We start from the raw sequence: 57,671 nt of genomic DNA on the forward strand, positions 1-57,671 counted from the left end.
GCGTGCGGGGGCGGAGCCGCGTGCGAGGGAGCCTGCGGTCCCTTGCGGGCCGTCGTGCCCGTGCCGCCTGTCGAAGCCGACGGCGACGGCGAACCGGAGGGCGCGCGGGACGGCGGTGCCGAGGGCGACGGCGGTGGGGCCGACGCCGAAGCCGAGGGGGACGCGGAGGGTGACGGCGAGGCGGCGACGCGAGGTGACGCGGCGTCATCGGACGGCTCGGGCGCCGCGACCGAGGGCGAGGGCGAGCCAGACGGCGACACCGACGGGGACGCCTGCGCAGCTGCCGACGGCGACGCCTGCGCGGACGCCGAGCCGGACGGCGCCGGAGCCGGCCGGGCCCCCAGCGTCACCGCCGTGACCGCGGCCGCGGGCGGCGCGACCAGGGCGGCCGCACCGGCGGCGAGCGTCACCACGCCACGCGGCCAACGGAGGACACCCGCACGCCGTCTGAAGCTGTGTCGCATCGAGAGACCCCTTCACGTCGGGTGCGGCGGGCTGCACCGTCCCGTTCCAGCCGGAAAGCAAGATCTGTTTATCCGATTTTTCCGACTTGAGATGATCAAGGGCTGCGAACGAGTGAGCGGCGTGCACCGAACAGCGCAGCGGGACGGGCACACACGTGGACCCCGCCCCTGAGTCAGGGGCGGGGTCCACGTGCGCCGGGAGGCAGTCCTGGTGGGTGCGTACCGAGACCTACTGCACCGTCAGTTCGGCGATGCCCGGGTGCTCCTTGGCCCCCGCCTCACCGCGCACCGTCACCCGCACGTACCGGGCGACGCGCGGTTCGTCGACGTCGCTCCAGTGCTCTCCGTCCACGGACACCTGGATGTCGTACGACACCGGCTTGACGCTCGTCCACGTCGGGGTGACCTTCTTGACGCGGACCGGCTCGCCGAGGTCCGCCGTCAGGGTGCCGGTGGCCGCGTCCGGGACCCAGGAGGTGGCCGTGTTGCCGTCGACCGCGGCGCCCGCGTACATGCCGGGCTCCTCCGAGGAGGCCTTGGCGGGCGTGCAGCGGGCCGCGTTGTCGGTCGGGGCGAGGTCCGGGCGGCGGGTCTTGAGGACGGCCGGGGCGTCCTCGCTCACGACCTGCTTGCCCTGCGGCGTGTCGAGCGTCATCGGCTCGCCGTCGGTCAGGCGCACCGTGGTGTGCTCGGCGCCGAGCTCGACGTCGTACGTGCGGCCCTGCCAGGTGAGGCCGCGCAGCGTGACGCCGTCGGCGAGCTGCGGCGGCAGCATCGGGTCCAGGCGCAGCCGGTCCTCCCGCATCCGCATCCCGGTCAGACCGTTGGTGAACGTCTGCAGGAAGCCGCCCTTCCCGGTCAGGAAGTCGTGCGCCGGCGAGCCCGCCAGCGGGTCGTGGGCGCCCGCCTTCTCCCCGCGGGCCTCCGAGAACTGCGCGAACGGGCCGCGCACGAAGGGCCTGATGGAGCGCTCCATGTACGTGTACGTGGAGCAGCCCGGCTCGCCGATCCCGGCGGCGTCGATGGCGTGCACCGAGTCCGTCATGGCCGGGCCGTCCGGGTCGGTGCGCTGCGCGTAGTAGTCGAGCGTGGCGGCCGCGGCGCCCTCGGGCATCGGCCACTCCAGCGGGTACATCAGCAGGACCGTGTCGGCCTGCTTGATCTTGCTGCCCTGGTAGCCGTCGTACTGCTCGAAGACCTTGCGCTGCTTGTCGTACGGAATGCGGATCCTGTCGGCGATCGACGCCCACTCGGCCGGGGCCTGCTCGCCCAGGAGCCGCGCGGCGCGCGTGGCGTTGCGCAGGGCCGTGACGGCGCCCGCGTTGGTGAACACCGCGTCGTCGACGCCGTTGCTGTACTCGTCGGGCCCGGCCGTGTCCTTGATGGAGTAGCTGCCGTCGGCGTTGCGGCTGACGCGGCCCGCCCAGAACTCGGCGATGCCCTTCATCACCGGCCAGCCGCGCTCCCGCAGCCACTTCGTGTCCTTGGTGGCCAGGTAGTACTGCCAGGTGGCGAGGGAGATGTCGGCCTGGAGGTGGATCTGGGTGCGGCAGTGCGGCGGGTCCACACTGTGGCACTCCTTGGCCAGGTCGCCCGAACTGCCGCTGTTCCAGGGGTAGAAGAGCCCCTTGTAGCCGAAGTCGCGGGCGTTCTCACGGGCCTTCGCGCGCGTGCGGTAGCGGTAGTCGACCACGGACTTGGCGAGCTCGGGCCGGGTCGCGAGGAGCCCGGGGTACATCCAGGTCTCGGCGTCCCAGAAGATCAGACCCGCGTAGTTGTCGCTGGTCAGACCGGCCGGGGCGATGCTGTTCCCAGCACCCTTGCGGGTGCTGGAGAGCAGCCCGTACTGCGCGGAGCGCACCCAGGTCTGGAGCTCGCGCCGGCCGGCCACCTCGATGTCGCTGCGCCACAGGCGCGCCCAGGCCGCGCTGTGGGACTTGAGCAGGGCGTCCCAGCCGCGCTCCGCGGCGCGCCGCGACGCGGCGGTGGCGTCCTTGCGCGGGGCGCGCGAGGTGAGGGCGGTGTCGACGCCCACGTACTTGGTGAGCTCGTAGGACTCGCCGCTGCGGACCGGCAGCGTGAGCGCCTGGCGGGCCGTCAGCTTCCTGGCTCCGTCGGCCCGTTGCTCCCGTGCGTCGCGCACGCCGTGTCCGGTGCGCAGTGTGGAGGCCACGGCTCCGTCGACCTTGGTGCCGTCGGTGCGGAAGGCGACGTCCATGGTCGGCCCGGGGCGGCCGTGGCGCTCGCCGCGGGTGCGGTCCCCGCCGCCGGTCTGCTGGACGCGCCGCGCGCCGCGGCCGTCGAGCAGGTCGGTGACGGTCGCCTCGCCGCTCCAGTGCGGCCGCAGCTTCAGGCGTACGGCGCCCACGTGCGGGTTGGTGCGGTCGGCGAGCACCTCGTAGACCAGGTCGGTGCGGCGGCCGTCGGACGCCGTCCAGGTCAGGGTGGTGCGGACGAGGCCGCAGTGCAGGTTGAGGCTCTGGCGGTAGGCGGAGATCCGGCCGGGCGGCGTCGAAGAGTTGAAGGTGTCGGCGCCCGGGCCGCCGGTGCTGACCGTGAGCGGGGTCCAGGTGGGCAGCGCGGCGACGGCCTGCCGGTCCCCCGCGGTCTGCTTGTTGTGCGCGTACAGGCCGGACACGAAGGAGCCGTCGTAGCGCGGGGTGAACAGCGGCCAGCCGGTCTTGGCGTCGCTGTCGGTGTAGCCGGCCCCGTTGGGCGCCACGCGCTGCCCCAGGTAGCCGTTGCCGACGAAGGCGTGGTGGGTGTCTTCGGGGTCGATGCGGGTGCTGTCCAGCGTCCAGCCGTCGCCCTCGCGGCACTGGGTGCCCGTGGCGGACGCGGCGGACGGCTGCGAGGTGGCGGTGGCCACCGGCGGCACGGCGGCGACGAGCACTCCGGCGAGCAGCGCCGCGGACAACCGGGCGGCGTACGGCCGGGAAACCAGGGAGTACGTCATTGTTCTCCGTCATGGTGATCTGTGCGAGTCCACGGACCATAAATTTTGTGAACGATCCCCGTCAATGACCGTGCAGGAACGATCAAGTCCCGAATACAGGAAGCGGAGATTACGCCACCGGGCCGCACAGTACTCCCCCTGATCACGCTCTGGCCGGTCCGAACTGCCCGTGCCATGATCGATGGGCCAGTGGCGGCGTACTGCCGGTGCGGGAAGGGGAGCGGCTTGCGGCTCGACGGATTGCGGCTCGACGGAAAGTGCGCGGTCGTCACGGGGGCCGCCCGGGGACTCGGCCGGGCCTGCGCCGTGGCGCTCGCCGCCGAGGGCGCCGATCTGGTCCTGCTCGACATCGCGGCCGACGTGCCGTCCGTGGGCTATCCGCTCGGCACGCCGGGCCAGTTGGAGCACACCGCCGAGCTGTGCCGCGCCCAGGGCGCGGCCGTGCTGTGCGCGCACGCCGACGTCCGCGACACCGGCGCCGTCACGCGCGCCGTCGACGCGGCCCTCGCCCGCTTCGGGCAGCTCGACGTCCTCGTCAACAACGCGGGGGTCGCGGCCCCTTCGGGCAAGGCCGTACACGACATCACGGACGACGAGTGGCAGTTCATGCTGGACGTCGACCTGTCCGGGGCGTTCCGGATGACCCGGGCCGTCGTACCGGGGATGATCGCCCGCCGCTCCGGCAGCGTCGTGAACGTCTCGTCGACGGCGGGCATGGTGGGCTACCGGCACTTCGCCGGGTACGTCGCCGCCAAGCACGGACTCGTCGGCCTGACCCGGGCCTGCGCCCTCGACTACGCGCCGTTCCAGGTGCGGGTGAACGCGCTGTGCCCCGGTTCCGTGCGGGACGACGAGCGGATGGAGGGCCGCATGCTCGCCGAGATCGCCCGCTCGCTCGACGTCCCGGCGGCGGACCACGAGGCCCTGTTCACGCAGGGCCAGCCGATGAACCGGCTGATCGAGCCGGAGGACGTCGCCGCGGCCGCCGTCTGGCTGGCGTCCGACGCGTCCCGGCAGGTGACGGGCACGGTGCTGCCGGTCGACGGCGGGTTCACCACGCGGTGAGGCGGGGTGGGCACGCGATGGGGCGGGGTGAGCACGCGATGGGGCGGGGCCGGCCCACGATCGGGCGGGTTCAGCACGCGACAAGGCAGGTTCGGCACACGACGAGGGGGCCGGGGATGCGTGACGGGGCCGGTGGCGGTGGCGGTGCGGTGTTCCGGCTGCGGGCGGGCGGGGGGTTCCGGCCGCGGGCGGGCACGGCCGCGCTGCCGTCCGGGGTGCGGGTGTGGGACGAGCCGGTGCCCTACGACTCCGGATGCGCCGCGGCCGTACGGCGGCGCGAGCGGGAACTGCGGCGTCCGCCGGGGCCGTCCGCGCCGTACCGGGTGGTGCTGCTGCGGTACGCGGACGGGGTCACGGACGTGGTGGTGACGGCTCGGGGCGGGGTGGATCTGGGGGGTGTGGTGCGGGGGGCCGTGCCGGGGGTCGAGGGCGGTGCCGTGACGGATGCCCGGGGCAGCGGTGTGCCGGATGCCGGGGGCGGCGGTGTGCCGGGGGCCGAGGACTCCGTCGCGCCGGATGCCGAGGCTCCCGGCATGCCGGATGCCGAGGGCCCCGGCATGCCAAGGGCGGGGGACGCCCTCGCGCCGGACGTCTCGACCGGCGGCGCCGGGACCCCTCCCCCATGGGGCTTCGGGAGGCCGGGCTCCGGACCGGAACGGCACACCGTGGCCGTCCACTTCACCGAGCCGACCGGGGAGCGGCTCTCCCCGCTGCTGTCCGCCGCCGTGGAGTTCGTCCTCTCCCGGTACGAGGGCGGCGCACCGGACGACCACACCGTGGCCGACGCCCTGGGCGCCGGGGCGCGCGCCCGGCCCACGTCCGGCGTGGCGCTCGCCCACCCCGCTCCGGCGCCGACCGGCGGCCCGGGCGCCGACCTCATCGACCACCTGCCGTACCGGTCCCCGCCCCACCCGCTGACCATCTGCCCCGTGACCGGGCCCGACACCGGCACCCTGACGCTCCACTTCCTGCACCGCGCCGACTGGTGCGCGCCCGAAGCGGTCCAGCGCTTCGCCCGCCACCTGACGTACGCCCTGCGCCAGTTGGCGGACTCGGCTCCTGACCGCCCGCTCGCGGACCTCGAACTCCTGGACGCGGACGAGCGCGCGCACCTGCTCGCCGCGGACGCCCCCTGCGCGCCCGGCCCCCGCCAGGGGGCCACCCTGCCCGCCCTCTTCGCCGAGCAGGCCGCACGGCACCCCGACCGCCCCGCCGTCGTCTGCGACGGCGACCCCCTCACGTACCGTCAAGTGGACCTGCGCGCACGCCGGATCGCCGCCGGTCTTCGTGCCGCGGGCGCGGGTCCCGGCACCCGCGTCGGCGTGTGCCTCGACCGGTCCGCCGACCTGCCCGTGGTGCTCCTCGCGGTGCTGCGCACGGGCGCGGCGTACGTGCCGCTGGATCCGTCCCAGCCGCCGGACCGGCTGCGCTATCTGATCCGCGACGCCGCGCCCGTCCTGATGGTGGGCGGCCCGGAGCACGTACCCGACGGCCTGGAGGTGCCGCGGCACGACGTGGCCGACCTGCTCGGGGGATCCGACGAGCCCGCCCCGGACGCCGGGAGCGCCGACGACCCGGCGTACGTCATCTACACCTCCGGCTCCACGGGGAAGCCCAAGGGCGTCGTCGTGCCGCACCGCAACGTCACCGCGCTCGTCGACGCCACCGCCGACGACTTCGGCCTCACGCCCGACGACGTGTGGACCATGTTCCACTCGGCGGCGTTCGACTTCTCCGTGTGGGAGATGTGGGGCTGCCTGCTCACCGGAGGGTGCCTCGTCGTGGTGCCGTACTGGGTGTCGCGCGCGCCGGACGACTTCCGGGCGCTGCTGGCCGGGCGCGGCGTGACCGTGCTGAGCCAGACGCCGTCGGCGTTCGGTCAACTGGCACGGGCGGACGAGGAGTTCGGCCGGCGGGGCGACGGCACCGCGCTGGCGCTGCGGCTCGTCGTCTTCGGCGGGGAGCCGCTCGACACGCGCGCGCTGCTGCCGTGGTTCGACCGGCATCCGCCGAGCCGCTGCCGCCTGGTCAACATGTACGGCATCACCGAGACCACCGTGCACGTCACGGCGCACACCGTCACGCGCGCCGACGCGCTCGCCGGTTCACGGTCCGTCGGCCGCGCGCTGCCCGGCTGGCGGGTGCGTGTCGCCGACGCGCGGGGCGGGCCGCTGCCGGTCGGCGTGGCGGGCGAGATCCACGTCAGCGGCGCCGGGCTCGCCCTCGGCTACCACCAGCGGCCGGAGCTGACCGCCGAGCGCTTTGTGACCGACCCGGACACCGGCCGCCGCGGCTACCGGAGCGGCGACCGGGGGCGGCTCCTCCCGGACGGCACCCTCGAACACCTGGGGCGCCTCGACGCGCAGATCCAACTGCGCGGCTTCCGCGTGGAGTTGGGCGAGGTGCGCGCCGCGCTGCTCGACCACCCGCGGGTGCGGGACGCCGCCGTGACCGTCGCGGGGCCGGGGACGGAGAGCGCACGCCTGGACGCGTACGTCGTGCTGGCGCCGGACGCCGACGGCAGGGGCGCGCTCCCCATCGGCGCGTCCGGCGCCGGTGAGCTCGCCGCTGACATTGGGCTCGCCTCCGACATGGCGCTCGCCGCCGACATCCGGCGCGTGGCCGCCCGGTTCCTGCCGGAGTACATGGTGCCGAGCACCGTCACTCCCCTGTCCGCGCTGCCGCTCACCGCCAACGGCAAGCTGGACGCGGCCCGACTGCCGCCGCCCACCAGGGCGGTGGCGCCCGCACCCACGCAGGCATCCATGGCCGCCGGTGTCGACGAGGAGCGCGGCGCGCTGCTCCTGTCCCTCTGGGCGGACCTGTTCGATACGCCCGTCGGCCTCGACGACAACTTCTTCGCGCTCGGCGGGAACTCCCTGCTCGCCGTGCGCCTGTCCGCCGCCCTGCGCGAGCGCGCCCTGCCGGATGTGTCCGTGCGCGACCTGTATCGCGCGCCGACGGTGCGGGGCCTCCTCCAGTTCCTCACCGCCGATACCGACGGCACCGACGGCACCGACGGCGCACCCGCGCGACGCCCCACCGCCCGGCCCGCCCGCCGGGGCCGACTGCTCGACCTCCCCTAGGCCACGTCCCCGCAGGACCCAGGACACGTACCCCAGGAGCGGCATGCGTCTGACGACCGAGCACCAGCACGTCGACATCGACACCCTCGACCCCGCGTCCATCGACCTGTTCTCGCCCGCCTTCTACGCCACCGGCGACCCGCACGGCGCGTGGCGTGCGCTGCGCGCCAAGGCGCCCGTGCACTGGCAGCAGGTCGACGAGGAGCGGGGCTTCTGGTCCGTGACCCGCTACGACGACGTGTGCCAGGTGCTGCGGGACTTCCGCTCCTTCTCGTCCGAGCACGGCAACCTCCTCACCGTGCTCGGCACCAGGGACCGGGCGGGCGGCAAGATGCTCGCGGTCACCGACCCGCCGCGCCACACCGCCATCAAGCGGCAGATCAACGCGTACTTCTCCACCGCGGCGATCCAGCGGTTCGAACCGCAGCTCAGGGAGCTCGCGCGGCGCTGCGTCGCCCCGGCCGCGGCGGGCGAGCCGTTCGACCTCGCGGCCGCGACGGCCTTCTACCCGATCGCCTTCACGGCACTGCTCATGGGCATCGACCGCGCACAGTGGGCGCGCCTGAAGCGCTTCGCGTACGTGGCGATCGCCGACCAGGACCCGGGCGTGACGGAGGGCGAGAACGGCGCGGAGGCCGCCCGGCGCCTGGAGCGGGCGCACGCCGAGATCTTCGCGTACTTCATGGGCGAGATCGGCCGCGGCGACTTCGAGGACCGGGACGACCTGACGGGCGCGGTGGTGCGGGCGCAGGTCGACGACCGGCCACTCAGCCGCGAGGAGCGCATGTACAACCTCTACAGCGTGCTGCTCGGCGCGACCGTCACCACGTCCCACGCGGCCAACGCCGGGGTGCTCGCCTTCGTCGACGACCCCGAGCAGTTCCGCCGCTGGCAGGACGACGGCACCACCGACGCCCTGGTGGAAGAAGTGCTCCGCTGGTCGTCACCCGCCAACCACTTCCTGCGCCACGCACTGCACGACACGGAGATCGGCGGCGTACGCATCCGCCAGGGCGAAGCGGTCGTGGTCTGGCTCGGCTCGGCCAACCGCGACGAGTCGGCCTTCCCCGACCCCTACCGCTTCGACGTCACACGGAACCCCAACAAACACATCGCCTTCGGCGTGGGCGCCCACCGCTGCATCGGAGCCCCCATGGCCCGCCTCGCCCTCAAGGTCTTCTTCGAAGAAGTACGCGACACCGTCGACCACTTCGAGGCCGCAGGACCCGTCGAACACCTGGCGTCGAACTTCATCGCGGGCATCCGCAGCCTGCCGGTACGCACCGTCCTGAAGCCGGGGCACGCCGAGGCCCTCAGCGCGCTGTCGCCGCTGACACCGGCATGACGGGGGCACCCGGGGTCTACCCCTCCCCCGCGCCCGGGGGTGTGCACCAGTGCGTCCGCCGCCGCTCCCGATGGAGGCTGACCTCACTTCGAATCCGCCGCAGTTGAGGGAGCCCGTACCGTGTCCGTCGCTCGAACCTCGCACCGCCACCGCCGAGTCACCACAGCCGTCGTCGCCGCCACGATCCTCGCCGGGGCGGGCGTCGTCAGTGCCGGCGCCGAATCGGGGACGTCCGCCGCGCCCTCCGCCAACGCCGCCACCCAACGCGGCACCCTGCTCTCCGCCGAGTTGCTCTACACCCTCACGTCGGCCAAGGACTCCGCAGCCGAGCTCACCGCCTCCGGGTACGACCCCGGCGCCGCCGACTACGGCGTGGACGCGTACCGGCTCGTCTACCGCACCGTCGACGCGAAGGGCCAACCCGCCACCGCCAGTGGTCTTTTCACCGTCCCGCGCGGGGTTCAAGGGCGGCTGCGGACTGTCTCGTTCGCCCACGGCACCGGCGTCCACCGCGTCGACGCGCCCTCGATGCAGCGGAAGGTGTTCCTGACCGGCCCCTCCATCGCGTACGCCTCCGCGGGCTTCGCCACCGTCGCGCCCGACTACCTCGGCATGGGCACGGGCCCGGGCAAGCACCCCTGGATGGACGTGCCGTCCGAAGCCACGGCGTCCCTCGATCTGCTCCGCGCCGCCCGCCAGTTCGCCCCGCGCACCGCACGCTCCCTGGACCGTGACGTCCTGGCCACCGGCTTCTCGCAGGGCGCGTCGGCTGCGCTCGGGCTCGGCAGGGCCCTCCAGGCGGGCGAGGACCGGTACTTCAGGCTCGGCGCCCTCGCCCCGATCAGCGGGGCCTACGACTTCGGGGGTGCGGAGCTCCCGGCGCTGCTCGCGAGCGACAGTGAGCTGGAGCCGAGGTGGCGCGCGGTGTACGCCGCGTACACCTTGGTCGCCTTCGACCGCGTCCAGGATGTGTACGACAACCCGGGCGAGGTGTTCCGCGACCCTGGCGTGCAGGAGCTGTTCGACGGTATGCACACCGGCCCGCAGATGCTCAACGCGCTGCCCCGCACGCTGGACGAACTGCTGACGCCGCACGGGCGCGACCTGCTGGCCCGGCCCAGGGGCGGCCTCGCGGCCGGGCTGCGGAGGACCGACAGCGTGTGCAAGGACTGGAAGCCCAAGGCGCCGATTCGGCTCTACATGGCACAGGGCGATGAGCAGGCGACCGCCCGGAACACGGCCAACTGCGCTGCGGCCTTCCGGAAGAAGGGAGTTGGGGTGCCGGTCGTCGACCTCGGCGCCGTCGACCACCAGAAGTCACGGCACCTCGGCTCGAACGTGCAGGGAACGGCGGAGGTGGTGCACTGGTTCAGCACGCTCCGGACGGGCGGCAACCGATGACCCGCCCTCGCCGACCTCGACCTGGCGCGCGCCGCGGTCATTTCTCAGCGCGTGAGGCAGGGGGGCTCGCGAACGCGCCGTCGGCGGTGAAGGCGCGTGCGGCGAAGCGTTCGCCGATGCGGCGGTGGGTGGCGGCGTCCGGGTGGAGCTCGTCGGGCAGCGGCCGTTCCGTGGCGTCCGCCTCGCCGTAGAGGTCGCGGCCGTCGAGGTGGTGCAGGTTCGGGTCGTCGGCCGCGCGCTGTGCCACGATCCGGGCGAGTTCGTCGCGGATGACGCCGAGCGTCAGCTTGCCGCTCGCGCGCTCCGCCGGATCGCCGGTGGCCCGGAACCGGAGCTGCCCGGTGCTGAGGGTGGACGTGTCCAGGGCGCAGGGTCCCGGCGTGTCCTCATGGATGGGGCACAGGATCGGCGAGACGACCAACAGCGGTGTCGTGGGGTGGCCTTCGCGGATCGTGTCGAGGAAGCCGTGGACGGCGGGGGTGAAGGCACGCAGGCGCATCAGGTCGGCGTTGACGAGGTTGATGCCGATCTTGACGCTGATCAAGTCGGCGGAGGTGTCGCGCACTGTGCGGGCGGTGAACGGGTCGAGCAGGGCGCTGCCGCCGAAACCCAGGTTGATCAAGTCGACGTCGCCGAGCGCCGCGGCGTGTGCGGGCCAGGTGGCGCTGGGGCTCGCGGCGTCCGAGCCGTGGCTGATCGAACTGCCGTGGTGCAGCCAGGTCCTGCGCCCCCGGTCCGGTGCGGGCTCGACGGGGGCGTCGGTGCGCAGGGCGGCGAGGTGGGTGGTCTCGTTGTGGGGCAGCCAGATCTCTATGTTCTTGACGCCGTCGGGCAGGTCGGTGAAGCGGAGGGTGTCGGGCTGCCCGGCCTGGTGCTCAACGGTGCCTGTGGTCATGTCGATGGTGAGCGTGTTGCCTCCCACCGCGCTGGCCTGGCCGGTCAGGCGGCCGTCGACGAACAGGTCGTACACGCCGTCCGGGCGGGGCGGGGCGCCCACGTAGACGCGCTTGGTGGGCAGCGTGTCGAGCTCGACGGCGGTGGCCCGGGTGCGGAAGGCGAGGCGGACGCCGGAGGGCTGGGACTCGGCCATGGCCAGCTGTCCGTCGGTGTTCTGGGCGCGGGCCCAGGCGGGCAGCCGGTGCGGCAGGGCGCCGTGCTCGGTGTGCTCGACCTCGATGGCGCCGCGCAGGAGGTCGATGGTGACGGGTGTGGTGATCCAGTCGTGGGGGGTGGTGTGCATGGCCTCAACCTGTTGATCAATGGGGCGGGTTGTACATGGACTACGTGGACCGGCTCGACTACGCGGACGGCGCCGGCCAGTTCCGCAGCAGGGCGTCGAGAGCGTCAAGAACCCGCGTCCAGGTCTCCTGCGAGTCGGGGGCGCTGTGACTGAAGCCGCCCCCGAGCTCCAGGCTGACGTAGCCGTGGAAGACGCTGCCGAGGAGCCGGACGGCGTGCGTCTGGTCCGGCTCGGTCAGGTCGTAGCCGCGCAGGATCGCCCGCGTCATCTGGGCGTGCCTGCCGCCCGCACTGGCGGCGGCCTCCTCGGGGGTGAGCCGCAGTTGGGCGGCGGCGTAGCGGCCGGGGTGCTCGCGGGCGTAGTCGCGGTAGACGTTCGCCAGGGCGGCCAGGGCGTCCTTGCCGGCCCGCCCGGCCAGGGCGGCGGCGCCCCGGTCCGCGAGCTCCTCCAGGGCGAGCAGGGCGATCCTGACCTTGAGGTCCTGGGAGCTCTTCACGTGCGAGTACAGGCTCGCGACCTTGACGTCGAACCGCCGGGCGAGCGCCGAGACGGTCACCTGCTCGAAGCCGACCTCGTCGGCGAGCTCCGCCCCGGCCCGGGCCAGACGTTCAGCGGTCAGCCCTGCGCGCGCCATGCTCATCCTCTCGTTCACCTGAGAGGATTATGCAGTTACCTAAAAGCTTTAGGCAAATCATCTTCAGCTATAGGTGCCCTCCGTGGCGCTCCACTGCGCCGCGAGCCGTGCCCACGCGTCCTGGTCGTAGGGGCACCGGGGACGCAGGTTGACGCGTTCGCTCAGGAGCGTGCGCGCCAGGTCGTGGCGTCCGGCGTGCAGGGCCGCCTCGACCAGGGTCTTCTGCACGGCGTCCCGCTGGGCGTGGCTGCCGCCGAAGGTGTGGACCCGGTGCCGCAGCGGAAGCAGCAGGTCGACCGCGTCGTCGTAGCGCCCCTGCCCGTAGGCCACGAGCGCCCGGCACACCGGGAGGCCGATCTCGGCGGTCATCGGGACGTTGGAGAGCCCGGGGCGTCCCGACCCCGCGTCCCGCAGCCAGGCCTCCCGGTCGCGGATGAGCTGTTCGGCGTCGGCCAGGCGGTCGGCCCCGACGTGGGCCATGACGGCGTGGACGTCGTTGAAGGCGTAGTACGCGCCGTCGCCGCGCCGCGCCCAGGCGTCGGCGAGCGCGGGCCAGCGGCCGCCGGTGTCGACGCCCGCCAGGTAGAGGCGCCAGAGCAGGGACGCGGCGTCCAGGAGCTCCATCGCCGCCCCGGCCGAGCCGTCGTGGTGCACGGCGGCGTCGTAGACGTCCAGGACCTTGTCCGTACGGCCGGTCTCCAGGACGTACAGGGCGTAGTGCCACCAGTTGTGCACGTTCAGGTAGTTGCCGCTCGACCAGTCGTCCGCGCGGGCGTCGAGGTAGCGGATGCCGTCCTCGTACCGCCCCTGCATCTCGTAGGCGTGCACGACGGCGTGGATGCCCCACACGTCACGCGCGTTGCGTTCGACGGCGTCCAGGCCGACGCGCTCGGCCAGGGTGTAGTGCCCGGCCTCCTCCAGGCCGAACGCATACATGCCCTGGAGCAGGCCGTAGTGCGGATCGTCCGGGTCCCAGGCGGACAGCGCGCCGCCCACGCGATCGCGCAGCAGCACCGCGTTGCCGGTGAAGAAGTCGATCTGGTGGCCGACCGCGAGGGCGAGGGCGTCCTTCGGGTGCGCCACGACGAGCTCGGCGAGGACCCGGCCCGCCTGGTGCATGTCGCCGTCGAGCCAGAGGGACGCGGCCTCGACGTGCATGCGCTCACGCGGCGTCAGGTCGGCCGCGTGCACGTCCCCGCGGTACGCCTCGAAGGCCGTCGCCGCCTCGGCCGCGTCCTTCTCCTCCGTGCCGAGCAGGCCGAGGTAGGCCCCGAAGACCTGGCCCATGGCGGACCGGGGCGAGGCGTCGAGCACCGCCCGGGCCGCCGCCGCGACGTCCTCGCGGAAGTACAGCAGGTGGTCGAGCGCCTGCTCGTAGTGGAGCGCGGCGTCGGCGCCGGTGTGCGTCATCGCGTATGCGTGCCGGTCCGTGACCACTGTGTCCTCCTGCCGATTCGCCCCGTGCCGTACTGATCTCTGCCCCGTGCGAGCGCGCCCGAAGCCGTCATTCCAAGGTGAGCAAGAGCTTGGCGAGGCGGGCCGCGTTCGGCCCCGTGATCGCCTGGTAGTGGTCGCCGGGCAGCGTCGTGACCGTCACGGTGTCGGCGAGCTCCAGCCACTCCTCCGACTTGGGGGTCTCCTCGTCGGCCTCCACGAAGTGCAGTTCCACGTCGGCAGGCCGGGGCGCGTACGCCCTGGCCGCGCGCAGGGCGGCGTCGGTGATCCGGAAGCGGCGTTCCATCCCGGCCACGTCGCCGAAGCCGACCGCGCCGACGAGCCAGCGGAACACCTCGTCCACCGGCGCGGCCCACAGCTCGTCGGGCGGCGTCACGCGGACACCGGCCAGGCGCGCCACATCGCGTACGAAGCCACGCAGCTGGGCGTTGCGGGACAGCTCGGCGTCCCAGTCGAAGGCGTCGGGCGTCGCGGTGTCCACGGCGAGGACGGCGGTCACGTCGCCGCCCGCCCGCTGGTCCTGCGCGGCCATCTCGTACGCGAGGAGCCCGCCGAGCGACCAGCCCGCGTACACCACGGGGCCGTCCGTCCGCGCGCGCAGCTCCCGCACGTAGGCGGCCGCGGCCTCCGGCACGGACCGGCCCTCGGTGTCCGCCGACTCGAACGCGCACACCTGCCAGTCGCCGTCGAGCGCGGCGACGAGTTCCCGGTAGCACAGCGCGGCGCCGCCGACCGGGTGCGCGAGCGCCAGGACGGGGGTGCGGGAGCCCCGGCGCAGCCAGGTCATCGCCGCGCCCGGGTCCCGCGGGGGCGTGGCGTCGCGCGGCCCGGCGTCAGGGGTTCGCGTGGACCCGGCGGCCGTGGCGGCCTCCTCCGCGCGCCGCAGCCGTTCCGCGAAGCCGCCGACGGTCGGCACCTCCAGGAGCGTGGACATGGGGACGCGCACGCCGCGCGCCTGCTCCAGGCGGCTCATCACCTGCGCGGCGAGCAGCGAGTTGCCGCCGAGCCGGAAGAAGTCGTCGTCGACGGTCAGGTCCGGCGCGTCCAGGGCCGTGGCCCAGATGCCGGCGACGAGCCGTTCGTGCGGGGTCGTCGGGGGCGCGCCCGTGCGGCGGGCGTCGGCGCCGCCGTGCCGGGCGGCGCGGTCGGCGAGGGCGGCGCGGTCCACCTTGCCGTTGGCCGTGACGGGGAGCTCGTCGAGCACGACGTACGCGGCGGGCAGCATCGTCACCGGCAGCCGGCGCTCCGCGTGCGCGCGCAGGGCCGCGGTGAGGCCGGCGGCGTCCCGGTCCGGCGCGGCGGCGACGCAGGCGACGACGCGCCGGGCGGACTCCGCGCCGAGGACGACGGCCGCCGCCGCGCCGACGCCGTCGTGGTCGCCCAGCACCGCCTCGATCTCGGTGAGTTCGATGCGATGGCCGTTGATCTTCACCTGGTCGTCGTCGCGGCCGCGCAGTTCGATACGACCGTCGGGCAGCAGCCGGGCGCGGTCGCCGGTGCGGTAGAGCCGGGCGCCGTCCGGGCCGAACGGCGAGGGCACGAACCGGTCGGCGGTCAGCGCGGGCCGTCCGGTGTAGCCGCGGGCGAGGCCGGCGCCGCCCAGGCAGAGTTCGCCGACGACGCCGGGCGGCACGGGGCGCAGGGACGCGTCGAGGACGTACGCCGTGGTGTTGCGCACCGGGCGGCCGACGGGCAGCACGGCGGGCCCCGGACCCGGCGGCACGGGGTCGCTGGTGGAGTACACGGTCGTCTCGGTCGGCCCGTACAGCTGCCACAGCGCGCCGACGAGCGGCCGCAGGCGCCCGGCGAGCGCGGGCGCGAGGACGTCGCCGCCGGTCAGCGCGGTCAGCGTGGTGTCGCCGCGCCAGCCCGCGAGCAGCAGCATCTCCCACAGCGCGGGCGTGGCGAAGAAGACGTCGGGCCGTTGCTCGGCCAGGAACGCGGCGAGCGCGGCGCCGTCGCCGCGCCGGTGCGCCTCGCTGAGGACCAGTTCGGCGCCCGCGCCGAGGGGCAGCAGCAGCTCCAGTACGCCGATGTCGAAGGCCACCGTCGAGGCGCTGCCCATGCGCGTTCCGGGGCCGATGCCGAGGCGGTCGCGGGCGTCCCGCAGGCAGTTGGCGAGGGCGCGGTGGGTGATCCCGGCGCCTTTGGGGCGGCCGGTGGAGCCGGAGGTGTAGAGGACGTACGCGAGGGAGTCCGGGTCGGGATCCGGTCGGGGCGCCGGGGCGCCGGCGGGCCCGTCAGGTGTGGACGACGGTCCGTCGGGCGTCGGCGCGACGATTTCGACGCCCGGGTACGTCAGGTCCGGCCGGTCCGTGATCAGGGCCGTCGCCCGGGCGTCCTTCAGGGTGTACGCGTGCCGCTCCGGCGGGTGGGCCGGGTCCAGGGGCAGCAGTGCGCGGCCCGCCTTGGCGAGGGCGAGCAGCGTGGCGGGCAGGGCGCCGCGGTCGTCGAGCAGCACGCCGACGACCGGCTCGTCCGCGGCGGCGGCACGCGGCAGCCGGGCAGCGAGCGCGTCGCTCTCGCCGTCCAGCTCCGCGTAGGTGCGCGTCTGTTCGCCGTGTCGTACGGCGACCGCGTCCGGGGTGCGCGCGGCCCAGCGCCGGAAGGCGGGCACGATCCCGTCCGCCTCGTCGGTGCCGGGCAGGTCGGTGGCTGCGGCACGGCGTACGGCGTCGTGGTCGGCGCGGGTGAGCCAGGGGATGTCGGCGAGCGGCCGGTCGGGGTCCGCGACGGCGGCGGCGAGCAGCACGGGCAGGCGCGCGAGGGTGGCCGCGACGCTGTCGGCGGCGAGGATGTCCTCGTTGTAGCCGCACAGGATCTCGATGCCCTCGGCGTCCTTGAGGAGTTCGATGACGAAGTCGAACTGGAGGGACGTGCCCTCCAGGTCGAAGTCGGTGACGTCGAGGCCGGGGAGCACGGGCGGCGGCGCGTCGTCGGGGCGGTAGGAGAACGTCACCTGGACCAGCGGCGACGACGCCGGGTCGCGGCTGTGCTGGAGGGCGGCGACCAGGCGGGAGTACGGCATGTCCTGGTGGTCGAAGGCCCCGAGGACCGCGTCCCGTTCGGCCGCCACGGCCTGCCGGAACGTCATCCGTCCTTCGAGCGGGGCCCGCAGGACCAGCATGTTGATGAAGAAGCCGACGACGTCCTCGGTGCCGGGCTGCGCGCGGCCGCTGATCGGCGCGCCGACGAGCGCGTCGCGCTGACCCGTCCAGCGCCACAGCAGGACGCGGAACGCGGCGAGCAGCACGATGAAGTCCGACGCGCGCGCCCGCGCCGCGAAGTCCCGCACGGCGCGCTCGGTTTCCGGCGCGAGCCGGTCCCTGGCGACGCCGCCGAGGGCGCGTCGGCGCCGCGGCCGCGGCCGGTCGGTGACCAGGTCCACGTGGTGCGGCGCGCCGTCGAGGCGGTCCGTCCAGTACGCGGTGAGCTCGGCGAGCCGGTCCGGGTCGGCGTCGGCGCGCTGCTGGGCGGCGGCCTCGGCGTAGGTGACGGGCAGCGGGGCGAGGCGGGGCCCGCGGCCGGTGACGCGCGCGGTGTAGAGCTCGCCGAGGTCGGTGAGCGCGATGCCGACGGAGGCCGCGTCGATGACCAGGTGATGGGCGATCAGGACCAGAACGTGCTGGTCGTCGGCGATCCGGTACAGGCGGAACCGCACCGGTGGCCCGGTGCGCAGGTCGAAGGGGAGCAGCAGTTCGGCGCGGCCCGCCGCCCGCACCTCCGCGTCGTCGCGCGCGGCGGCGACCGCGAAGTCGCACCGCGCGTCGTCGTCCACGCGCTGGCGCGGGACACCGCCGACGGCGTCGAAGACGGTGCGCAGGGCGGGGTGGCGGCGGGCGAGGTCGGCGCAGGCGGCGCGCAGGGCGGGTACGTCGAGGGGGCCGCGGACGCGCAGCGCGGCCGGGACGTTGGTGAGCCCGGGCTGGTCGGTGAACACCTCCCGGTACCACAGGCTCTCCTGTTCGTGCGAGAGCGGCAGCCGCTCGGGCTGTGGGGTGCTCATGGGCGCGGGCTCCTCACGTCGCCGAGGGCGTCGCCGGCGGAGGCGTCGAGGAGGCTGAGGAGGTCCTTCGGCGACTCGGTCAGATACATGTGCCCGCCGTCCACTTCGGCCTTCCGCAGGGGCTGCGCCGTCACGCTCTGCCAGCGGTCCGCCTGCTCCCTGCTGACCAGGTGGTCCGAAGCGCCGATGACGGACGTCACCGGTAGGGGGAGCGGCGCCCGGCCGGGAGCGGGCCGGTAGTTCTCGTGCATGGCCACGTCGGCGCGCAGCACCGGCAGGATGAGGTCGCGCGCGCCGGGGTCGGCGAGCGCCGGATGGTCGTACCCGGCGAAGTCCCGCACCTGGCGCAGGAATTCCTCGTCGGGCAGCCCGGTGGCGCGCCGGGTGCGGGGCTCGTGCGGGGCCGGTGAGCCGCTGACGACGAGGTGCAGGGACCCGGGCGGCAGGGTTTCGGCGAGCTGCCGCGTCACCTCGTACGCGAGGACGGCGCCGAGGCTGTGCCCGAAGACGACGAACCGCGGATACCGCTCGGCGACGTCGAGGACCTCCGGGACGAGGTCGTCCACGGCCTCGCCGACGTCCGCGTACGGCTCCTCGTCGAGGCGTTCCTCGCGGCCGGGCAGCTGGACGGGCACGATCAGGAGCCGTTCGGACGCCTGCTCGCGCCAGGGGCGGAAGAAGGACGCTCCGGCGCCCGCGAACGGCAGGCAGATCACGGGGATGCGCTGCATGGTGGTCGGTGCCTTTCGTGGGTCAGGGCCTGGCGTGGGGCGGGGTGGGCGCCGGTCAGGCCGGGGTGGGGCGTTTTGCGCGGCGGATCCAGGACCGTTCGAGGTTGGTGACGAGGTCGGGGTGGTGCAGCAGGCGCGCCTGCTGCAGGGCGTACTCCGCCATGTACCGCCGGAACGTGTCCAGGGGCTCCTCGAACTCGTGGGTGATGCGCCGGTTCGCCACGACCGCGCTGCCGGCGAGGCGCTCCACGGACGCCTCGGCCGTGCGCTCCATCTCGTCGGGCTTGACGACGTGGTCGCAGAACAGGCGGGCCTCCGGCTCGTCGGTGCCGATGCGCAGGTCGCCGAGGATCAGCCGGCGGGTGAGCCGCGATCCGGCGAACCGCGGCAGGCGGAGGTTGGCGGCGCCCGGGATGATGCCCTCGGTCAGGGCGGGCAGGCTGACGAACCCGCCGGACGCGGCGATGACCTCGTCGAAGACGAGGAGCTGCTGGAGTCCGCCGCCGATGGCGAAGCCGTCGACGAGCGCGAGCCAGGGCTTGTCGCCGCGCAGGATCTTGCTGAGGTAGCCGAGTTCACGGCGCAGCATGAAGTCCACGAGGGAGATCCGGCCGTCGTACAGGTGGCTGAGGTTGACGCCCGCGTTGAACACGCGCCGCCCGGCGTGGCGCGGGTGGGTCATCTCGCCGCCGCGCAGGACGCCGACGCGCACCCGGTCGTCGAGCGCGACGAGGTCGACGGCGGTCTCCAGGGCCGCCACGGTGCCGTCGTCCTCGGCGTTGAGGTAGGGGAGGTTGCGTACGGTGACGAGGGCGGCCGGGCCGTCGCGCTCGACGTGGACCTGGCCGAGGTCGGCGCGCCCGGTGCGCAGGTAGCCGGGCAGGGCGGCCTCGGCGGCGCGGGTGGGCCGGAGCAGCGAGCGGACGAGGTGGGTGCCGACGTCGGGCAGGCGCAGGAAGCTCCAGAAGAGCAGGCCCTGTTCGATCTCGCGGCCCTCCTTGTCGGCCTGCCGCAGCGCGCGCTCGCCCCTCAGCTGTGCGCGGTCGGGGACCAGCCCGGGGTGGGCGTCGGCGGCGGCGTGGGCGAGGTCGGCCAGGGACGGGTGGGCGCGGCGCCCGTCGGTGAGGTCGTCGTAGAGGCGCTCCGCGTGGACGTGGAGGAAGGCCGCGCGGGCCGCCTGTCCGGCTTCGCGGACGGCGGCGGCCTCCTCGGCACGGCCGGGATCCCGTTCGGGTTTGCGGGGCAGCTCGGCGAGGCGTTCCTCGCCCGCGGCCACGTACGAGGTGAGCGCGGCGCTGTCCGCCCGGTAGTCGCCGGTGGCGCTGAGGACCGGGACGCTCCTGTGTCGCGTGGTCATCGAAGGGGCCCTTCGCAGGTCGGGGCGCGCCCGGTCGGCGCGCGGTACAGGCGGGTGGTCACGGTCGCGGGCGGCCGGGCCGTCACCAGGGCCACGGTGTGGCCGCGCGGTGCGGGCGGCCGGGTCAGGGCCAGGGCCGTGGCCGCAGGGCCCGGCCGGTGGCCGAGCGTGGCCCCGGCGGCCTTGAGCGTCGCTTCGTAGTGGGTCCAGGCGCGCCAGAACGCCGTGGGCCGCTCGTCGTCGGGCACGCCGTCGAGGTCGAGGTCCGGCAGGAAGCGGCGGGCGAGCCCGGTGACGTCGACGGCCTGGTCGTGCGACTCGACGTCCACGCCGAGCGGTCCGCTCCCGCAGAGGGCGATCACGGCCCAGGTACCGGTGGCCTGGGAGACGGAGAACGCGAGCGGCGCCGCCGCGTCGCCGAGCACGGGCTTGCCGTGCGCGTCGACGGTGAGGCGCACGTCCCGCGGCGGCACGTCCAGGCACCGGCCGAGCAGGGACCGGAGCGCGCCGCGCCGTCGTACGTAGGCGGCGCGGGCGTCGGGGTCGGTCATCTGCCGGGCGCGGGCGGCCTCTGCGGGGGCCAGTGCGGCTTCTTCGGGGGCCAGTGCGGCCATGTCGAGGCCCTGGGAACCCGGGTCGCGGCCCTGCCGGCCCACGTCGGCCGATGGGGGCTCCGGCTCGATCCACCACATGCGGACCTCGTCGGGCCCCGGCGCGTCGTGGCGCACGCGCTACAGCTCCGAGACCAGGTCGAGGTGTCCGGGCACGGCGGGCACGGTGTCGCCGCGGTGCTCCAGGAGCAGCAGGCCGCTTCCCTCCGAGTCCGGCTCCGACACGACCGTGAAGCCCGCGAAGCGGTAGGCGACCAGCATCGGCCGGTTGCGGGCGGTGGGCACGAACTCGCCGACGAGCCGGACGCCTTGGGCCCGGGAGCGCTCGATGAGGTGGTGCAGCAGGATGCCGCCGATCCCCCGCGACATGACGCGGCACGAGGCGAGGAGGAGCTTGAGCGTCCAGGTGTCCGGACCGTTCTCCAGGAGGACGAGGCCGATCGTGCCGTACGCGCCGAAGCGGTCGGTGAGCTCGGCCACCAGGAGGGTGTGCTCGGGCGAGGTGCGGAAGGCGTCGAGCTCGTCGTGGTCGTAGGTGTAGCCGGTGGCGTTCAACTGGTGGGTGCGGACCGTCAGTTCCTCGGCGCGGGCCAGGTCGCCGGGGCCCGCGCGGCGCACGGTCAGGCGCATGCCGAGGGTGGCGAGGAACTCCTCGGGGGCGCCGGTGAAGTCCCGCTCGGCGGCGGACCGCCGCTGCTCCGCCTGGTACATCAGCCGACGGCGCGCGCCGTCGGCGGTCACCGCAGCCGGGGCGAGGTCGGGGCGGGACAGGAGGGTCGGCCCGTCGGTGGCCTCGGCGACGCGTACGGCCGGGTGGGCGCTCTGCACCTCGGCGCGTTCGAACGGGTCGTCGTCGAGGAAGAGGAAGGTGTCAAGGCCGATGTTGAGCGCGTCGGCGATGCGGCGCACGGAACCGGACTTGGCGTGCCAGCCGATCTGCGGGGCGAGGAAGAACTCCCGCAGGCCCGCCTTCTCCAGGGCGGCGAGCGCGGCCTCCTCGTCGTTGCGGCTGGCCACGGACTGGAGGATGCCGCGTGCGTCCAGGGCGCGGACGGCCTCCGCGATGTCCTCGCGCGGCGCGATGGCGTCGCCGTCCTCCAGGAGGATGCCGTGCCACAGGGTGTTGTCCAGGTCCCAGACGACGCACTTCACCTGCGGCCGCGGGGCCGCGGCCGGCACCGGTCGCTCCCCGTCGGCGTACTCGCTGCTCATCGAAGCCTCTCCCCCGCTGCTCATGACGGCCTCTCCCCTCTCGGTCCAGGTGTTCCTGCTCTCGGTCCAGGTGTTCCCGCGGTGTCGAGCAGCCCGCTGCCGCGGCCGAAGCGGCCGATCGTCGACTCGCTGACCTCGGTGCCGCCCTCGATGATCTCCATGACTTTCGCGTCCCGGTAGTAACGGCCCACGGGGTGGTCCGGCGCGCAGCCCCGCGCGCCCAGGATCTGGACGGCGTCGCGGGCCGCGTCGGCCGCCGCGGTGGACGCGAAGTACTTGGCCTGCGTCGCGGCCATGGGCGCGTGCGGGCTGGCCGCGCCGAGCAGTTCGCCCGCGCGCAGCGCGAGGAGCCGTCCGGCCTCCGCGCTGACCGTCATGCGGGCGAGCAGTCGCTGCACCAGCTGGTGCTGGATCAGCTCGCGGGCCTGTGCGTGCGCTCCGGCCGCGTCCAGGCAGGCCTGGACGATGCCGATGCTGCCGCAGGCCACGCTGTAGCGGCCCAGGGTCAGCGCGGACGTGGTGAGGAAGGGGTGGGCGCGCCCCGGCCCGCCGACCAGGTGGTGGCCGGGGATCCGGCAGGACTCCAGGCGCAGTTCGGCGAGCATGGCGCCGCGGGTGCCGAGCATGCCGTGCAGCGGCTCGACGGTCAGGCCGGGCGCGGCGCGCTCGACGAGGAACGCGGTGGGCCCCTCGGGCAGGCGGGCGAAGACCAGGAACACATCGGCGAGTTGACCGAAGCTGATCCAGCGCTTCACTCCGGTGAGGAGGTAGGCGTCGCCGTCGCGCTCGGCGGTGGTGGCGACGGCCGCCGCGTCGCTGCCCGCGTCCGGCTCGCTCAGCGCGAACGCGCCGATCGCCCGGCCCGCGGCGAGCTCCGGCAGCCACCGGGCGCGCTGTTCGGCGCTGCCGCGCCGCAGCACGGTGTCGGCGACCATGTCGTGCACGGTGAGCAGGCTGCGCGTGGCGGAGCAGGCCCGGCCGAGCTCCTCGTGCAGCAGGCCGTACGCGACCGGGTCGAGGGCGCGTCCGCCGTGCTCGGCGGGCAGCAGGGACGCCAGGTATCCGGCGGCGGCCAGCTGGTCGATCAGGGCGCGGTCGACGCGCTCCTCGGTGTCGTGCCGGGCGGCCAGCGGCGCCACCGCGTCGTCGGCGAACGCCCTTACCTCGCGGTGGAGTCGGCGCTGTGGGTCGGTGAGGGTGAGTCGCACGCCGCGGCTCAGCTCTCCGGCGGCGCGGTCACCGCCGACGTCTTGCGGGTCACGAACGCCGTGACGGCGTCGACCGAGCTGAAGTGCGCGATCTCCAGCTCGTCGTTCTCCACGGTGATGCCGAAGCCGTCCTCGACGAACAGCACGAGCTGCGCCGCGAACAGCGAGTTGACGAGTCCCGCGGCGAAGATGTCCTCGTCGTCGGCGATGGTGCGGGCCAGCGAGGTCCGCAGGTACTCCCTGGTCCGCTCGCGGATCCGCTCCGGTGTCACGGGCACGCTCATCGTTGTCCTCTCACTGAAGTCAATGAAGTCAATGAAGTCGCTGAAGTCGCTGAAGTCGCTGAAGTCGCCGAAGGTTCGGGGGACGGGCCGGGTGGGGGGTCAGGCCGGCGTCGCGTACGTGAAGAAGCCACGGCCGCTCTTGCGGCCCAGGTGTCCGGCGTCGACCATGCGCCGCAGCAGCGGGCACGGGCGGTACTTGCTGTCGCCGAAGGAGTCGTGGAGCATCTCGATGCTGCGCAGCACGGTGTCCAGGCCGATCAGGTCGGCGGTCGCGAGCATGCCCATGCTGTGTCCGAAGCAGGACGTGAAGATCCGGTCGATCTCGGCGGGCTCGGCGACGCGCTCCTGCACGAGGAACGCGGCCTCGTTGACGGCGAGCATCAGGACCCGGTTGGAGACGAATCCCGGCGAGTCGTCGACGAGGATGCCCTCCTTGCCCATCTGCGCGAGCAGCGTCCGGGCCCGCTGGATGGTGGCGTCGGTGGTGTGCTCGCCGCGGATCATCTCGACGACGGGCTTGAGCGGTACGGGGTTCATGAAGTGCATGCCGAGTACGTCGCCGGGGCGGCCCGTGCGGCTCGCGAGCCGGGTCACGGGGATGCAGGAGGTGTTCGCGGCGACGGTGGTGCCGGGCGCGCAGATCGTGTCGATGAGCGCGTACACCTCGCTCTTGACGTCCCAGTCCTCGGTGGTGTTCTCGACGACGAAGTCGGCGGCGGCCAGGCGCTGGTAGTCGGTGGTCGGCTCGATGCGGGCGAGCACCGCCGCGTCGTCGGGGCGGTCCGCGTCGCGCGGTCCGCCGAGCAGCCTGGCCATGCGCAGGTCGCGGCGTACGCTCCGCAGCGCGGCGTCCAGGACGTCGTCGGCGGTGTCCACGAGGACGACGTGGTGGTCCGTCGCGGCCAGGCTCTGCGCGACGCCGCGCCCGATGGTCCCCGCCCCCACGACCGCCACCGTCTTGATGGTCATTTCTGAGCCTTCCCCTCCGTCTGTTCCGTCTGTTCCGGCTGGTCCTTCTGGTCCTTCCGGTCCGTCCGGTCTCCGGTTCCGAGCACGGCGGCGATGTCCGCGAGGAGCCGGCCGGGGTCCGTGTAGAGATAGAAGTGGTCGCCCGGGTAGAGCGTGATGACGACGCCGGAGGCGGCGCAGCCCTCCCAGTCGTGCAGTTCGTCGGGCGGTACGACGGTGTCGTCGGTGCCGCCGAAGGCGTACAGCGGACCGTCGAGCGGCACCGGCTCCGCGCGCTCGTGCCGCGCGCCGAGGGTCAGATCGGCGCGTACGGCGTCGAGGACCGACCGGACGTACGCGGTGTGCCTGAGAAGGCCCTCCGGCATGCCGCCGGTGGCGCGCAGCCAGTCGAGCAGGCCCGCGTCGTCGCGCTCGTGGACCGGCTCGGTCCGGGTGGTCCTGTGGGGTGCGCGGGCCGAGGAGACGAGCACGGCGCGCGGTGGCGCGATGCCGTTCCGGGCGATGCGCAGGGCGAGTTCGTACGCGAGGAGGCCGCCGAAGCTGTGCCCGAACAGCGCGTACGGCCCGTCGAACTCGTCGGCGAGCGCCGTGACGAGCGTCTCGGCCAGGGCGTCCAGGTCGTCGGGGAGCGGCTCGGTGCGGCGGGTGCCGCGGCCCGGCAGTTCGACCGGGGCCATCTCCAGGCCCGCGGGCAGGTGCGGCCGCCACACCGAGAAGGCGCCGGCCGCGCCGCCCGCCTGCGGGAAGCACAGCAGCCGCACCTTGGGCTCGTCCGGGTCGCCCGCGGCGAGCCGCCCGGTGATCCACCGAGGGGCCGTGCCGGTGGTCGTGCCGGTGGCGGTCGTACCTGTCCTGCTCGCCGTACTCGCCGTGGTCGTCGTGCGGGTAAGGCCCGTGGTGTCGCTCATGATGTCCTGCTCTCCGCGTCCGTTGCCGCCAGGTCGGTCATCGCCCGGTAGAGGGGACGGCTGATGAGCAGGCTGGTGGCGACCATGAGGAGCCCGCCGACGACGATCGGCGTGCGCAGCCCGAACCCTCCGGCGAGCGCGCCGCCGAGGAGGCCGCCGAGCGGGATCGTGCCCCACGTGACCAGTTGGTCCACGCTCATCACTCGGCCCATCAGGGCGTTGGGGATCACCTTCTGCTGCGCCGAGATCCCCACGACGTTCGACAGCATCGCGGCGAACCCGAAGGCGGCGCTAGCCGCGCCCGCGACATAGGGGTCGTGCGAGAGACCGATCCCGGTCGTGCCGACGCCGTGCAGGAGCATCGCGCCGACGACCAGCTTCGCGTCGTCGACGACCGCGCGGAGCCGGGAGATGAGCAGGCTGCACAGGACGGCGCCGACGGCCGCGGTGCTCCACAGCACGCCGTACGCCCAGCCCTCGACGTCGAGCAGCTCACCGGCAAACAGCACGAAGATGGACGTGGTCATGGCGCGCGACAGATTGGCCACGCCGAAGGCGAGGACAAGGGTGCGGACGAACTCGTTCTCCCAGACCCAGCGCAGGCCCTGGGCGGCGGAGGCCCAGATGGACTCTTTCTCCTGCGTCGCCGCCTCCGTCTGCGCGTCCCCCCGTGTCGCTGCCCCCGCCTCCGCTGCCACCCCGTCCGACGACCCGTCCGCGTCCGGCCTGAAGTCCCCCACCAGGCCCACCAGGAGCACCGCTCCGACCGCGTAGCTGACCGCGTCCACCGCGAACGGCGCGGCGAAGGCGACGGCGACCAGGAAGCCGCCGAGGGGCGGGCCGATCATCTCCTTGGCCATGATGGTGGCGCCGAACAGGCGGGCGTTCGCCAGCGGAAGGCGGTCCTTGGGGACCAGGCTCGGCAGCATGCTCGGCGACGCGGCCGAGAACAGCACCTCGCACGACGTCAGGGTGAACACGAGGACGTACAGGGCGACGATCGGCGGCGTCCCGAACGCCGCCCACACGGTGAAGCCGCCCACCACGGCGGCGCGCACGAGCTGCACGCGGACCATCACGGTCTTGCGGTTGACGCGGTCGACGAGCGCGCCGCCGATGAGCGAGAGCAGCAGCCAGGGCAGGCCCGACGCGACGACGACCCCCGCCACCAGCATGGGGTTGTCCGTGATGGACGCGGCGAGCAGCGGAAGGGCCGTCAGGCGCAGTCCGTCGCCCAGGTCGGAGATGACCGTCGCCGACCACAGCCGCTTGTAGTTCGGGCCGAGGTCGCCGAAGAACCCCGAAGAATCCCGCACGGAATTCCGCGGGATTCCCTCGTCGGCCTCGTCATGGGTCTCGGCTTCGTTATGGGTCATTTCTTCCCAACTCGCATCTGGACTCGTATCTGGCCCCTGTCGATGCGCCCGTGCGACACTGGGCACACATAACGAAAGAAGGTGCCGATGGCTGCTATTTCCGGAATCTGCACACTGCTGCCCGAGAAGCGGATCCCCGTCACCGAACTCGACGAGCTCGGCGAACTGACCGACGCGGACCGCCAGTTGATCACATCGCTCGGCGTGGCGGCAGTGCGCGACGCGGGCGAGGCGTCGGCGACGGACCTCGCGGCGCGCGCCGCGGGCCGGCTGCTCGAAACGCACCGCGGGCTGCTCCCCGAGCCGGGTGCGTTCATCCTCGTCGGCGGCCGGTTCCCGGAGCTGCTCATGGCGTCGGACGCCACCCGCGTGCAGCGCGACATCGGCCTCAAGGGCGGGATGGCGCTGGGGGTTTCGGAGCTCGGCTGCGTCTCGGTGTCGGCGGCCCTGATGGTGGCGCGTGGGCTGCTCGCCGCCGATCCGGGGCTGCCCGGCGTGCTGCTCGCGCACGGCAGCAGGCCGCCGGGACCGCGCCGCTTCCGCAGGCCGGTCACGGTCAACGGTGACGGAGCCATGGCTCTCTACCTCTCACGCGAAGGGCCGCTGAGGATTCTCGACCTGGCCCTGGAGACCAACGGCGAATACTGGGACCTGTTCCAGGTCGACTATGTGGGCCGTCCTTACGATTCCTGGCAGGAGGTGTGCGCCGACATCAGGCGATACTCCTTCTCCCTCGCCGTGGAGAGCAAGAAGCGTTTCGCGCGCCTCATCGACGAGTTGCTCGCCCGCCAGGGGAAATCCCTGGAGGACGTCGACCATTTCGTCATGCAGAACATCTCCTCGGGCGCCTTCGACTTCTACGAGCAGGCCTTCGACATCTCCATCGCCGACACCTGCCGCCGCAACCTCCGCGAGTACGGCCATCTGGGCTCGACGGACATCGCGCTGAACCTGCGGACGGGTGTGGAGGAGAAGGAGTTCCTGCCCGGCGACCTCGTCCTGGTGCTCAACAACGCGCCGGTCGCGGCGTGGAGCACGATGCTCATCGAGGTCACCGAGCCGCTGCCCGCCCCCTCCTGACAGCGGGTCAGCCCGCGGCCTCGTCCATCCGCCGCCGCAGGCTCAGCGGGCGCATGTCCGTCCACACCTCGTCGACATGGGCGAGGCATGCGTCCTTGGGCCCCGCGAAGCCGTCCTTCCGCCATCCGGCGGGGACCTCGCGGTCGGCGGGCCAGATCGAGTACTGCTCCTCGTCGTTGAGGACGACGACGTACTGAGGTCCGTCGGTGTACTCGGGTCCGTCGGTGTTGTCCGTCATGTCCCGTGTCTCCTCCGCTGGTTGTCGTATCCGTGCCGTTGCCGGGTGTCGTGTCCGTGCCGTTGCGGGATGTCGTGATCACCGCGTGTCCTCCGGTGTCGCGAGCGCCCTGCGGTCCAGCTTTCCGCTCGCGGTGAGCGGGAGGCGGCCGCGCCAGACGTAGCCGCCCGGCAGCATGTGGGCGGGCAGCCGCTCGGCGAGCAGGGCCCGCAGCTCGTCCTCGGTGTCCTGGCCCCGCTCGCCCACGAGGTGGGCCACCAGACGCTGGTCCCCGGCGCGCGCCTCCGTGACGGTGACCGCCGCGCCGCGCACCGCGGGGTGCTCGGTGAGCAGGGCTTCGATCTCGCCGGGCTCGATGCGCAGGCCCCGCAGCTTCACCTGGTCGTCGACCCGGCCCAGGTACTCGACGGCCCCGCCCTCGACGACCCGGCACCGGTCGCCCGACCGGTAGAGGCGCTCACCGGGCGGGCCGAACGGCGACGGCACGAACCGCCGCGCGGTCAGGCCCGGGCTCCGCACATAGCCGCGGGCGAGCCCGGGTCCGGCCAGATAGAGCTCGCCGGGGACGCCGAGGGGGCAGGGCCGCATCCGCTCGTCCAGGACGTACAGGCGCGCGTTGGCGATCGGCACGCCGATCGGCACGCTCGGGCAGGGGCTGTCCTTGCGGCAGTCCCAGGCGCTGACCTCGATGGACGCCTCGGTCGGCCCGTACAGGTTCAGCAGGCGCGCCGAGGTGGCCGCCACCGCCGCCGCCCGCAGGTCCTGCGGCAGCGCCTCGCCGCTGCACGCGAGGCGCCGCACGCCGCGCAGCGCGCCGGGCCCTGCCGCCGCGAGGAACTCGCGCAGCATCGACGGCACGAAGTGCACGTCCGTGACCGCGTGCCGCTCGATCACGTCCGCGATGTGGAAGGGGTCGCGGTGCCCGCCAGGCTCGGCGAGGACCAGCGTCGCCCCGAAGGCCAGCGGCGAGAAGAGCTCCGGCACGGACACGTCGAAGCTGAACGGCGTCTTCTGCAGGACGCGGTCGTCGCCGTCGAGCGGGTCGGTCTCCTGCCCCCACAGGATTCGGTTCACAACGCCTCGGTGCGGGACGACCACGCCCTTGGGCGTCCCCGTCGAGCCCGAGGTGTACATGACGTACGCGGGGTTGTCGGGGTGGGGCCCGGCGGGCAGCGGTGCGTCGTCGCCCGGCGTGGGGCCGAGGTCCGCGAGCGACACCGACAGATGCGGGACGTCCGCCATGGAGTCGGCGGGGACCGCTCCCGGGCCGTCCACGACGAGCCGCGCGCCGCTGTCCGAGACCATGAACTCCAGCCGCCGCGCCGGGTGTTCGGGGTCCAGGGGCAGATACGCGGCGCCCGCGTACAGCACGCCGAGCAGCGCCACGACGAGCTCCGCCGAGCGCTCGGCGCACACGCCGACGACGGTCTCGGGTCCGGCCCCGCGCTCGCGGAGCCGCAGCGCGAGCCGTCGCGCGTACGTGTCGAGGTCCCGGTAGCTCAGCCGCTGCTCGCCGAGGACCACGGCGGTGCGGTCCGGGACCTGGCGGGCCCGGTCCTGGACGAGCGTGGCCAGCGTGGCGTCCTGGTCGCGGTCGCGCGCCGTGTCGTTGTGGTCGTGCACCAGCGTGCGGCGTTCGGCGTCGTCCATCAGCGGCAGGTCGCCGAGCGGGGTGTCACCGGACCGCGCGGCCGCGTCGAGCAGCGTCCGCCACCGCTCCACCAGACGTTTGGCGGTACGCGGCCGGAACCGGTCGGCGTCGAACAGCACGGCACCGCGCGGCCCGTCGTCCCCCGCGCGCACCCGCCACAGCGCGTCGAGCCGCCCGTACGGGGTGTCGAGCCCACCCGCGGCGGCCACGCCGTCACCGACTTCGACGGCAACGGAGAAGCGGGGATTCCGCCAGGCCGGGCCACCGACTGACGTGGAGCCCCCGGCCGGGGCGGACGCCTGAGCGGGCAGGAGCCGTGCCGCGCCCAGCGCCGTCTCCGCCCGGTCGATCAGCTCGGCGGCGCCGATGCCGCCCCCGGTGTCGACGCGGACGGCGCGGCAGTCGTCCTCCCCGGCGTGCCGCAGGCCGACCGTCACCTCGGGCTCGCCGGTGAGCCGGGCGAGCAGCGCCGCCACGCTCGCGAGGACTCCGGCCACGGGGACGTCCGCCCGGTCGGAGGGGCGCCGCAGGAGCGCGGTCGTCCCGGGCGCGAGGCGGTAGGGCCGTACCGTCGTCGCGCCGGTCGGCTCGTCGGGGGCGGCGCGGTCCGGCAGGAGTTCGGCGCGCGGGCCGTCGGCGGGGGCGGGGGCTGGAGCCGCCTCCGGGGCCGCCGCGGCGTCCGAGGCGGCGGCCCCCGGCAGCGCGGCGAGGACGTCGTCGTCGGCACCGGTGAGCGGACCGTGCAGCGTCACCTCCGCACCCTGCTCGGCGAGTTGACGGGCCACGCCCTCCGCGAGCGCGGCGTCACCCGCGTCGTCCGCGAAGCCGATCAGGTGGTACGGTCCGTCCGGCCGTACGCCCCTCAGGGCCGCCACCGCGTCCGCGGCCGTCCCGGCGACCACCGCGTACACCGGGGCCCGCCCGACGAGGCGCCGTACGAAGTCGTGGTGGGCGAGCGGCGCGGCCTCGGCACGGGCCAGGCAGAACACGGGCGGGCCGTCGCCGCGCCCCTGGACGAGCACCACCGCCGGGACCGGCCCACCCCCAGCGACCCCGCCGCCCACCCGCGCGCCCAACTCCCGCACCGTCCGGTGGTCGAACATCACGCTCACCGGGAGCCGGACGCCGTGCCGCCTGCGGACCTCGCTGAGGATCCGCATCACCAGGAGCGAGTGGCCGCCGATGGCGAAGAAGTCCTCGTGGCGGCCGACCTCTCGGCCGAGTACGTCCGCCCAGATGTCCATCAGGGACGCTTCGACGAGGTTCGCCGGACGCCCGCCCGTCGCGCCGGACGCCTCGTCGTGCCCGCGCGGTGCGCCGTCGGCGGGCGCCCGCCACACCTCGATCCCGCCGCCGGACGCCACCCGCGCCCGCTCCCCCGTACGCCGAAGGCGCGCCCCCGGCTCCGGGCCGAAGGGATCGGGCGGGAAGTCCCGTGCCGTGTCGCCGCCGCGCTCCGCGTACCCGACGCCGACCAGCGCCCCGCCCACGTACAACTCGCCCGGCACGCCCGGCGGCAGGGGTTCGAGCGCGCCGTCCAGGACGTACCGCGTGGTGCCGGGCGCGGGCGGGCCGAGCCGCGTCCAGCCGGACGCGGAACCCTCGGCGGGCGCACCACCGCAGCGCGCCGCGTCCGCGAGGAACCCGCCGAGCGAACCGCCCGCGGACGCCGCGGCGAACGCGACATCGGGCGCGGCACCGGACACGGCGCACGCCACCGCCCGATGATCGAGCACAAGCCGCCCACCCGCGGTCTCCACCACGACGGCAGGACCCGTCGGCTCCACCACGACGGCAGGCCCCGTCGGCTCCACCTCGGCGGCGGCCACACCCCCCGTACCCCGCGACCGCGCACCCGCCCCCAGCGCAAGCACCTCCCCGGGCCACGGCAGCGCCGCCGGTGCCCCCTCCCCCGCGACCAGCAGCACCGCGCCACCCCGCTCCAGCGCCACCGCCTGCTCCGCGTACGACGCGGCAAGCTCGCACGGCGCGTACACCGCGCCCACGGACAGGACGGCGAGCAGCGCGACGACGGCGTCCCGGCCACCGGCGAGCCCGGCGACCGTGTCCCCCGGGCGCACCCCCGCAGCGCGCAGCGCGGCCGCCACCCGCCCCACCTCGTCGCGCGGGACCCCGGCGAACAGCTCCGGCACGACCGTCCGCGGCGCGCCCACCGCGGCGGACCCCGCGAGCAGCTCACGCCGCAGGGCGCCGCCCACCACCGGAATTCCGGAGAGCCGCCGCCCGGGGTCCGCCGCGACCGCTTCGAGGAGCGTCAGGAAGCAGTCGGCGAGCCGGGCGATCTCCTCCTCGTCGAAGAGGTCCACGCTGTATTCGAGCACCGCGGGCAGCTCGGCCCTGCCGTCGTACTCCCACACGGCCACGAGCAGATCCCACTTGGCGATGCCGGGCGGCAGGCCCGCGAACATCTCCTCGCGGTCCGGGTGGTACTCCAGGCCGGGGCCGATGTCACGGGCGTTCTCCGGCAGGTTCTGGTGGACGTAGGCGATCTGGAACAGCGGGTGGCGGGAGCGGTCGCGCGGGACCTTCAGGTCCTCCACGAGCATCGCGAACGGCAGCTCGTCGTGGTCGAGGGCGCCGATCACCGTCTCCCGGACCCGGGCCAGGGCCTCCAGGAACGTGGGGTCGCCGCCGAGGTCGGTGCGCAGCGGCACGGCGTTGTTGAAGTAGCCGATGAGCTCGAGGACGTCGGGGCTGCCGCGCCCGGCCGTGGTGGTGCCGACGACGATGTCGTCCCGGCCGCTGTAGCGGGCGAGCAGGGTCTTGAGCGACGTGAGCATCGTCGTGAACAGCGTGCAGCGGGCGGTCGAGCTGAGCGAGCGGAGGCGGGCCATCAGCGCGGCCGGAATCGTGAAGTAGTGGTGCGCGCCCCGGCCCGAGGGCTGTGCGGGGCGCGGCTTGCCGCCGGGCAGTTCGGTGGGTACGGAGCCCGCGAGCTGTCCGCGCCAGTAGCGCAGGAGTTCGCCGCGCCGCGCGCCGCTGAGCCGGTCGCGCTGCCACAGGGCGAAGTCCAGGTAGCTCGCGGGGAGTTCGGGCAGGTCGGGGGTGCGGCCGAGGAGCGCGGCGGTGTACAGCTCCCACAGGTCGCGGTCCAGGACGGCCGGGGTCCAGCCGTCGTACACCGAGTGGTGGGCGACGAGGAGCAGGATGTGGTCGTCGGGGGCGAGCCGCACGAGGAGCTTGCGGAACAGCGGGCCGTTCGCCAGGTCCATCGGCTCGACGGCCCGCGCGCGCAGGCGCCGGGTGGCCTCCGCGAACCGCTCGTCCGGATCGGCAAGACGCGTCAGGTCGACGACGTCGAGGTCGTCCTCGCTGACGGGCCGCAGCGCGATGCGCGGCTCACCCGCCACGTCCACGTAGTGCGTGCGCAGCACCTGGTGGCGCCGTTCCAGGGCGGCGAGCGCGGTCCGGATCGCCCGCTCGTCGAGGGTGCCGCGCAGGTGCAGGTCGACGGGGACGTTGTAGAGCGGCAGGCCCGGCATGAGCTGGTCGAGGAACCACAGGGACTCCTGGCCGTGGCTCGGCAGATACGGCTCCTGGCGGGCGGCGCGCGGGATCCCGCCGTCGGAGGGCACGGGACGTGCGGCGCCGGCGTGGGCCGCCGCGGCGAGCGCGGCCACGGTGTTGTGCTCGTACAGGGCCGTCAGCGGCAGCCGCACGCCGAAGCGTTCGTTGATGCGGCTGAGGACGGCGAGGCCGAGGACGGAGTTGCCGCCGAGCTCGAAGTAGTCGGCGTCGCTGTCGATGCCGGGGATCTTCAGGACGGACTCCCAGATCGCGGCCACCTCGCGCTCGGCGTCGCGCCGGGTGGTGCCGGGGGCGGCCGCCGGTTCCGCCGTGCCGTCGGCCTCCGGTGCGGGACGGGCGGCGGCCCGCACCTGCGGCCAGCAGCGGGTCCGCGCGAACGGGTACGTGGGCAGCTCCACGCGGCGCCGCGGCACGCCCTCGTACCAGGCCTCCCAGTCGACGGCGGCCCCGGCCTCGTACAGCGCCGCCGCGTTCCGTACGACGGCGTCGGCGTCGTGGGCCGTCCACGGGTGGTGGCCTTCGCCCTGGAAGGCGGCGCCCGCGTCGCCGAGTACGCAGAACCGGGTGGGTTCCTCGCCGGTGAGCCGGGCGATGACGGCACGGGCCTTGCCGTCGGTGCCGGACGGGTCGGCGGGCGGGGTCGCGGCGGCCTCCGCGAGGGCTTCGGCGGGCGGGAGTTCGCCGCGCACGGCCCGGGCGAGGGAGCGGCCGCGGCCCACGCCGAGCACCGGTCCGGCCGCGAGGCCGAGGGAGCGCAGGAGCACGGCGGTGGCGTAGGCGTGCCGGAAGGCGGCCGGAGCGTCGCCGCCGCACTCCTCCCAGGCCCTTTGGTACGCCGGGTACGTGTCCCCGAGCGAAGGGGCGCCCTGGACCGCGTCACCGGGGTCGCCGATGACCAGGGCGACGCGGTGGGGCGGGGTCGCGGTCGCCGCGCGCGTGCCCGCGGCCAGCCCGTCGCGCGCCCGCCGCAGGCCGTCGTCGAGGGCATCGGCGTCCGGTACGGGGAAGGCGACGCGGTAGGCGTGGTCGGCGCGGCCCGAGTTCAGCACGAACAGGGCGTCCGGCAGCGGCAGTTCACCGGCGTGCACCTTCGGCGAGAGGTCGGCGAGCGCCGACAGGCGGCGGGCGAGGGCGGCGGGCGACTTCGCGGAGACGGTGGCCAGATCGGGCCGGGCGGCAGCGACCGACACAACAGACGCCGCGCGTGGCGGCTGCGTGCGTGGCGGCTCCTCCACCACGACGTGGACATTGGTGCCGGTGAGGCTGAACGAGCTCACCCCTGCCAGCATCGTGGCCCCGTCCGGGCCCCGCCACTCGCGCGCGGCGGTGTTGACGTACAACGGCTCGCCGTGAGCGGCCAGTTGCGGGTTCGGCTGTTCGAAGTGCAGCGACGGGTAGAGCGTACGGAAGCGGACGCTCAGGATCGCCTTGATGAGCCCGGCGATGCCCGCGGCGTGGTCGAGGTGGCCGAGGTTGGTCTTCACCGAGCCGAGGGCGCAGGCGTGCCGTGGCGCGCCCGCGGCGCTCAGCACCCGCTGTGCCGCCTCCAGTTCGATCATGTCGCCGAGCCGGGTGCCCGAGCCGTGGCCCTCCAGGACGCTCATCCGGCGCGGGTCGAGCCCGGCGGAGCGCCAGGCGTCCCCGATGACCTCGGCCTGCGCGGCGGGTCCGGGTGCCGAAAGGCCCGTGGAGCGGCCGCCGTTGTGGTTGACGCCGATGCCGCGGATGACGGCGTGGACGGTGTCGCCGTCGGCGAGCGCCCGGTCGAGGAGCTTGAGGACGAGCAGGCCGCCGCCCTCACCCTGGCAGGTGCCCGCGGCCGCCGCGTCGAAGGCACGGCAGCGCCCGCCCGCGGCCATGACCTCCGGGAACGCCTCGGCCTCGCGCTGTTCGAGGGGCACGATGTGCAGGCTCAGGCCCCCGGCGACGGCCACGCCCACCGAGCCGTGCGCCAGCTCGCGGCACGCGTAGTGCAGCGCGACGAGCGAGCTGGAGCAGCCGGTGTCGAGCCCCGCGACCGGCCCGCCGAAGCCGAGCGTGTGCGCGATCCGCCCGGCGAGCGCCGGTGAGGCCGTGCCGAGCATGGTGAGCAGGTCGTCCTCGCCGACGAGCCGGGCGTACTCGGGGCGCGGGGCGCTGAGGAAGAGGCCGCAGCGGCGCGCGCGGAGTTCGGCGAGGCCGTATCCGGCGTTCTCGACGGCCGCCCACGCCAGCTGCAGGGTGAGGCGCTGGTGCGGGTCCATCGCCTCGGCCTCGGCGGGCGTGATGCCGAAGAACTCGCGGTCGAACTCGTCGATGCCCGTCAGGGTCGCCATCTGCGGATAGCGGCCGTCCGGGTCGAGCCCGGCGAGCGCGAGGCGTCCCGCAGGGACCGGGCCGACGCCGTCGTGGCCCTTGCGCAGCAGCTCGTGGAGTTCCTCGACGGTGTCGGCGTCGGGGAGGCGTACGGCCATGCCGATGACGGCGACGGGCGCGAAGGGCGCGGCCGGGGACGCGCTGGGGGACGCGGCCTGCGGGGAGGACATCGCGGTGGGGCTCCTTCCGTACGGGGTGGGGGCGGCGGGGCCGTGCGCGTCAGAGGTCCAGGCTCGGCTCCGCCTCCGTGCCCGTGGGTGCGCGGCGCTCGATCTCGGCCGCGATGTCGGCGATCGTCGTGTGCTCGAAGAGGTCGACCAGGGACAGGTCGGCTGCCGGGAACAGCTGGTGGATCCGGTCGAAGAGGGCGGCGAGCAGCAGGGAGTTGCCGCCGACGTCGAAGAACCGGACGTCGCGCGCGACGCCGGGCACGCCGAGGACCTCGTGCCAGATGTCCCGGACGACGCCCTCGGTGGAGGTGGGCCCGACCGTGCCGGCGCCCGCGTCGCCCTCCGGCTCCCCGTACCGCGGCGCCGGCAGGCGCGCGCGGTCGACCTTGCCGTTCACGGTGAGCGGCATCGTGTCGAGGCGCACGAAGGCGGCCGGGACCATGTACTCGGGCAGCGCGCCGCGCAGCAGGGCCCGCAGGTCGTCGTCGGACGCCGAAGGACCGTCGTCGGGGACGAGGTGGGCGACGAGCGCGCGGCCGCCGGGCGCGTCGTCCCGCACGGTCACGGCGGCCTCGCGCACACCTGGATGGCTGGTCAGGACGGTCTCGACCTCGCCGGTCTCGATGCGGTAGCCGCGGACCTTGACCTGGCCGTCGATGCGTCCGACGAACTCGATGCCGCCGTCCGGCAGCCGCCGCACGAGGTCGCCGGTGCGGTAGAGGCGCCCGCCGTGCGGCCCGAACGGGTCGGGCACGAAGTGCTCGGCGGTCAGGGCGGGCCTGCCGTGGTAGCCGCGGGCGAGCCCGTCGCCGCCGAGCCACAGCTCGCCGGGCGCGCCGACGGGCACCAGGCGGAACGACTCGTCCATGACGTAGGCGCGGGTGTTGGCGATGGGCGTGCCGATGGGGACGGTGGCGCGCGCCGGGTCGACGGCGGTGAGCTGTCGCGCGGTCGCGAACAGGGTGCACTCGGTGGGGCCGTAGACGTGCACGAACCGGTCCCCGTCCAGGTACGGCAGGAGCCGGTGCGCGTGGCGCGGGGACAGCACGTCGCCGCCGACGAGCAGCTGCCGCACGCCGCTGAGCTCGTCCGGGAACTCGTCGGCCGCGACGTGCAGCTGCGGCGAGATCAGCAGCAGCGTCGTGACCGGGTAGCGCTTGAGCGCGTCCCGCAGCACGTCGGGGAACGGCAGGTCGGGCTGCGGCAGCGCGACCGCGCCGCCGTTCAGGAGCGGACCCCACACTTCGAGCAGCGAGGCGTCGAACGACAGCGGCGACAGCTGCAGATGCACTTCGCCGGGGCCGAGTTCGGCGTAGTCGGCGCCCTTCACCAGGCGGGCAAGGGCGCGGTGGGAGACGCCGATGCCCTTGGGCACGCCGGTGGAGCCCGAGGTGTAGATGATGTACGCGAGGTTCTCGGCGTCGCCCGTCGGCAGGGGCTCGGCCGGCTCCGCGTCCGGGGTCTCCGGCTCGTCCGCGTCGACGCGCACCACGGGCACCGCCACGTCCGCGAACCGCTCGGCGAGGTGCGCGGCGGTCAGGACGACGCGCGCGCCCGCGTCCCGTACGCAGAACACGAGCCGGTCGGCCGGGTGCGAGCGCGTGAGGGGCAGATAGGCGCCCTGGGCCTTGAGGGTGGCGAGCACGGCGACGAGCAGGTCCACGGACCGTTCGAGGCAGATGCCGACGGGGGTCTCCGGGCCGACGCCGAGGGCGCGCAGGCGGCGGGCGAGCCGGTCGGCGCGCTCGTCGAGCGCACGGTAGGTGAGCGTGCCGTCGGCGGTGAGGACCGCGGGCGCGTCGGGTGCGGCGCGGACCTGCTCCGCGAAGAGCTCGGCGGTCGTGGCGCGGCGCGGGAAGTCCCGTGCGGTGTCGTTCCACAGGGTGAGGTGGCGCCGCCGCTCGTCCGGCGGGACCGGGTCGAGGGCCGAGAGGCGGGTGCCGGGCTCCCGGGCCGCGGCCTTCAGGAGGTGGACGTACTGCTCGGCGAGCGCGGCCATGACGGGCGGGTCGAACAGGTCCGCGTCGTACTCAAGGAATCCGGAGAGCCCCACGCCCTCGCCGCCCGCCTCGCCCTCGTCGAACAGGACCAGGGCCACGTCGAACTTGGAGATGCCCAGGTGCAGGTCGACGTGGGTGAGCCGGGCGCCGTCGAGGGCGACGCCGTCCGTGGGGCGCTCCTCCAGCGAGAACACCGTCTGGAACAGCGGGTTGCGGCTCAGGTCGCGCTCGGGCGCCAGCTCCTCGACGAGCCGCGAGAACGGCAGCTCGACGCGGTCCACGGCGTCGAGGACCTGCGCCCGCACCCGCGCCACCAGGTCGCGGAACGCCGGGTCGTCGCCGGAGTCGACGCGGAAGACCGCGTGGTTCACGAACAGGCCGATGACGCCTTCGAGTTGCGGCAGCGCGCGATTGCCGAACGGCACGCCGACACAGAGGTCGTCGCGGCGCGCGTACCGCACGAGGAGCGCGTGGTACGCGGCGTACACGACGGAGAACAGCGTGGTGTGCTCGGCGCGCGCGAACTCCCGCAGCGCGGCCGTCACGTCGGCGGGCACGGTGAAGCGGTGCTCCAGGCCCCGGTGGCCCTGCACGGCGGGCCGCGCGCGGTCCGTGGGCAGTTCGAGCACCCCGGCGTCCGCGAGCCGGTCGCGCCAGTACGCGGCGAGCTCCGCCTGTACGCCGCCGTCGAGCCGCTGCCGCTGCCAGTCCGCGAAGTCCGCGTACTGCAACGGCAGTTCGGGCAGGCCGGCGTCCCGCCCCGCCGCCGCGGCGTCGTAGAGCGCGGCGAACTCCCGCCACAGCACCCCCTCCGACCAGCCGTCGAACACCATGTGGTGCACGACCACCAGGACCAGGTGCTCGTGCGCGCCGGACCGCAGGATCCGCACCCGCACCAGTGGCCCGCGCAGCACGTCGAACGGCACCCCGGCCAGCTCCTCGGCCCGCGCGACCAGGTCGTCCGACGCCGTGTCGAGCACCTCGAAGTCGAGCGTGACCGGGTCGCCGGGGCCGAGGTCCTCGACGAGCTGGGTGAGCTCGCCGTCGCGCCAGGAGAAGGAGGTGCGCAGGGTCTCGTGGCGGCGCACGAGCTCCTCGAACGCCCGCCGGGCCACGCCCGGGTCGAAGGGGCCTTCGACGCGTACGGCGGGGTGCATGGTGTACGTGGCGGACGGCTCCCCGAGCTGTTCGATCAGCCACAGGCCGCGCTGGGCGGCGGAGGCGGGGAGCTCGATGAACTGCCGTTCGTGCGGGGTCATTTCACTCCTCCAGAAGATCCGGCGGACCCGGCAGACCCGGCAGACCCGGCGGACCCGGGCGGCTCGGGCGCGGGCAGGTCGAGCGCGGCGCGGCGGCGCCGGGCGATGCGGGTGGGTGCGGCCGGGACGCCTCCGGTCGCGGGCCGGGCGGTGAGACGCGCGGCGAGCGCGTGGGCGGTGCGGGTCTCGAAGACGTCGCGCACGACGACCGTGCCGAGGCCGCGGGCCTGGATGCCGGACGCGATCCGGACGGCGAGCAGGGACGTGCCGCCGAGCCGGAAGAAGTCCTCGCGGCCGGTCAGGGGCGCGCCGAAGGCGTCCGACCAGATCTCGGTCAGGGTGGCGGCGAGGGCCGGGTCGGCGGGCGTGCCGTCATCGGCCGCCGGGGCCCTCGCCTCCGACACATCCAAGGCGGCCGCCGAGACGGACACCGACGGCGCGCTCGCCGCCGTGCCGCGCTGCCAGGCGCCCGCCGTCGGCGCGGGCGTGCGCGACAGCGGCAGGTCGGGCCGGTCCGCCACGACGCCGAGGAGCCGGGCGAAGTCGGCGGCCAGCGCGGCGCCCGTGTCGTGGTCGAACAGGTCGGCGTCCAGGCACACGAACACCTCAAGGGTGTCGCCGTCGTCGTGGACCTCGGCGCTGACGTCCATGAAGGAGGTGCCGACGGGCAGCCGCACGCGCTCCGCGCGCAGCCCGGTGAGCTCGGGGACCGGTTCGCGGACCGCCATGGTGAACATCGCCTGGAACAGCGGGTTGCGGCCCAGGTCCCGCGCGGGCGCCAGCTCCTCCACGAGCCGGGAGAAGGGCAGTTCGGCGTGGTCGACGGCGTCGAGGAACTCGCCGCGCACCCGCCCGACGAGGTCGCGGAACGACGGGTCGTCGTCGGCGCGCGGACGCAGCACCACCGTGTTGAGGAAGAGGCCGACGACGCCCTCGCTGCCGGGCAGGGTGCGATGGCTGAGCGGGACGCCCACGCAGACGTCGCCCTGGCGGGCGTACCGCACGAGCAGCGCGTGGTACGCGGCGTACACGACGCAGAACGGGGTCGTGCGCTCCTTGCGCGCCAACGTCCGTAGCGCACCCGCCAGTTCGCCGGGCACGGTGAAGCGGTGCTCGTGGCCGCGGTGCCGCTGCACGGGGAGCCTGGCCCGGTCGGCGGGCAGGTCGAGGACCGGGGCGCCGTCGAGCCGGGCACGCCAGTACGCGACCAGCTCGTGGGGCACGCCGTCGGCGAGCCGTGCGCGCTGCCGCTCGGCGAAGTCGGCGTACCGCGGCGGAGGTGCGTCGAGCCCGGCGTCGCGCCCGGCGGCCCCGGCGTCGTACAGCGCGCCGAACTCGCGCCACAGCAGCGCCTCCGACCAGCCGTCGAACACCATGTGGTGCACGGCGAGAAGGAGCAGGTGCTCGCGCTCACCGGCCCGCAGGACCCGCACCCGCACCAGCGGCCCCTGCCGCACGTCGAACGGCTCCGCGGCCAGCTCGCGCGCCCGCGCCACCAGGCCGTCCCGCGGCACGTCGGTCACCGCGAAGTCCAGGGCGGCTTCGGGGTCGTCGGTGACGATCCGCACCGGGTGGCCGTCGGGGCCCTCCGGGAAGCGGCTGCGCAGCGCGTCGTGGCGGGCGACGATCCGGGTGAGGGCGGCGCGGGCCGCCGCGAGGTCCAGCGGGCCGTGCAGGAGCAGCGCGGACTCGATGGTGTAGACGGACGTGGCGAGCCCGCTCCGCTCGATGATCCACATCCACTCCTCCTGCGGGGAGGGGCGTTGGAGACCGGACATCGTGTGTGCTCCCCAGGTGGTCGACGGGTGGTCAGCCGCGTTTGAGCGCGGCGGCGAGCTCGGTGGGCGTGGGGCAGTCGAACACCGCGCGCAGCGGCAGCGTCGTGCCGAACGTCTCGGTGACCTTGGCCAGCAGGGACATGGCGAGCAGGGAGTGCCCGCCGAGCTCGAAGAAGTCGTCCCGCACGCCCACCGGGCGCCCGGCGGCGAGGACTTCGGTGAACAGGCGCGCCATCTCCGCCTCCGTCCCGTCGCCGGGCCCGGCGTCGGCCTCGGTCGGCTCCCCGCCGTAGCGTGGCGCGGGCAGCGCGGCGCGGTCGAGCTTTCCGGACGCGGTGGTCGGGAAGGCGTCGAGGACGACGTACGCGCTGGGCAGCATGGGGGCGGGGAGGGTGCGGGCGAGCGCGTCGCGCAGGCCCGCGGGGGTGCCGTGGGGGCCGGTGCCGTGCAGGGTCAGGTACGCGACGAGCCTGCGGTCTCCGGGGCCGTGCTCCCGGGCGACGACCACGGCCCGCGCCACGCCGTCCTGTGCCGTCAGCGCCGCCTCGACCTCGCCGAGCTCGACCCGGAATCCGCGGATCTTCACCTGGTGGTCGAGGCGCCCGAGGAAGTCGAGCTCGCCGTCGGCGAGGTGCCGCACCAGGTCGCCGGTGCGGTACAGGCGGCCGCCGGGCGGTCCGAACGGGTCGGGCACGAACCGCTCGGCGGTCAGGGCGGGGCGGTTCAGATAGCCGCGGGCGAGCCCGGCGCCGCCGATGTGCAGCTCGCCCGGTGTGCCGGGCGGCACCGGCCGCAGTGCCTGATCGAGGACGTACAGGCGGGTGTTGGCGATGGGCCTGCCGATCGGCGCCCTGCCGTCGGCCCGCTCCCCGACCCGCCAGTGGCTCACCTCCACGGATGCCTCGGTGGGCCCGTACAGGTTGTGCACGGCGACGTCCGGGCCGAGCGCGGCGAGCACGGTGTCCGCGAGGTCGCGGTCGAGGGCCTCGCCGCTGAGCACTAGCAGCTTGAGGCCACGCAGCGCGGGCAGCTTCCCCGCCGCCGCGAACGCCCGCAGCGTCGACGGCACGAAGTGCGCGACCCGCACGCTCTCGCCCTCGATGAGCCGGGCGAGGTGGTCGGGGTCGCCGTGCAGGCCCGGCTCGGCGAACACGAGCGTGCCGCCGCTGGTGAGCGGCCAGAAGAGCTCCCACACGGACACGTCGAAGGTGACGGGCGTCTTCTGCAGCACGCGCAGGCCCGGCTCGGGCGGCGTCAGACGGCGGGTCCAGCGCAGCCGGTTGACCACGGAGCGGTGGGCGACCTGGACGCCTTTGGGCCGGCCGGTGGAGCCGGAGGTGTAGATGACGTACGCGGCGTCGTCGGGGCGGGCCGTGGGGGCGTCCGGTGCGGTGGCCCGCTCGGCGGGGGCGGTGGGCGGGGCGTCCAGGAGCAGCGTGTCGACGCCGTCGGGCAGCGCCGCGGACTCCTCGCGCCCGGTCACGGCCACGGCCGCCGCGCTGTCCTGGAGCATCCAGCCGATCCGTGCGCGCGGCTGGCCCGGGTCGAGCGGCAGATAGGCGGCGCCGGTGGCGAGGACGCCGAGCAGGGCGGCGGGCAGTGCGGGGCCGCGCCGCAGGCACACGGCGACGACCCGGCCCGGCCCCGCGCCGCGGGCCCGCAGGGCGGCGGCGATGTCAGCGGCCCAGTCGACGAGTTCGCGGTACGTGAGCTCACCGCCCGCCCCGCGGCAGGCGGGCGCGTCCGGGGTGCGCGCGGCCCGGTCCCACACCAGGTCGGTGAGGGTGGTGTCCGGCACGGGCTCGGCGGTGTCGTTCCACGCGCCGAGGACGTGGGCGCGCTCGCGCTCGGGCAGGACCGGGACGCGCGAGAGCGGGAGGTCCGCCGCGTCGGGCAGCGCCCGCAGGACGGTCTCCAGGCGCTCCGCGATCCGTACGGCGGTCGCGTGCTCGAACAGCGCCGAGCGGTACTCCAGGGTGATGCCGAGCCCGGCGCCGCCGCCCACCTCCGGCGGCTCGGTGACGTAGAAGGTGAGGTCGAAGATGGCGGCGCCGGTGTGCAGCGGCAGGCCGGTCGCGCGCAGCCCGCGCAGGTCGAGCCGGGCGTGCCCCTCGTCCTGGACCACCATCACGTCGAACAGCGGTGAGCGCCCCGGAAGGCGCGGCGGCGCGAGCTCCTCGACGAGGCGCTGCATCGGCACCCGGTGGCGCACGGCGAGCCGCACGGTGTCGTGCACGCGGGCGACGAGTTCACGGACCGTCGGGTCGCCGTCGAGGTCGCCGCGCAGGACGAGCGTGTCCGCGAAGAAGCCGACGACGTCCGCGCGCGCCGCGTCCCGCAGGGAGACGGGCGCGCCGACCGCGATGTCCGTCTGCCCGCTCATACGGGCGAGCAGGGTCTGCACGGCGGCGAGCACGACGGTGTACAGGGACGTGCCGGTACGCGCCGCCAACTGCCGCAGCGCCACGGCCGTCTCGGCCCCGACCGTCAGGTGGTGCACCCCGCCCGCGTGATCGAGCGCGGCGGTACGGGCCCGGTCCGTGGGCAGGTCGAGCGGCCGCAGTCCGTCCAGGCGGCGGCGCCAGTGGGCGAGCGCGCCGGAGTCCCCGGCGGCCTCCCGCTCCTCCCTGCGGAGTTGGCGTACGGCGAAGTCCCGGTGGGCGGCCTCCGCGCGCGCCGGGTCCGGGGGCGGGCCGCCGTCGAGCGCGGTGGCGTACGCGTCCGCGAGGTCCCGCAGCACGGTGGCGAGCGACGCGCCGTCCACGGCCAGGTGGGAGAACGCGAGGCCCAGGACGTGCTCGTCGTCGCCGGTACGCAGCAGCAGCGCGCGCAGGAGCGGGCCGCGCGCCAGGTCGAAGGGCTGCCGCGCGAGCTCCTGGAGCCGGGCATCGACCAGGTCCGCGCGCTCCGCCCGCGCCGCCTGCTCTGCCTGCGCCGCCGTGTCGCGGAGGTCGTGCACGGCCAGCGGGGCTGCGGCGTCGTCCGCGGCGAGGACCCGTCCGGCCGGGCGCCCCCGCACGCTGGTCGCGACGGTGCGCAACGCCGGGTGCCGGACGGTCAGTTCGCGCAGCGCGGCCGCGAGGGCGGTGGCGTCGAGGGGGCCGGTGACGCGGTAGGCGTACGGCAGGACGTAGCGGGGGCTCTCCGGTGCGAGGCGGTCGAGGAAGAGGAGTCGGCGCTGCGCCGAGGTGAGGGGGATGTGATCGGGCAGGACCCCGGCCGCCTCGCCCTCCCCCGCGTCGGGCGCCCCGGACTCCGCACTCCCCGCGGTCGTCCGCCCCTGCCCCTGCCCCCTCTCCACTGCCCGTGCGAGTTCCGCGACCGTGCCGGTCTCGAAGACGGTGGCGACCGGCAGCTCGATGTCCGCGCGGGCGCGGAGCTCCGCCGTGACGCTCATGGCCGTCAGGGAGTTCCCGCCGAGGCTGACGAAGCCGTCGTCCGCGCCGACGGGGGCGATGCCGAGGGTTCGCGACCAGATGTCGGCCACCAGTCGCTCGGCGGCGGTGCGCGGGGCGATGTACGGCGTAGTGAGGCGGGGGCGGAGTCCGGACGGGGCAGGCAGGGCGCGGCGGTCGACCTTGCCGCCCGCGGTCAGGGGCAGTTCGGGCAGGAGCACGTACGCGCTGGGCAGCATGTGGCTCGCGAGACGGTCGGTGAGGTAGGCGCGCAGCGAGTCGTCGGTCAGGGGCGGCTGCCGGTCGGGGCCCGGGACAGATCTCGACTCCGATTCCGGCTCGGGCTCGGGCCCCGGCTCCGGCTCCGGCTCCGGCTCCGGCTCCGGCACCAGCCTGAGCTCCGGCCCCAGCTCCGGCCTGGGCTCCGGCTCCGGCCTCGGCGCCAACTCCGGCCCCGGCCTGGGCCCCGTCTCCGGCTCCAACTCCGGCTCCGGATCCGGATCCAACTCCGGCTCCGGATCCGGCCCCAGCCTGGGCTCCGGCTCCGGCCCCAGCCCCGGCCTGGGCTCCGGCCCCAGCTCCGACCTCGGCTCCGGCCCCAGCTCCAGCCTCGGCGCCAACTCCGGCTCCGGCTCCGGCTCCAACTCCGGCTCCAACTCCGGCTCCAGCCCCAGCTCCGGCCCCAGCCCCGGCCTGGGCTCCGGCCCCAGCTCCGACCTCGGCTCCAGCTCCAGCCCCAGCCTCTGCGCCAACTCCGGCCCCGGCTCCGGGACGACGTACGCGACGAGGCGTGGCGTGCCGTCCGGGCCGGCCGGCCATGCCGTGGCCGCCGCGCGGGCCACGCGCGGGTGGGCGCGCAGCGCGGCCTCGACCTCCGCGAGCTCCACGCGGGCGCCACGGATCTTGACCTGGTGGTCGGCCCGCCCTCGGTACTCCAGGCTGCCGTCCGGGAGGCGCCGGGCCAGGTCGCCCGTGCGGTAGAGGCGTGCCCCCGGCCGGTCGGGCGAGGGGTCGGGCACGAAGGCGGCCGCGGTGGCGCCGGGCCGGTGCAGATAGCCGCGGGCCAGGCCCCGGCCGCCGACGCAGATCTCCCCGGTCTCGCCGGGCGCGACCAGGGCCGGTACGTCGGTCCGCAGGAGCCGCACGTACGCGCCCGGGATCGGCTCCCCGAGCGGCACCCGCTCCCGCCGCGCGTCATCCGCGCCGACGTCGTGCCAGGTCACGTCGGCGGCCGCCTCGGACATGCCGTACACGTTGACGAGCCGGGCGTCCGGGAGGCGGCGCCGGAACTCCGCGGCGAGGGCGGCGGGCAGCTCCTCGCCGCTGCACAGCCAGCGCGTGAGGCGGACGGGCGGCTCGGCGCCGGCGGCGAGCGCGTCCAGGAGCGACCGCAGCAGGGAGGGGACGAGGACCAGGCGGCCGCAGCCGGTCTCGTCCAGAAAGCGCAGCAGCAGCCGCGGATCGCGCGCCGCCGATTCCGGGACGACGGCAAGAGTGGCGCCCGCGCAGAGCGGAGCGAGAATTTCCCAGACGGCGTCCACGAAGTCGGGAGATGTCCGCTGTGCGGCGATCTCCCCGGCTTCGAATGGGTAATACGTGTCAATCCAGTGAAGACAATTGAGGATTCCCCGATGAGTACCGAGAACTCCTTTCGGGACACCGGTCGAACCGGATGTCCGCACAATGCAGGCGAGCTGGTCCTGATGCCCTCCCGCATTCTCGGGTGAAACGTCCCTGCCGACCTCCGCGCACTCCGGCTCGCATCGGACAACGGCCGTATTCATACCCACGAATCGCGCCGCCAACCGCGTGTCCGTGAGGACGGCTACGGGGCGGGCCCCGGCGAGGAACGCCCGTACGTGGGCGGCGGGTTGGGCCGGGTCTGCCAGGAGGAACGCGCCTCCTGCCCGGAGGGTGGCCAGCATCGCCACGACGAGGTCGGTGCCGCGTGGCAGGTGGATGCCGACGGGGGTGTCGGGGCCGACGCCCAACTCCCTCAGCCGCCCGGCCAGTTGTCTGGACCGGTGATTCAGCTCGCGATAGGTGGTGGCGTCGCCGTCATTCAGGACGGCGATTCGGTCCGGGGTCCTTGCCGCCCATTCCTCGAATAGGACGTGCACGCCGACGGGTTCGCCCATGACCGCCCTCCCCCATGTCGGTTGCTTGATCAAAGTAACCACGGGGGCCGCGGGGCGTCAATGAGGCGTCGGGAAGGTGGAGTTACCCGAATTCCCCCACGAGGCGCCCGGCCCCGCCGGGAATAGCCCGTCCGGCGTTTGAGGACGAGGCGCGCAGCGCCGGATAAAAGGGGGCCCAGGGGGCGGAGCCCCCTGCCCGCGGCGGAGCCGCTGATTGATACAGCGGGAAGCGGCGGGAATGGGGAGAGCCCCCGCCAGGGTTACCCTCGTACCCGCCCCAGCGACCCGCACGCGAGGTGAACGAGACGATGCGCATCGGCGAACTGGCCCGCCGCACGGGCGTGAGCGAACGCTCACTGCGCTACTACGAGAAGCAGGACCTCCTGTCATCGGAGCGCACCCCCGGCGGCCACCGCGACTACCCGGACTCCGCGGTGGACCGCGTCATCCGCATCCAGGAGCTGTACGCCGCGGGCCTGCACAGCACGAAGATCGCCCAGCTTTTGCCCTGCATGCGGGACACGGACGGCGGCCCCTCCGAGATCGCCACGCCGCTCCTCGTGTCGGAGCTCAGCGCGGAGCGGGACCGCATCAACCGCCAGATCACCGACCTGATCCGGTCCCGCGAGGTCCTGGACGACGTGATCGACGCGGCCGCCGACCGCTCCCGGCAGGCCGCGCCCACCGGCTGAGGGACAGCGGCACGAGGAGCGGCGGCGTCGCCAGGATCAGCAGCCCGGCGGCCGCGATCGCGGTGCGCGGCCCGGTGACGGCGGCGAGCAGGCCCCAGAGCCCGGTCAGGACCGCGACGGCCGCCTTGCTGCTGACCGACCACGCCGTCAGGGTGCGGGCGACCAGGTCCGCCGGGGTGTGTTCGAGGCGGTAGGTGACGTACACCGGGTTGAACACCCCCATGCAGGTGATCATCCCGAGTTCCACGGCCATGACGAGCACGATCCCGCCCGCGCCCGGGCCGACCGCGGCGAGGCCGATGAGCCAGCACACCCGCAGCACCCCGGCCGTCCGCAGGACCTCCCGCCGCCCGAACCGCGCGACGAGCCGTGGGCTGAGCCGCGACCCGATCAGGCCGCCGGCGCAGGGCGCGGCGAAGGCGAGCCCGTACTGCCAGGGCGCGAACCCGAGGTCGCCGAGCATCAGGACGGCCAGCGGCGGCGATGCCGCCATGATCAGACCGCTGACGAGGACCGTGTTGAGGAACAGCGGGCGCAGCACCGGGCTGGCCAGGATGTGGCGCCACCCGTCGAGCAGTTCGCCCGCGCGCAGCCGCGGCGCCGCGTCCGCGCGCACGGGGCGCGGCTCGGCGCCGCCGATCGCCCGGATCCCCGCCGCCGAGAGGAGGTAGCTGACCGCGTCGGCCACCACGGTCAGGACCGGGCCGAAGAGCCCGATCGCGGCCCCGCCGAGCGGCGGTCCGAGCATGGTGGCGGTCCATGCCGTCGCCTCGAACCGGCCGTTCGCGGCCAGCAGGTCCCGCGGCCCGACGAGCGCCTTCAGGCAGGCGCCGCTCGCCGCGTTGAAGGTGATGTCGGCCGCCGCGACGACGACCGACACCACCAGGAGTTGTACGAAGCTGAGGCAACCGAGGGCGTACGCGGCGGGCACGCTCAGGAGCGTCGCGCACCGGGTGAGGTCCATCGCGACCATCACCGGCCGCTTGCGGCGGAACTCCACCCACGGGCCGAGCGGCACCGCCACCGCCGCCCCCACCGCGAGCCCCGCGGCCGCGAGCGCCGCCACCTCGGACGGCCCGGCGTCGAGCACGAGGATCGCGATCAGGGGAAACGCGTCGAAGGCGAGCCGCGTACCGAACGCACTGACCGCGTACGCCGCCCACAGCCACCGGAAGCCGCGCCCCAGCGACCGCCCGTCCTTCATGCACCGCACCCCTCGTCGACCGACGACATCCGACGGCGTTCGGCGACATTCAAGTGAGCGAGCCGGTGGCTGATCAAACAACTACGGCATCCGCACGCTACAACCAGTGGTTGTGGGTCTAGGGTGACCGGTATGGATCTCGACGCCGTGCGCACCTTCGTCGCCGTGGCGGACACGGGGCAGTTCCAGGAAGCGGCGGCCCAGTTGTCGGTCACGCAGCAGGCGGCCTCCAAGCGCGTCGCCTCGCTGGAGAAGAGCCTGGGTGTGCGGCTGTTCACACGCACCGCGCGCGGGGCGCGGCTCAGCATCGACGGGCAGGCGTTCCTGCCGCACGCCCGCGCGCTCCTCCAGGCCGCGGAGCGGGCCGCGGCGTCCGTGCGGCCCGGCAGCCGTGCGCTGCGCGTCGACGTGATCGGGCGGCGGCTCGCGCCCGCGGAGCTGCTGCGCGACTTCCACCGGGCGCGGCCCGGGACCGACCTCGACGTGGTGACGCTCTTCGACGCGGACGCGGCCGTCGCCGCCGTCAGGTCCGGCACGATCGACGCGTCGTTCCGCGCCGTCACCGTGCCCGGGCACCGGCTCCCCGACGGCGTCGAGACCGCCCGGGTCCACGACGAGCCCCTCCAGCTCCTCACCGGACCGCGGCACGCGTTCGCCACCGCCCGCGCGGTGACGCCCGCGCGGCTCGCCGGGCACCGGATCTGGATGCCCGGCATCGTCCACGGCACGGAGTGGGCGGCGTACTACGACGAGTTGGCCGCCGCGTTCGGGCTCACCATCGAGGTGACGGGTCCCGACTTCGGCACCGAGCCGCTCCTCGACACGATCGCCGACTCACCGGTGCTCGCGACCTTCGTGGGCGCGGGAACGCGCCTGGTCTGGCCGGCCGGCCAGGATCTGCGGCGCGTCCCGGTGCACGACCCGACGCCGGTCTACCCGCACTCGCTGATCTGGCGCGGCGACAACCCGCACCCCGCGCTCGCCGCGCTCCGCGCCCATCTCGGCACCGCGCGTCCCGGCACGGGGACGTGGACACCGGTCTGGGCGCGGTGACTGCCGAGTGACCGGTGACTGCTGGGCGACGGCTAGAGGACAGGCGCCCGCGGTCCGTTCGGTGCCTCCTGGCGCCGGTCCACCACGGACCGCGCGACCTCGGAGACCTCGTCCTGCGACAGCTGCCGATAGCCGTCCTCGGTGACGAGGGCCACCAGCGGGTAGAGGCGGCGCGTGAGGTCGGGGCCGCCCGTGGCCGTGTCGTCGTCGGCGGCGTCGTACAGCGCCTGGACGGCCGCGAGGACGATGTCGTGCTCGGACATGCCCTCGCGGTAGAGCTTCTTCAGGGAGCCGCGGGCGTAGACCGAGCCCGAGCCGGTGGCGGCGATGCCCCGCTCCTCGCTGCGGCCGCCGGTGACGTCGTACGTGAAGACGCGCCCCGCGCCCCGGTCCAGGTCGTACCCGGCGAACAGCGGGACCACGGCGAGGCCCTGCATCGCCATGGCGAGGTTGCCGCGGACCAGGGTGGTCAGGCGGTTCGCCTTGCCGACCAGGGACAGGGCGGTGCCCTCGATCTTCTCGTGGTGCTCCAGTTCGAGCTGGAAGAGCTTGATGAGCTCCACGGCGAGTCCCGCCGTGCCCGCGATGGCTATGGCCGAGTGGCCGTCGGCGGGGAAGACCTTGTCGTACTCCCGGTGCGCGATGACGTTGCCCATCGTCAGACGGCGGTCGCCCGCGACCAGGACGCCGTCCGCGTACGTGGCGGCGACGATCGTGGTGCCGTGCGGGGCGTCGAAGCCATCGTGCGGCGTCGGCAGGGAGCGGTTGGCGGGCAGCAGATCCGGTGCGTGCGCCGCGAGGAAGTCGACGAAGGACGAGGTCTCGGGAGCCATGAAGGCGGGCGGGAGACCGCCCGTGCCGTGCGAGCCGTTGTTCATGTTCCCTCCCGGGCCTGCCGCCGCGTGTCCGGCGGACGACGGATCTTGGGCGCACCCTACCCGCCGCCCCCAAATACCTAACCCCGGGCCGGAGTTGCCGGACGCACACCGGCCCGTAACAGGACGGGGCCGTCGGCAAGCCGGTCCGTACCGACCGCTTGACGGCCCTTCGCGTCTGCCGTAAATCCAGTAGAAGCACATCGGGTCTGTGAGCGCTCTCAGCCTTCACTTCCCGATAACAGATTGTCATGCACGCACCATGTCCTGAACTCCCCCCACTCGAAGCGATGTGATGACAGTGCACCCCCTCCCCCGGCGCCGCCGCGCGGCGCTCTGCGCGCTCTCCCTGGTCTGTTGCGCCCTGGCCGTGACCCCCGCGGGCGCGTCGGCCGCACCCGCGCCGCGCCCCGCCGGAGCCCTGGCGTTCTCCGACGACTTCAACGGGCCCGCGGGGTCGGCGGTCGACGGCGGCAAGTGGCAGACCGAGACCGGCGACAACGTGAACAACCACGAGCGGCAGTACTACACGTCCGGCACCAAGAACGCCGCGCTCGACGGCCAGGGCAACCTGGTCATCACCGCGCGCAAGGAGAACCCGGCCAACTACCAGTGCTGGTACGGCCGGTGCGAGTACACCTCGGCGCGGCTCAACACCGCGGGCAGGTTCACGCAGACGTACGGCCGCGTCGAGGCCCGCATGAAGGTGCCCCGGGGGCAGGGCATGTGGCCCGCGTTCTGGATGCTCGGCGCCGACATCGGCAGCGTGGGCTGGCCGAACTGCGGCGAGATCGACGTGATGGAGAACGTCGGCTTCGAGCCCGGCACCGTCCACGGCACGCTGCACGGCCCCGGGTACTCCGGCTCGGGCGGGATCGGCGCCGCGTACACGCTGCCCGGCGGCGAGGCGTTCGCGGACAGGTTCCACACGTTCGCGGTGGACTGGTCGCCGAACAAGGTCACCTGGTCCGTCGACGGACGCGTCTACCAGACCCGCACCCCGGCCGACCTCGGCGGCAGGCAGTGGGCGTTCAACAAGCCCTTCTTCCTGATCCTGAACCTCGCGGTCGGCGGCTACTGGCCCGGCGACCCGGACGGCAGCACGGTGTTCCCGCAGCGGCTGACCGTGGACTACGTCCGCGTCAGCTGACGGCGGTGCACCCCCGATGACTTGGCGAAACATCCCGTGCGGTGCAGGATGCCCGCATGAAGAGTGACCTTTTCTCGAAGCAGCACCTGGCGGAGCCCGCCACCGCCCCGGGCATGACCGTGCAGAACTCCAAGTCCCTCAGGTACGTCGTGAACGGCGAGATGCTGGCGCGGCAGGGCGCGATGATCGCCTACCGCGGGAATCTCCAGTTCGAGCGCAAGAGCCAAGGCGTGGGCGGCATGCTCAAGCGTGCGGTCACGGGTGAGGGTCTGCCGCTGATGACCGTGCGCGGCCAGGGCGAGGCGTGGTTCGCGCACGAGGCGCACAGTGTGTTCGTCGTCGACGTGGAGCCGGGCGACGCGCTCACGATCAACGGGCGCAACGTGCTGTGCTTCGACGCGTCCCTGAGCTATGAGATCAAGACCGTGAAGGGCTCGGGCATCAGCGGCGGCGGGCTCTTCAACAGCGTGTTCACCGGGCACGGCAGGCTCGGCCTGATGTGTGAGGGCGAGCCGCTGGTGATTCCGGTGACCCCGCAGTCGCCGGTGTACGTGGACACCGACGCCGTCGTCGGCTGGAGCGCGAACCTCGACACATCGCTGCACCGTTCGCAGTCCATCGGCTCGATGCTGCGCGGCGGCTCCGGCGAGGCGGTGCAGCTGATGCTCCAGGGCGACGGCTTCGTGATCGTGCGGCCGAGCGAGGCCCAGCCGCAGAAGCCGCAGCAGCACTGAGCGGGGTGGCCGGCCGCCATGGGGCGGCCGGCCTCCGCGCCGACTCCTCAGCGGGCGACGGCACTCGGCGCCGCGGCGGGCGCCCCTTCCTCCGCCCCTTCTTCCGCTCCTTCTTCCGCCCCTTCCGCCTCTTCCGGCCGCGTGAGGTGGCGCCGGAGCATCGGCAGGGCGGACACCGTCAGGACGAGGGCGAGGGCCCCGGCGGCGACCGACACCGTGACCCCGGCGGTGGCGCCGAACCGGTCGTAGACGACACCGGTGACGGCCGCGCCGATCGCGACGCCGCTCTGCAGGCCCGCGATCATCCACGTCATGGCCTCGGTGAGCGCGTGCTCCGGCGTCGTACGCTCCACGATGCCCATGACCACGACCATCGTCGGGGCGAAGAACACGCCCGCGAAGAACACCACGACGACCATCCCGGCCACGCCGTCCACCAGCAGGAACGGCAGCGTCGTCAGCGCCGTGCCGGTCACCCCGACGAGCAGCAGGCGCGGCAGCGGAACGCCGAGCCCGCGGGCGCCGAAGGCCAGGCCCGAGATGCCCGAGCCGATCGCGTAGACGGCGAAGACCAGTCCCGCGAGGGACTTGTCGCCCGCGCGCTCGGCGAACGCGAGGCCCATCGTGTCGACCATGCCGGGGATCGCGCCGCCGCACAGCAGGACGAGCGCGAGCACCAGGACCGGCGGCGAGAGGATCGCCGACGCCTCGCCACCCTCCCGCGTCCGCGGCTTCACCGGCGGCTCGGTGCTCTTCTGGGGTACGAAGAGCGCGACGCCGACGAGCAGGAGGAGCCCCGCGGCCATGGGGGCGGCCTGCGGGAACAGGGCCGTGGACAGGATCACGGCGAGGGCCGGGCCGATCACGTACGTCAGCTCGTCCACCACGGACTCCATCGAGTACGCCGTCGTGAGCCGCGGGGTGCCGCGGTAGAGCTCCGTCCAGCGGGCCCTGACCATCGCGCTCATGCTCGGCATCAGGCCGGAGAGCAGCGCGAACAGGAACAGCGTCCAGCGGGGCGCGCCGGTGGAGGCGCACAGCAGGAGCCCGGCGAGGCCGAGCACGCTGACGCCGGTGGCGACGGGCAGGACGCGGCTCTGTCCGCGCCGGTCCACCGCCTTGGAGACCTGTGGCCCGAGGAACGCCATGGAGAAGGTGAAGGCGCCCGCGACCAGGCCGGAGAGCGCGTACTCGCCGGTCGTCTCGGACAGCATCGTGAGGATGCCCATGTGGGTCAGGGGCAGCGGAAGGCGGGCGAGCAGGCCTGCGGAGCTGAAGGCCTTCGTGCCCGGTGCGGAGAAGATCTCGCGGTATGCGTTCGGCATTGCCTGTCCTGTGAGTGGAATCGGCCCTCGGTCCGTGCGGGCACACGCATCCACGCGGTGTGCGCGGGCCCGCACGGACAACAACTGGGACTATGGTTCCACTTTCTATCACGTCCGGTCCGGAGCGCGCCCGGGCGGTGGAACGGACGTTGACCGCCTGTTGACCACCCCCTCCTACCTTCCTGAGCCGAACGCCCGGGCGGACCGCGCCCGGGAGCGACGCGAAGCACGCGCGGGAACGCGCAGTGAGGGGACGCACCGCCATGAAGAAGGCGCACATGTTCGGCGCGCTGGTGCTGGCCGCCGTCGGGGTCACCGGCGTACCGGCGACGGCCCAGGCCGCGGACACGACCGGCGAGCTGGTCGGGCTCGCCGGCAAGTGTCTGGACGTCCGGGGCGGCAAGCAGACCAAGGGCACTCCGATCCAGATCCACACCTGCAACAGCACCGCGTCCCAGAAGTGGACGTACACCGAGAAGCCCGGCGACATCGGGTCCACGCTCACCGCGTTCGGCAAGTGCCTGGACGTCGCGTCGGGCGGCACCGCCGACCGCACCCCCGTCCAGCTCTACGACTGCAACGACTCCCCCGCCCAGAAGTGGGTCCGCTACCAGGGCGACACTCTGGTGAACCCGCGCTCCGGCAAGTGCCTCGACGTCCGGGACGGCAACACGGGCGAGGACACGCCCGTGCAGATCCACCGGTGCAACGCCACGCCGTCCCAGGTCTGGAAGTTCCGCGGCCAGGGCGGGACCCGGCCCCCGCAGTCACTCCAGCGCGAGGTCTTCGACCTGATCAACAACTACCGCGCGCAGCGGGGCAAGGCGCCGCTCCAGTACGACGACGCGGCCGCGCGCGCCGCGCAGGCCGCGGCCGACGAGCAGGCCCGGCGGGGGCAGCAGGGCCACTGGCTCGACATGTTCGACAACCTCAGGAAGAACGGCTACTCGCGCCCGATGAGCACCGTCGCCGAGAACGCGGCGGGCGCCCCCGGCATGTGGAAGGACGCCCGGTCGGTGGTCGACGCGTGGATCAAGTCGCCGAACCACGAGGGGAACCTCCTGGGCGACAAGTACAAGTACACCGGCGTCGGCCTGACCATCGACGGCAACGGCACCTACTGGTGGGCGCAGATGTTCGTCGGCTGACGGGGCGACCCGGCGGAGAAGGTAACGTCGGCGGGAGCAGAGCCGAACGGCACACACCGACGGCCGGGACACCCGCAGGCGTCACGGCCGTCCCACGCGGGAGAGCCACCCTGAACGAGCCGACCACTGGGCCGACCACTGGGCCGACCACCCGGCCGCGTACCGAGCGGGAGCCCGTCACCGACGGCCGCCGTGCCAAGGGTGAGCGCCGCCGCCGGGCACTGATCGAGGCCACCGTGCGCGTCATCGCCCGCGACGGCGCCGCGGGCGTCACGCACCGCACGGTGGCCCGCGAGGCGGACCTGCCCACGACCGCGACGACGTACTACTTCAGCAGCATCGACGCGCTCCTGACGGCGGCGCTCACGGAGTGCATGGAGGAGGACTCCGCGCGCATCGAGGCGCTGGCCGCAGCGCCCGGCGACGGCGCGGACAAGCGGCGCGCGCTCGCACACCTGATGGCGGAGATCCTGAGCCCGCCCGGACATCTGCTCGCCGAGTTCGAGCTGTGCCTGCTCGCCGTGGGGCGCCCCGCGCCGCGGGCGGGGCCCCCGCGCGGGGGGGGGGCCCCCCCCCCCGCCCCCCCCCCGGGGGCCCCCCCCCCCCCCCCCCTCGCGACCGCATCTTCCGCGCTGCGCTGCCGCGCCGGCCCCCCCCGGCCCCCGGGGGCGCCCCACCGGCGCTGGAAGGGCGCCCTCGCCACGTTCGCCCGGCAGTTCACGGACGAGCCGCTCCGCGTGAAGCTGTTCACGCAGGCGTACGACGGGATGCTGCTGCAGGGCCTGCTCGACGACAGGCCGCCGACGCCCGACGAGTTCGATGAGCTGCTGCGGGAGCTCCTTCCGGATCCCGCGGGCGGCTGAGCCTCAGGCGCGGGCGCGGTAGCGCAGATACGCCATGCCGTTGCCGAAGCGGCGCTCGTCGAGCAGGTCGAGGCCGATCCGGAGCCCGGCGGGGAACACCCGCTTGCCGCCGCCCACCACGCTCGGGGCCAGATACAGCTGGCACTCGTCGACGAGCCCGGCCGCGAGGGCGTGGGCGGCGAGGCCCGGCCCGCCGATGGCGAGGTCGTGGCCGAGGTCCGCCTTCAGGCGCCGGACCGCGTCCGGGTCGAAGGTCCGCTCGATCCGGGTCCGCGCGGTGCCGGGCCGCTCCAGCGTCGTGGAGTACACGACCTTGTCGGCCGCCTGCCAGATCTCCGCGAAGTCCCGCAGGGCGGAGGGCTGTTCGGGCCCCGGCGGCTCTGTCTCCCAGCCCGCCATCATCTCGTACATCCGACGTCCGTAGAGGTACGTCCCGTACGGGCGCATCGCGTCGTTGATGAAGGTGTGCACCTCCTCGTCGGGCACGGCCCAGCTGAAGTCGCCGGCCTCGTCCGCGACGTAGCCGTCGAGCGACGCGATCGTCGAGTAGACCAGCTTCCCCACGGTGTCTCTCCCTTCGCCGGGTGCCGCCCCGCACCGCGTCGGGTGCCGCCCCGGACCCTACCGGCCACCGCGGCGACAGGGCGGGAACCGGCTCGACTACAGTGGGGGCGGGCCGTGACTGGCGCTGGGGTGGAGCACCACCGGGGAGCGGCCTGACACCGATGTCGAATGCCGTGCGCCTGGGCGAGTGGTCACACCCACGCCTGGGAGGCACCCATGTCCCCGCACACCCCGACCGTCCCGACGCAGCCGGCCCGGCTCATGGACGGCACCGGCCTCGCCCGGCGCGTCGTCGAGGAGACCGCGGCCCGCGCCGCCGAGCTCACCCGGCGCACCAAGGTGGCGCCCTGCCTGGCGACCGTTCTCGTCGGCGACGACCCCGCGTCGGTCACATACGTACGGATGAAGCGGAACCGCTGCGAGAAGGCCGGGATCGTCTCGCGCCACATCGCGCTGCCCGCCGGGACCACGACCGAGGAGCTCGTCGCCACCCTGGACGCCCTCTCCGAGGACCCGACCGTGCACGGCATCCTGCTCCAGCACCCGGTCGGCGACCACGTCGACGAGCGCGCGGCGTTCGAGGCGATCGCGCCGCACAAGGACGTCGACGGCGTCACGCTCAGCTCGTTCGCCGCGATGAGCTTCGGGCGGCCCGGCTTCGTGTCCTGCACCCCGGGCGGGATCATGCGGCTGCTCGACGCGTACGACGTGGACCTCGCCGGGAAGCGGGCCGTCGTGGTGGGGCGCAGCGCGATCCTCGGCAAGCCCGTGGGGATGCTGCTGCTCGCCCGGGACGCGACGGTCACCTACTGCCACTCCCGCACCACGGACCTGTCCGCGCACCTGCGCGAGGCGGACGTCGTCGTGGCGGCCGTGGGCAGACCCGAGCTGATCCGCGGCGAGGACATCAAGCCGGGCGCGGTCGTCATCGACGCCGGGTACAACGCGGGCAACGTCGGCGACGTCGACTTCGACGGCGCCCGCGCCCGGGCCGACCTCATCACTCCGGTGCCCGGCGGTGTGGGGCCCATGACGATCGCGGTGCTCCTGGCCCAGACGGTGGACGCGGCGGAGCGGCAGCTGGGGGTGCGTGCCTAGGCCGTGTCCGACGGGTCGGCGCCGCGCTCGCTCACCCGCGCGTGGACGTCTGTCCCCGCCGTACCACGATCTGGTGCTTTCACCAGCCGTTGACCCTCTGTTGAACCCTGAGTCCTACGTTCCTCCCCGTCGCGGTGACACCCCGTCGCCGCACCGTCACGAGGGGGTTCGATGCGTCGCAACAAGGCTGTGCTCGCCACGGGAGCGGCAGTGTTCAGCATGGCGTTGCTCGGCACGGCGGGGCAGGGCGCGAGCGCCGACGACGGCGGCCGCGAGACGGTGTCCGTCTCGGCGGTCGCGGGCAAGGACGCCGCGCGCAAGATGGCCGAGCAGCGGCCGCTCGTCAAGGCGGCGAGCGTCATCAGATGGGCGCAGGAGCGCGGCCAGTACAAGGGGTTCACCGGCATCGCGCTCGAGGAGGGCCGCGTCGCCCTGTACTGGAAGGGCGAGCTGCCCGCGAAGGTGCGGCAGGCCGTCGCCAAGGCGCGCCGCACCGCGCCGGTGCGGATCGTGGCGGCCCCGCACTCGCTCAGGGAGCTCAAGATCGCGTCGGCGCGGCTCCAGGAGCGGCTGCGTGCCGAGCCGGCGCTCGGCCACACCGTGAAGATCCCGACGGACGGCAGCGGGCTCGTCGTCGCCGCCGACCCGGGCCGCAGGTCGGCGGCCGCCGCGCCGCGCAGGGCCGCCGCCCTCAAGGACGACCTCGGCGTGCCGGTGCGCACCATCACGCAGCGCAGGATGAAGGAGCGCAGCCGCAGCAACGACTCGTACCCGTGGTCGGGCGGCGCGGTCCTGCGGAAGGACGGCCGCGACAACTGCACGTCCGGCTTCGGCGTGCGCAACAACACCGGCGCGCAGTTCATCCTCACGGCCGAGCACTGCGGCAGCCAGCCCGGCACCCGGCACTACAACGGCGCCGACCAGTTCATCGGCACCCCGGGCTCGTCCAGCGACCCGCACGACATCATGCTGATCCCGACGTCCGACGTGGACAACTTCATGTACACGGGCGGCCTCGGCGACGAGCGCGGTGTGCGCGTCGAC

The 57,671-nt window shown here is 74.3% G+C and carries 36 protein-coding genes, 1 pseudogene and 1 riboswitch (1 of these 38 running past the window's edge); of the genes and pseudogenes, 14 read left to right on the plus strand and 23 right to left on the minus strand.

Going from position 1 to position 57,671, the window contains the following annotated elements:
* Positions 1-636, plus strand: a pseudogene (locus tag ACFWZ5_RS06030) (hypothetical protein); the annotation flags it as partial.
* A 57-nt stretch (positions 637-693) separates the two neighbouring features.
* On the opposite strand, the gene ACFWZ5_RS06035 reads toward ACFWZ5_RS06030, so the two are convergent.
* The gene (locus ACFWZ5_RS06035) at positions 694-3,420 is read right to left on the minus strand and encodes a discoidin domain-containing protein (RefSeq protein ID WP_384788832.1); all 2,727 of its coding nucleotides are present in this window, start codon (positions 3,418-3,420) and stop codon (positions 694-696) included.
* Between the two features lie 240 nt (positions 3,421-3,660).
* Between ACFWZ5_RS06035 and ACFWZ5_RS06040 the strand changes: the two genes are divergently transcribed.
* The 4 genes from ACFWZ5_RS06040 to ACFWZ5_RS06055 all read left to right on the plus strand — a co-directional run bounded on the left by ACFWZ5_RS06040 (position 3,661) and on the right by ACFWZ5_RS06055 (position 10,317).
* The gene (locus ACFWZ5_RS06040) at positions 3,661-4,485 is read left to right on the plus strand and encodes a mycofactocin-coupled SDR family oxidoreductase (protein ID WP_384788982.1); all 825 of its coding nucleotides are present in this window, start codon (positions 3,661-3,663) and stop codon (positions 4,483-4,485) included.
* A 116-nt stretch (positions 4,486-4,601) separates the two neighbouring features.
* Positions 4,602-7,571, plus strand: a complete 2,970-nt coding sequence (locus ACFWZ5_RS06045; protein ID WP_384788834.1) for an amino acid adenylation domain-containing protein — start codon at positions 4,602-4,604, stop codon at positions 7,569-7,571.
* A gap of 43 nt (positions 7,572-7,614) precedes the next feature.
* On the plus strand, positions 7,615-8,916 hold the full coding sequence (locus tag ACFWZ5_RS06050) for a cytochrome P450 (protein ID WP_384788837.1): 1,302 nt from the start codon (positions 7,615-7,617) through the stop codon (positions 8,914-8,916).
* A 120-nt stretch (positions 8,917-9,036) separates the two neighbouring features.
* Positions 9,037-10,317: an alpha/beta hydrolase family protein gene (locus tag ACFWZ5_RS06055; protein WP_384788840.1), complete on the plus strand. Its 1,281-nt coding sequence runs from the start codon at positions 9,037-9,039 to the stop codon at positions 10,315-10,317.
* A 37-nt stretch (positions 10,318-10,354) separates the two neighbouring features.
* Here the strand turns inward: ACFWZ5_RS06055 and ACFWZ5_RS06060 are convergent, their stop codons facing one another.
* The 13 genes from ACFWZ5_RS06060 to ACFWZ5_RS06120 all read right to left on the minus strand — a co-directional run bounded on the left by ACFWZ5_RS06060 (position 10,355) and on the right by ACFWZ5_RS06120 (position 26,308).
* Positions 10,355-11,557 carry a GDSL-type esterase/lipase family protein gene (locus ACFWZ5_RS06060; RefSeq protein WP_384788843.1) on the minus strand — a complete coding sequence of 401 codons (1,203 nt, stop codon included), beginning with the start codon at positions 11,555-11,557 and terminating at the stop codon, positions 10,355-10,357.
* A gap of 58 nt (positions 11,558-11,615) precedes the next feature.
* A complete protein-coding gene (locus ACFWZ5_RS06065) occupies positions 11,616-12,191 on the minus strand; it encodes a TetR/AcrR family transcriptional regulator (protein WP_384788846.1) in 576 nt (191 codons plus the stop codon).
* A gap of 63 nt (positions 12,192-12,254) precedes the next feature.
* Entirely contained in the window at positions 12,255-13,601 is a 1,347-nt protein-coding gene (locus ACFWZ5_RS06070; RefSeq protein WP_384788849.1) for a tetratricopeptide repeat protein, read from the minus strand.
* 94 nt (positions 13,602-13,695) lie between these two features.
* A complete protein-coding gene (locus ACFWZ5_RS06075; protein WP_384788852.1) occupies positions 13,696-17,652 on the minus strand; it encodes an amino acid adenylation domain-containing protein in 3,957 nt (1,318 codons plus the stop codon).
* Complete coding sequence (locus ACFWZ5_RS06080) at positions 17,649-18,383, minus strand: thioesterase II family protein (protein WP_384788855.1); 735 nt, start codon at positions 18,381-18,383, stop codon at positions 17,649-17,651. The genes ACFWZ5_RS06075 and ACFWZ5_RS06080 overlap by 4 nt, the downstream gene beginning before the upstream one ends.
* 55 nt (positions 18,384-18,438) lie before the next feature.
* Positions 18,439-19,740: an enoyl-CoA hydratase/isomerase family protein gene (locus ACFWZ5_RS06085; RefSeq protein ID WP_384788858.1), complete on the minus strand. Its 1,302-nt coding sequence runs from the start codon at positions 19,738-19,740 to the stop codon at positions 18,439-18,441.
* Positions 19,737-20,468 (minus strand): 4'-phosphopantetheinyl transferase family protein, encoded by a 732-nt coding sequence (locus tag ACFWZ5_RS06090; RefSeq protein WP_384788860.1) that lies wholly within the window; start codon positions 20,466-20,468, stop codon positions 19,737-19,739. Before ACFWZ5_RS06090 ends, ACFWZ5_RS06085 begins: the two co-directional genes overlap by 4 nt.
* Positions 20,469-20,471: 3 nt before the next feature.
* Positions 20,472-21,563, minus strand: a complete 1,092-nt coding sequence (locus tag ACFWZ5_RS06095) for an HAD-IIIC family phosphatase (RefSeq protein WP_384788862.1) — start codon at positions 21,561-21,563, stop codon at positions 20,472-20,474.
* A 20-nt stretch (positions 21,564-21,583) separates the two neighbouring features.
* On the minus strand, positions 21,584-22,771 hold the full coding sequence (locus tag ACFWZ5_RS06100; protein ID WP_384788864.1) for an acyl-CoA dehydrogenase family protein: 1,188 nt from the start codon (positions 22,769-22,771) through the stop codon (positions 21,584-21,586).
* A gap of 8 nt (positions 22,772-22,779) precedes the next feature.
* Complete coding sequence (locus ACFWZ5_RS06105) at positions 22,780-23,055, minus strand: phosphopantetheine-binding protein (protein ID WP_384788867.1); 276 nt, start codon at positions 23,053-23,055, stop codon at positions 22,780-22,782.
* A gap of 99 nt (positions 23,056-23,154) precedes the next feature.
* Positions 23,155-24,024: a 3-hydroxyacyl-CoA dehydrogenase family protein gene (locus ACFWZ5_RS06110; RefSeq protein WP_384788870.1), complete on the minus strand. Its 870-nt coding sequence runs from the start codon at positions 24,022-24,024 to the stop codon at positions 23,155-23,157.
* Positions 24,021-24,932, minus strand: a complete 912-nt coding sequence (locus ACFWZ5_RS06115) for a thioesterase II family protein (protein ID WP_384788872.1) — start codon at positions 24,930-24,932, stop codon at positions 24,021-24,023. The genes ACFWZ5_RS06110 and ACFWZ5_RS06115 overlap by 4 nt, the downstream gene beginning before the upstream one ends.
* Positions 24,929-26,308 carry an MFS transporter gene (locus ACFWZ5_RS06120; RefSeq protein WP_384788875.1) on the minus strand — a complete coding sequence of 460 codons (1,380 nt, stop codon included), beginning with the start codon at positions 26,306-26,308 and terminating at the stop codon, positions 24,929-24,931. The genes ACFWZ5_RS06115 and ACFWZ5_RS06120 overlap by 4 nt, the downstream gene beginning before the upstream one ends.
* Positions 26,309-26,395: 87 nt before the next feature.
* Here ACFWZ5_RS06120 and ACFWZ5_RS06125 point away from each other — a divergent pair, with 87 nt between their 5' ends.
* Positions 26,396-27,388, plus strand: a complete 993-nt coding sequence (locus tag ACFWZ5_RS06125; RefSeq protein ID WP_384788878.1) for a 3-oxoacyl-[acyl-carrier-protein] synthase III C-terminal domain-containing protein — start codon at positions 26,396-26,398, stop codon at positions 27,386-27,388.
* A gap of 7 nt (positions 27,389-27,395) precedes the next feature.
* Here ACFWZ5_RS06125 and ACFWZ5_RS06130 read toward each other — a convergent pair whose 3' ends face one another.
* The 5 genes from ACFWZ5_RS06130 to ACFWZ5_RS06150 form a co-directional block, all read right to left on the minus strand.
* Positions 27,396-27,626, minus strand: a complete 231-nt coding sequence (locus ACFWZ5_RS06130; protein ID WP_384788881.1) for an MbtH family protein — start codon at positions 27,624-27,626, stop codon at positions 27,396-27,398.
* 78 nt (positions 27,627-27,704) lie between these two features.
* Positions 27,705-35,351 (minus strand): amino acid adenylation domain-containing protein, encoded by a 7,647-nt coding sequence (locus ACFWZ5_RS06135; RefSeq protein WP_384788884.1) that lies wholly within the window; start codon positions 35,349-35,351, stop codon positions 27,705-27,707.
* Positions 35,352-35,400: 49 nt separating this feature from the next.
* Positions 35,401-38,610 carry an amino acid adenylation domain-containing protein gene (locus ACFWZ5_RS06140; protein WP_384788887.1) on the minus strand — a complete coding sequence of 1,070 codons (3,210 nt, stop codon included), beginning with the start codon at positions 38,608-38,610 and terminating at the stop codon, positions 35,401-35,403.
* Entirely contained in the window at positions 38,607-40,388 is a 1,782-nt protein-coding gene (locus ACFWZ5_RS06145) for a condensation domain-containing protein (RefSeq protein ID WP_384788890.1), read from the minus strand. The genes ACFWZ5_RS06140 and ACFWZ5_RS06145 overlap by 4 nt, the downstream gene beginning before the upstream one ends.
* Positions 40,389-40,419: 31 nt before the next feature.
* Positions 40,420-45,921, minus strand: a complete 5,502-nt coding sequence (locus tag ACFWZ5_RS06150; RefSeq protein WP_384788893.1) for an amino acid adenylation domain-containing protein — start codon at positions 45,919-45,921, stop codon at positions 40,420-40,422.
* Between the two features lie 308 nt (positions 45,922-46,229).
* Between ACFWZ5_RS06150 and ACFWZ5_RS06155 the strand changes: the two genes are divergently transcribed.
* Positions 46,230-46,613 carry a MerR family transcriptional regulator gene (locus ACFWZ5_RS06155; RefSeq protein ID WP_384788896.1) on the plus strand — a complete coding sequence of 128 codons (384 nt, stop codon included), beginning with the start codon at positions 46,230-46,232 and terminating at the stop codon, positions 46,611-46,613.
* On the opposite strand, the gene ACFWZ5_RS06160 is transcribed toward ACFWZ5_RS06155, so the two are convergent.
* Positions 46,525-47,817: an MFS transporter gene (locus ACFWZ5_RS06160; RefSeq protein ID WP_384788899.1), complete on the minus strand. Its 1,293-nt coding sequence runs from the start codon at positions 47,815-47,817 to the stop codon at positions 46,525-46,527. The genes ACFWZ5_RS06155 and ACFWZ5_RS06160 overlap by 89 nt on opposite strands.
* Positions 47,818-47,949: 132 nt before the next feature.
* On the opposite strand from ACFWZ5_RS06160, the gene ACFWZ5_RS06165 reads away from it, so the two are divergent.
* A complete protein-coding gene (locus ACFWZ5_RS06165) occupies positions 47,950-48,870 on the plus strand; it encodes a LysR family transcriptional regulator (protein ID WP_384788902.1) in 921 nt (306 codons plus the stop codon).
* 32 nt (positions 48,871-48,902) lie between these two features.
* Here ACFWZ5_RS06165 and prcB read toward each other — a convergent pair whose 3' ends face one another.
* A complete protein-coding gene (gene prcB, locus ACFWZ5_RS06170; protein WP_384788905.1) occupies positions 48,903-49,748 on the minus strand; it encodes a proteasome subunit beta in 846 nt (281 codons plus the stop codon).
* A gap of 292 nt (positions 49,749-50,040) precedes the next feature.
* On the opposite strand from prcB, the gene ACFWZ5_RS06175 reads away from it, so the two are divergent.
* Both ACFWZ5_RS06175 and ACFWZ5_RS06180 read left to right on the plus strand, forming a co-directional pair.
* Positions 50,041-50,895 carry a family 16 glycosylhydrolase gene (locus ACFWZ5_RS06175; protein WP_384788908.1) on the plus strand — a complete coding sequence of 285 codons (855 nt, stop codon included), beginning with the start codon at positions 50,041-50,043 and terminating at the stop codon, positions 50,893-50,895.
* 56 nt (positions 50,896-50,951) lie between these two features.
* Positions 50,952-51,629: an AIM24 family protein gene (locus ACFWZ5_RS06180; RefSeq protein WP_384788911.1), complete on the plus strand. Its 678-nt coding sequence runs from the start codon at positions 50,952-50,954 to the stop codon at positions 51,627-51,629.
* Positions 51,630-51,676: 47 nt separating this feature from the next.
* Here ACFWZ5_RS06180 and ACFWZ5_RS06185 read toward each other — a convergent pair whose 3' ends face one another.
* Positions 51,677-52,954 (minus strand): MFS transporter, encoded by a 1,278-nt coding sequence (locus ACFWZ5_RS06185; protein WP_384788913.1) that lies wholly within the window; start codon positions 52,952-52,954, stop codon positions 51,677-51,679.
* 263 nt (positions 52,955-53,217) lie between these two features.
* Between ACFWZ5_RS06185 and ACFWZ5_RS06190 the strand changes: the two genes are divergently transcribed.
* Both ACFWZ5_RS06190 and ACFWZ5_RS06195 read left to right on the plus strand, forming a co-directional pair.
* Complete coding sequence (locus ACFWZ5_RS06190; protein ID WP_384788916.1) at positions 53,218-54,102, plus strand: CAP domain-containing protein; 885 nt, start codon at positions 53,218-53,220, stop codon at positions 54,100-54,102.
* Positions 54,103-54,338: 236 nt separating this feature from the next.
* Complete coding sequence (locus tag ACFWZ5_RS06195) at positions 54,339-54,965, plus strand: TetR/AcrR family transcriptional regulator (RefSeq protein ID WP_384890475.1); 627 nt, start codon at positions 54,339-54,341, stop codon at positions 54,963-54,965.
* A 3-nt stretch (positions 54,966-54,968) separates the two neighbouring features.
* Here ACFWZ5_RS06195 and ACFWZ5_RS06200 read toward each other — a convergent pair whose 3' ends face one another.
* On the minus strand, positions 54,969-55,529 hold the full coding sequence (locus ACFWZ5_RS06200; protein ID WP_384788922.1) for a dihydrofolate reductase family protein: 561 nt from the start codon (positions 55,527-55,529) through the stop codon (positions 54,969-54,971).
* Between the two features lie 104 nt (positions 55,530-55,633).
* Positions 55,634-55,721: riboswitch (ZMP/ZTP riboswitch) on the plus strand.
* Positions 55,722-55,745: 24 nt separating this feature from the next.
* Here ACFWZ5_RS06200 and ACFWZ5_RS06205 point away from each other — a divergent pair.
* Both ACFWZ5_RS06205 and ACFWZ5_RS06210 read left to right on the plus strand, forming a co-directional pair.
* A complete protein-coding gene (locus ACFWZ5_RS06205; RefSeq protein ID WP_384788925.1) occupies positions 55,746-56,627 on the plus strand; it encodes a bifunctional 5,10-methylenetetrahydrofolate dehydrogenase/5,10-methenyltetrahydrofolate cyclohydrolase in 882 nt (293 codons plus the stop codon).
* 171 nt (positions 56,628-56,798) lie between these two features.
* Positions 56,799-57,671: the 5' portion of a hypothetical protein gene (locus ACFWZ5_RS06210; RefSeq protein ID WP_384788927.1), read on the plus strand. The gene runs 312 nt beyond the window's last position; only the first 873 of its 1,185 coding nucleotides appear in the window; it begins with the start codon at positions 56,799-56,801; its stop codon lies off the right edge, out of view.

The sequence above is a fragment of the Streptomyces sp. NPDC059003 genome, assembly GCF_042740445.1.
Lineage (GTDB): Bacteria > Actinomycetota > Actinomycetes > Streptomycetales > Streptomycetaceae > Streptomyces.

Bases quoted from the DNA above. Each gene is read 5' to 3' on its own strand.
- ACFWZ5_RS06080 (WP_384788855.1), bottom strand. From the start codon at position 18,383: ATGCAGCGCATCCCCGTGATCTGCCTGCCGTTCGCGGGCGCCGGAGCG.
- ACFWZ5_RS06070 (WP_384788849.1), bottom strand. From the start codon at position 13,601: ATGACGCACACCGGCGCCGACGCCGCGCTCCACTACGAGCAGGCGCTC.
- ACFWZ5_RS06135 (WP_384788884.1), bottom strand. From the start codon at position 35,351: ATGTCCTCCCCGCAGGCCGCGTCCCCCAGCGCGTCCCCGGCCGCGCCC.
- ACFWZ5_RS06060 (WP_384788843.1), bottom strand. From the start codon at position 11,557: ATGCACACCACCCCCCACGACTGGATCACCACACCCGTCACCATCGAC.
- ACFWZ5_RS06175 (WP_384788908.1), top strand. From the start codon at position 50,041: ATGACAGTGCACCCCCTCCCCCGGCGCCGCCGCGCGGCGCTCTGCGCG.
- ACFWZ5_RS06155 (WP_384788896.1), top strand. From the start codon at position 46,230: ATGCGCATCGGCGAACTGGCCCGCCGCACGGGCGTGAGCGAACGCTCA.
- ACFWZ5_RS06140 (WP_384788887.1), bottom strand. From the start codon at position 38,610: ATGACCCCGCACGAACGGCAGTTCATCGAGCTCCCCGCCTCCGCCGCC.
- ACFWZ5_RS06095 (WP_384788862.1), bottom strand. From the start codon at position 21,563: ATGAGCAGCGAGTACGCCGACGGGGAGCGACCGGTGCCGGCCGCGGCC.
- ACFWZ5_RS06180 (WP_384788911.1), top strand. From the start codon at position 50,952: ATGAAGAGTGACCTTTTCTCGAAGCAGCACCTGGCGGAGCCCGCCACC.
- ACFWZ5_RS06150 (WP_384788893.1), bottom strand. From the start codon at position 45,921: ATGGGCGAACCCGTCGGCGTGCACGTCCTATTCGAGGAATGGGCGGCA.
- ACFWZ5_RS06035 (WP_384788832.1), bottom strand. From the start codon at position 3,420: ATGACGTACTCCCTGGTTTCCCGGCCGTACGCCGCCCGGTTGTCCGCG.
- prcB (WP_384788905.1), bottom strand. From the start codon at position 49,748: ATGAACAACGGCTCGCACGGCACGGGCGGTCTCCCGCCCGCCTTCATG.
- ACFWZ5_RS06085 (WP_384788858.1), bottom strand. From the start codon at position 19,740: ATGACCACGCGACACAGGAGCGTCCCGGTCCTCAGCGCCACCGGCGAC.
- ACFWZ5_RS06125 (WP_384788878.1), top strand. From the start codon at position 26,396: ATGGCTGCTATTTCCGGAATCTGCACACTGCTGCCCGAGAAGCGGATC.
- ACFWZ5_RS06075 (WP_384788852.1), bottom strand. From the start codon at position 17,652: ATGAGCACCCCACAGCCCGAGCGGCTGCCGCTCTCGCACGAACAGGAG.
- ACFWZ5_RS06105 (WP_384788867.1), bottom strand. From the start codon at position 23,055: ATGAGCGTGCCCGTGACACCGGAGCGGATCCGCGAGCGGACCAGGGAG.
- ACFWZ5_RS06165 (WP_384788902.1), top strand. From the start codon at position 47,950: ATGGATCTCGACGCCGTGCGCACCTTCGTCGCCGTGGCGGACACGGGG.
- ACFWZ5_RS06190 (WP_384788916.1), top strand. From the start codon at position 53,218: ATGAAGAAGGCGCACATGTTCGGCGCGCTGGTGCTGGCCGCCGTCGGG.
- ACFWZ5_RS06050 (WP_384788837.1), top strand. From the start codon at position 7,615: ATGCGTCTGACGACCGAGCACCAGCACGTCGACATCGACACCCTCGAC.
- ACFWZ5_RS06185 (WP_384788913.1), bottom strand. From the start codon at position 52,954: ATGCCGAACGCATACCGCGAGATCTTCTCCGCACCGGGCACGAAGGCC.
- ACFWZ5_RS06045 (WP_384788834.1), top strand. From the start codon at position 4,602: ATGCGTGACGGGGCCGGTGGCGGTGGCGGTGCGGTGTTCCGGCTGCGG.
- ACFWZ5_RS06065 (WP_384788846.1), bottom strand. From the start codon at position 12,191: ATGGCGCGCGCAGGGCTGACCGCTGAACGTCTGGCCCGGGCCGGGGCG.
- ACFWZ5_RS06115 (WP_384788872.1), bottom strand. From the start codon at position 24,932: ATGAGCGACACCACGGGCCTTACCCGCACGACGACCACGGCGAGTACG.
- ACFWZ5_RS06120 (WP_384788875.1), bottom strand. From the start codon at position 26,308: ATGACCCATAACGAAGCCGAGACCCATGACGAGGCCGACGAGGGAATC.
- ACFWZ5_RS06205 (WP_384788925.1), top strand. From the start codon at position 55,746: ATGTCCCCGCACACCCCGACCGTCCCGACGCAGCCGGCCCGGCTCATG.
- ACFWZ5_RS06110 (WP_384788870.1), bottom strand. From the start codon at position 24,024: ATGACCATCAAGACGGTGGCGGTCGTGGGGGCGGGGACCATCGGGCGC.
- ACFWZ5_RS06130 (WP_384788881.1), bottom strand. From the start codon at position 27,626: ATGACGGACAACACCGACGGACCCGAGTACACCGACGGACCTCAGTAC.
- ACFWZ5_RS06160 (WP_384788899.1), bottom strand. From the start codon at position 47,817: ATGAAGGACGGGCGGTCGCTGGGGCGCGGCTTCCGGTGGCTGTGGGCG.
- ACFWZ5_RS06145 (WP_384788890.1), bottom strand. From the start codon at position 40,388: ATGTCCGGTCTCCAACGCCCCTCCCCGCAGGAGGAGTGGATGTGGATC.